Annotated in this window: 47 protein-coding genes, 2 tRNA genes and 1 other RNA gene (2 of these 50 running past the window's edge); 29 read left to right on the forward strand and 21 right to left on the reverse strand. The window is 69.9% G+C overall.

Annotated elements, in window-relative coordinates:
- Positions 1–216 carry the final stretch of a DUF1345 domain-containing protein gene (locus ACFC1K_RS14075; protein WP_375872093.1) on the forward strand. The gene continues 423 nt to the left of window position 1, outside the view, so 216 of the gene's 639 nt are visible here — the last part of the coding sequence; the start codon falls outside the window, past its left edge; its stop codon occupies positions 214–216.
- A gap of 22 nt (positions 217–238) precedes the next feature.
- On the opposite strand, the gene def is transcribed toward ACFC1K_RS14075, so the two are convergent.
- On the reverse strand, positions 239–805 hold the full coding sequence (gene def, locus ACFC1K_RS14080) for a peptide deformylase (protein WP_310290952.1): 567 nt from the start codon (positions 803–805) through the stop codon (positions 239–241).
- Between the two features lie 42 nt (positions 806–847).
- On the opposite strand from def, the gene ACFC1K_RS14085 reads away from it, so the two are divergent.
- The 3 genes from ACFC1K_RS14085 to nagE all read left to right on the forward strand — a co-directional run bounded on the left by ACFC1K_RS14085 (position 848) and on the right by nagE (position 4164).
- Positions 848–1945 (forward strand): DMT family transporter, encoded by a 1098-nt coding sequence (locus ACFC1K_RS14085; protein ID WP_375872094.1) that lies wholly within the window; start codon positions 848–850, stop codon positions 1943–1945.
- A 27-nt stretch (positions 1946–1972) separates the two neighbouring features.
- Positions 1973–2046 (forward strand) — tRNA-Ile (locus tag ACFC1K_RS14090).
- 186 nt (positions 2047–2232) lie between these two features.
- On the forward strand, positions 2233–4164 hold the full coding sequence (gene nagE / locus ACFC1K_RS14095) for an N-acetylglucosamine-specific PTS transporter subunit IIBC (protein ID WP_375872095.1): 1932 nt from the start codon (positions 2233–2235) through the stop codon (positions 4162–4164).
- Positions 4165–4223: 59 nt separating this feature from the next.
- On the opposite strand, the gene ACFC1K_RS14100 is transcribed toward nagE, so the two are convergent.
- On the reverse strand, positions 4224–6230 hold the full coding sequence (locus ACFC1K_RS14100; protein WP_375872096.1) for a DUF262 domain-containing protein: 2007 nt from the start codon (positions 6228–6230) through the stop codon (positions 4224–4226).
- Between the two features lie 164 nt (positions 6231–6394).
- On the opposite strand from ACFC1K_RS14100, the gene ACFC1K_RS14105 reads away from it, so the two are divergent.
- Both ACFC1K_RS14105 and ACFC1K_RS14110 read left to right on the forward strand, forming a co-directional pair.
- Positions 6395–7168 carry a hypothetical protein gene (locus tag ACFC1K_RS14105; RefSeq protein WP_310290948.1) on the forward strand — a complete coding sequence of 258 codons (774 nt, stop codon included), beginning with the start codon at positions 6395–6397 and terminating at the stop codon, positions 7166–7168.
- Between the two features lie 153 nt (positions 7169–7321).
- Positions 7322–7825, forward strand: coding sequence for a DUF3145 domain-containing protein (locus ACFC1K_RS14110; protein ID WP_116193332.1), 504 nt, complete (start codon positions 7322–7324; stop codon positions 7823–7825).
- A 146-nt stretch (positions 7826–7971) separates the two neighbouring features.
- Here the strand turns inward: ACFC1K_RS14110 and ACFC1K_RS14115 are convergent, their stop codons facing one another.
- From ACFC1K_RS14115 to aceE, 6 genes are all read right to left on the reverse strand, one after another.
- Positions 7972–9210, reverse strand: a complete 1239-nt coding sequence (locus ACFC1K_RS14115; protein WP_375872097.1) for a beta-ketoacyl-[acyl-carrier-protein] synthase family protein — start codon at positions 9208–9210, stop codon at positions 7972–7974.
- 59 nt (positions 9211–9269) lie between these two features.
- Complete coding sequence (locus ACFC1K_RS14120) at positions 9270–9518, reverse strand: acyl carrier protein (protein ID WP_013586517.1); 249 nt, start codon at positions 9516–9518, stop codon at positions 9270–9272.
- A gap of 74 nt (positions 9519–9592) precedes the next feature.
- On the reverse strand, positions 9593–10594 hold the full coding sequence (locus ACFC1K_RS14125) for a beta-ketoacyl-ACP synthase III (RefSeq protein WP_310290945.1): 1002 nt from the start codon (positions 10592–10594) through the stop codon (positions 9593–9595).
- 15 nt (positions 10595–10609) lie between these two features.
- On the reverse strand, positions 10610–11521 hold the full coding sequence (locus tag ACFC1K_RS14130) for an ACP S-malonyltransferase (RefSeq protein ID WP_375872098.1): 912 nt from the start codon (positions 11519–11521) through the stop codon (positions 10610–10612).
- A 94-nt stretch (positions 11522–11615) separates the two neighbouring features.
- Positions 11616–12833 carry a PucR family transcriptional regulator gene (locus ACFC1K_RS14135; RefSeq protein ID WP_375872099.1) on the reverse strand — a complete coding sequence of 406 codons (1218 nt, stop codon included), beginning with the start codon at positions 12831–12833 and terminating at the stop codon, positions 11616–11618.
- Between the two features lie 7 nt (positions 12834–12840).
- Positions 12841–15570, reverse strand: coding sequence for a pyruvate dehydrogenase (acetyl-transferring), homodimeric type (gene aceE, locus ACFC1K_RS14140; RefSeq protein WP_310290941.1), 2730 nt, complete (start codon positions 15568–15570; stop codon positions 12841–12843).
- Between the two features lie 142 nt (positions 15571–15712).
- On the opposite strand from aceE, the gene ACFC1K_RS14145 reads away from it, so the two are divergent.
- A tRNA-Val gene (locus ACFC1K_RS14145) sits at positions 15713–15785 on the forward strand.
- 10 nt (positions 15786–15795) lie between these two features.
- Here the strand turns inward: ACFC1K_RS14145 and ACFC1K_RS14150 are convergent.
- Complete coding sequence (locus ACFC1K_RS14150) at positions 15796–17340, reverse strand: amino acid permease (RefSeq protein ID WP_310290940.1); 1545 nt, start codon at positions 17338–17340, stop codon at positions 15796–15798.
- Positions 17341–17429: 89 nt separating this feature from the next.
- Between ACFC1K_RS14150 and ACFC1K_RS14155 the strand changes: the two genes are divergently transcribed.
- The 3 genes from ACFC1K_RS14155 (at position 17430) to rnpB (ending at position 20325) form a co-directional block, all read left to right on the forward strand.
- Positions 17430–18161 (forward strand): C4-type zinc ribbon domain-containing protein, encoded by a 732-nt coding sequence (locus tag ACFC1K_RS14155; RefSeq protein ID WP_310290939.1) that lies wholly within the window; start codon positions 17430–17432, stop codon positions 18159–18161.
- Positions 18162–18188: 27 nt separating this feature from the next.
- Positions 18189–19913, forward strand: coding sequence for a bifunctional 3'-5' exonuclease/DNA polymerase (locus ACFC1K_RS14160; protein ID WP_375872100.1), 1725 nt, complete (start codon positions 18189–18191; stop codon positions 19911–19913).
- A 46-nt stretch (positions 19914–19959) separates the two neighbouring features.
- An RNA gene (gene rnpB / locus ACFC1K_RS14165) (RNase P RNA component class A) lies at positions 19960–20325 on the forward strand.
- A gap of 32 nt (positions 20326–20357) precedes the next feature.
- Here rnpB and ppgK read toward each other — a convergent pair.
- Positions 20358–21122, reverse strand: a complete 765-nt coding sequence (ppgK, locus tag ACFC1K_RS14170) for a polyphosphate--glucose phosphotransferase (RefSeq protein ID WP_375872101.1) — start codon at positions 21120–21122, stop codon at positions 20358–20360.
- Between the two features lie 97 nt (positions 21123–21219).
- On the opposite strand from ppgK, the gene ACFC1K_RS14175 reads away from it, so the two are divergent.
- Genes ACFC1K_RS14175 through ACFC1K_RS14185 form a run of 3 tightly spaced genes read left to right on the forward strand, consistent with a single transcriptional unit; the run spans position 21220 to position 25860 of the window.
- Positions 21220–21447 carry an SPOR domain-containing protein gene (locus ACFC1K_RS14175; protein WP_310290936.1) on the forward strand — a complete coding sequence of 76 codons (228 nt, stop codon included), beginning with the start codon at positions 21220–21222 and terminating at the stop codon, positions 21445–21447.
- A 59-nt stretch (positions 21448–21506) separates the two neighbouring features.
- Positions 21507–22844, forward strand: a complete 1338-nt coding sequence (gene glnA, locus ACFC1K_RS14180) for a type I glutamate--ammonia ligase (protein WP_310290934.1) — start codon at positions 21507–21509, stop codon at positions 22842–22844.
- Positions 22845–22857: 13 nt separating this feature from the next.
- Positions 22858–25860, forward strand: coding sequence for a bifunctional [glutamine synthetase] adenylyltransferase/[glutamine synthetase]-adenylyl-L-tyrosine phosphorylase (locus ACFC1K_RS14185; RefSeq protein ID WP_375872102.1), 3003 nt, complete (start codon positions 22858–22860; stop codon positions 25858–25860).
- A gap of 25 nt (positions 25861–25885) precedes the next feature.
- Here the strand turns inward: ACFC1K_RS14185 and ACFC1K_RS14190 are convergent, their stop codons facing one another.
- Entirely contained in the window at positions 25886–26623 is a 738-nt protein-coding gene (locus ACFC1K_RS14190; protein ID WP_310290932.1) for a peptidase M23, read from the reverse strand.
- Between the two features lie 147 nt (positions 26624–26770).
- Positions 26771–28195: a type I glutamate--ammonia ligase gene (gene glnA / locus ACFC1K_RS14195; protein WP_310290931.1), complete on the reverse strand. Its 1425-nt coding sequence runs from the start codon at positions 28193–28195 to the stop codon at positions 26771–26773.
- Positions 28196–28327: 132 nt separating this feature from the next.
- Between glnA (ACFC1K_RS14195) and ACFC1K_RS14200 the strand changes: the two genes are divergently transcribed.
- A complete protein-coding gene (locus ACFC1K_RS14200) occupies positions 28328–28720 on the forward strand; it encodes an RDD family protein (protein ID WP_310290930.1) in 393 nt (130 codons plus the stop codon).
- Positions 28721–28774: 54 nt separating this feature from the next.
- On the opposite strand, the gene ACFC1K_RS14205 is transcribed toward ACFC1K_RS14200, so the two are convergent.
- Positions 28775–29485: a DUF4191 family protein gene (locus tag ACFC1K_RS14205; RefSeq protein WP_375872103.1), complete on the reverse strand. Its 711-nt coding sequence runs from the start codon at positions 29483–29485 to the stop codon at positions 28775–28777.
- 124 nt (positions 29486–29609) lie between these two features.
- Here ACFC1K_RS14205 and ACFC1K_RS14210 point away from each other — a divergent pair, with 124 nt between their 5' ends.
- Entirely contained in the window at positions 29610–30920 is a 1311-nt protein-coding gene (locus tag ACFC1K_RS14210) for a hypothetical protein (RefSeq protein WP_375872104.1), read from the forward strand.
- Positions 30921–30939: 19 nt separating this feature from the next.
- On the opposite strand, the gene sucB is transcribed toward ACFC1K_RS14210, so the two are convergent.
- From sucB to ACFC1K_RS14225, 3 genes are all read right to left on the reverse strand, one after another.
- Positions 30940–32676 carry a 2-oxoglutarate dehydrogenase, E2 component, dihydrolipoamide succinyltransferase gene (sucB, locus tag ACFC1K_RS14215; protein WP_375872105.1) on the reverse strand — a complete coding sequence of 579 codons (1737 nt, stop codon included), beginning with the start codon at positions 32674–32676 and terminating at the stop codon, positions 30940–30942.
- Positions 32677–32738: 62 nt separating this feature from the next.
- On the reverse strand, positions 32739–34112 hold the full coding sequence (gene lpdA, locus ACFC1K_RS14220) for a dihydrolipoyl dehydrogenase (RefSeq protein ID WP_375872106.1): 1374 nt from the start codon (positions 34110–34112) through the stop codon (positions 32739–32741).
- A complete protein-coding gene (locus tag ACFC1K_RS14225; protein WP_375872107.1) occupies positions 34109–35596 on the reverse strand; it encodes a leucyl aminopeptidase in 1488 nt (495 codons plus the stop codon). The genes lpdA and ACFC1K_RS14225 overlap by 4 nt, the downstream gene beginning before the upstream one ends.
- Before the next feature lie 85 nt (positions 35597–35681).
- Here ACFC1K_RS14225 and ACFC1K_RS14230 point away from each other — a divergent pair, with 85 nt between their 5' ends.
- The 3 genes from ACFC1K_RS14230 (at position 35682) to ACFC1K_RS14240 (ending at position 38884) form a co-directional block, all read left to right on the forward strand.
- Positions 35682–36602: a proteasome assembly chaperone family protein gene (locus ACFC1K_RS14230; RefSeq protein ID WP_375872108.1), complete on the forward strand. Its 921-nt coding sequence runs from the start codon at positions 35682–35684 to the stop codon at positions 36600–36602.
- Positions 36603–36851: 249 nt separating this feature from the next.
- Complete coding sequence (locus ACFC1K_RS14235; protein ID WP_310290920.1) at positions 36852–38192, forward strand: RNA polymerase sigma factor; 1341 nt, start codon at positions 36852–36854, stop codon at positions 38190–38192.
- Positions 38189–38884 carry a coenzyme F420-0:L-glutamate ligase gene (locus ACFC1K_RS14240; RefSeq protein WP_375872109.1) on the forward strand — a complete coding sequence of 232 codons (696 nt, stop codon included), beginning with the start codon at positions 38189–38191 and terminating at the stop codon, positions 38882–38884. Before ACFC1K_RS14235 ends, ACFC1K_RS14240 begins: the two co-directional genes overlap by 4 nt.
- 66 nt (positions 38885–38950) lie before the next feature.
- On the opposite strand, the gene ACFC1K_RS14245 is transcribed toward ACFC1K_RS14240, so the two are convergent.
- Positions 38951–39973, reverse strand: a complete 1023-nt coding sequence (locus ACFC1K_RS14245) for a sugar-transfer associated ATP-grasp domain-containing protein (protein WP_375872110.1) — start codon at positions 39971–39973, stop codon at positions 38951–38953.
- 43 nt (positions 39974–40016) lie between these two features.
- On the opposite strand from ACFC1K_RS14245, the gene ACFC1K_RS14250 reads away from it, so the two are divergent.
- Entirely contained in the window at positions 40017–40742 is a 726-nt protein-coding gene (locus ACFC1K_RS14250; protein WP_375872111.1) for an alanine racemase C-terminal domain-containing protein, read from the forward strand.
- Positions 40739–41788 (forward strand): alanine racemase, encoded by a 1050-nt coding sequence (locus tag ACFC1K_RS14255; protein WP_375872112.1) that lies wholly within the window; start codon positions 40739–40741, stop codon positions 41786–41788. The genes ACFC1K_RS14250 and ACFC1K_RS14255 overlap by 4 nt, the downstream gene beginning before the upstream one ends.
- A gap of 31 nt (positions 41789–41819) precedes the next feature.
- On the opposite strand, the gene ACFC1K_RS14260 is transcribed toward ACFC1K_RS14255, so the two are convergent.
- The gene (locus ACFC1K_RS14260) at positions 41820–42038 is read right to left on the reverse strand and encodes a hypothetical protein (RefSeq protein ID WP_375872113.1); all 219 of its coding nucleotides are present in this window, start codon (positions 42036–42038) and stop codon (positions 41820–41822) included.
- A gap of 168 nt (positions 42039–42206) precedes the next feature.
- Here ACFC1K_RS14260 and ACFC1K_RS14265 point away from each other — a divergent pair, with 168 nt between their 5' ends.
- Positions 42207–44288, forward strand: coding sequence for a type IIA DNA topoisomerase subunit B (locus ACFC1K_RS14265; RefSeq protein ID WP_375872114.1), 2082 nt, complete (start codon positions 42207–42209; stop codon positions 44286–44288).
- Positions 44289–44360: 72 nt separating this feature from the next.
- On the opposite strand, the gene ACFC1K_RS14270 is transcribed toward ACFC1K_RS14265, so the two are convergent.
- On the reverse strand, positions 44361–46820 hold the full coding sequence (locus tag ACFC1K_RS14270) for a DNA topoisomerase (ATP-hydrolyzing) subunit A (protein ID WP_375872115.1): 2460 nt from the start codon (positions 46818–46820) through the stop codon (positions 44361–44363).
- Positions 46821–46888: 68 nt separating this feature from the next.
- On the opposite strand from ACFC1K_RS14270, the gene ACFC1K_RS14275 reads away from it, so the two are divergent.
- Positions 46889–48010: an alkaline phosphatase family protein gene (locus ACFC1K_RS14275; RefSeq protein WP_375872116.1), complete on the forward strand. Its 1122-nt coding sequence runs from the start codon at positions 46889–46891 to the stop codon at positions 48008–48010.
- Positions 48011–48019: 9 nt separating this feature from the next.
- On the opposite strand, the gene sepH is transcribed toward ACFC1K_RS14275, so the two are convergent.
- Complete coding sequence (gene sepH, locus ACFC1K_RS14280) at positions 48020–49063, reverse strand: septation protein SepH (protein WP_375872117.1); 1044 nt, start codon at positions 49061–49063, stop codon at positions 48020–48022.
- A gap of 262 nt (positions 49064–49325) precedes the next feature.
- On the opposite strand from sepH, the gene ACFC1K_RS14285 reads away from it, so the two are divergent.
- Positions 49326–49619 (forward strand): DUF4193 domain-containing protein, encoded by a 294-nt coding sequence (locus tag ACFC1K_RS14285; RefSeq protein ID WP_045302586.1) that lies wholly within the window; start codon positions 49326–49328, stop codon positions 49617–49619.
- Here the strand turns inward: ACFC1K_RS14285 and ACFC1K_RS14290 are convergent.
- Positions 49594–50085 carry a DUF3093 domain-containing protein gene (locus ACFC1K_RS14290; RefSeq protein ID WP_310290906.1) on the reverse strand — a complete coding sequence of 164 codons (492 nt, stop codon included), beginning with the start codon at positions 50083–50085 and terminating at the stop codon, positions 49594–49596. The genes ACFC1K_RS14285 and ACFC1K_RS14290 overlap by 26 nt on opposite strands.
- Positions 50086–50109: 24 nt before the next feature.
- On the opposite strand from ACFC1K_RS14290, the gene dut reads away from it, so the two are divergent.
- The 6 genes from dut to pepN form a co-directional block, all read left to right on the forward strand.
- Positions 50110–50562, forward strand: coding sequence for a dUTP diphosphatase (gene dut, locus ACFC1K_RS14295; protein ID WP_310290904.1), 453 nt, complete (start codon positions 50110–50112; stop codon positions 50560–50562).
- Entirely contained in the window at positions 50559–51158 is a 600-nt protein-coding gene (locus ACFC1K_RS14300; RefSeq protein ID WP_310290901.1) for a DUF3710 domain-containing protein, read from the forward strand. Before dut ends, ACFC1K_RS14300 begins: the two co-directional genes overlap by 4 nt.
- On the forward strand, positions 51155–51940 hold the full coding sequence (locus tag ACFC1K_RS14305; protein ID WP_375872118.1) for a DUF3159 domain-containing protein: 786 nt from the start codon (positions 51155–51157) through the stop codon (positions 51938–51940). The genes ACFC1K_RS14300 and ACFC1K_RS14305 overlap by 4 nt, the downstream gene beginning before the upstream one ends.
- A gap of 133 nt (positions 51941–52073) precedes the next feature.
- Complete coding sequence (gene acnA / locus ACFC1K_RS14310) at positions 52074–54902, forward strand: aconitate hydratase AcnA (RefSeq protein WP_375872119.1); 2829 nt, start codon at positions 52074–52076, stop codon at positions 54900–54902.
- Positions 54903–55000: 98 nt separating this feature from the next.
- Positions 55001–56959 (forward strand): 1-deoxy-D-xylulose-5-phosphate synthase, encoded by a 1959-nt coding sequence (gene dxs / locus ACFC1K_RS14315; RefSeq protein ID WP_375872120.1) that lies wholly within the window; start codon positions 55001–55003, stop codon positions 56957–56959.
- Between the two features lie 73 nt (positions 56960–57032).
- Positions 57033–57490, forward strand: partial view of an aminopeptidase N gene (pepN, locus tag ACFC1K_RS14320; protein ID WP_375872121.1) — the 5' portion only. 2050 nt of this gene lie beyond the right edge of the window; only the first 458 of its 2508 coding nucleotides appear in the window; it begins with the start codon at positions 57033–57035; the stop codon falls past the right edge of the window.

Here is a 57490-nt window from a genome sequence, read left to right on the forward strand (position 1 = left end):
GTCGGCGGCATCGCCTTCAATCAGCGCGAGGACCCGATGTACACGGACTTCGCCTACTTCTCGGTGGGGCTCGGCATGACGTATCAGGTCGCGGACACCAACGTGTCGCAGAACGTGATCCGGCGCACCGTGATCGCGCAGACGCTGCTGGCGTACCTCTTCGGTGCGGTGATCCTCGCGACGGTGATCAACCTCGTCGCAGGCCTGGGCGGCTGACGAGGCGCCGGGTCGGGGCGACTCAGGCGTCGATCTGGTCGACGCCCGGCGTCCACGAGCTTCCGGGACGCCCCCACCCCCGCTTGCGGGCGAGTTTCTGCACGGTCTTCCAGTCGCCGTCGTCGAGGCGGTCGACGTAGAGGATGCCGTCGAGATGGTCGAACTCGTGCTGCATGATGCGCGCGCGCCAGCCGTCGACCTGGATGTGGACCGGGTCGCCCTCGAGGTCCGTGCCGGTCACCAGCACTTCGTCCGACCGGCGCAGCGGGAACCGCTCGCCAGGAAACGAGAGGCATCCTTCGGACTCCTCGTCGGGGTCGGGCCCACCCGGCTCGAGCGGCCTCATCCAGAGCTCGGGGTTGATGATCACGCCACGCCAGGGCGCACCGTCGTCGTCGGCGTAGTTGTACGTGTAGATGCGCAGCGGCACACCGACCTGCGGGGCCGCGAGGCCCACGCCGGGTGCGGCATCCATCGTCTCGAACATGTCGGCGACGAGGGTGCGGATCTCGTCCGTGATCTCTTCGACGGCGGACGCAGGGGAGTGCAGGACGGGATCGCCCATGATGCGAATCGGGAGAACAGCCACGCCTTGAGCCTATCGACCGGTGCCTGCGGCTAGTGTCGATGTGTGGTGTGGACGGCGGTTGAGCTCGAGGACGTAGGCGATCAGCTCGTCGGCGCGTTCCAGAATCCCGGAATCCTCATCGGCATCCCGCTGGCCCTGCTCGGCGCCATCTTCATGTCGTTCGGCGCGCAGTACCAGCACCGCGGCGTCACGAAGGTCGAGCGTCTCTACGGCTCGCAGGGGAGCGGCGGGCTGGGCGCGAACCACCTGCTGAAGCTTCTCTCGCGACCGTCCTGGGTGATCGGGACCGTCATGCTGGGGCTCGCGATCGTCTGCCAGCTCTCGGCGCTGGCGTTCGCGCCGCTCATCGTCGTGCAGCCTCTGGGGGCGATCGCCCTCGTGATCACGACGCTGCTGAACGCCCAGATCAGCGGGCACAGGCCGACCAGGCGCTCGCTGACCGCGATCGGCGCCTGCGTCGGCGGCATCTTCATCTTCGTCACCATCGCGGCGCTGTATGCGACCGAGAAGCCGGTCTCGAACGGCCAGCTCATCACGATCCTGGTGATGCTCGGGATCGTCACGGTCGTCTTCGCGGGCCTGTGGATCTGGCTGCGCTCGCGCATGGGGGCGCTCTTCTACATCATCGCCGCCGGCGTCATCTACGGCTTCGTCGCGACGCTCGCCAAGGTCGTGATCGTGCGCATCCAGTCGCAGGACTTCGACTGGCTCACCTTCACGTGCCTCGCCGCGCTCATCGCGGGCGCCATCGTCGGCGCCTACTTCGTGCAGAACGCGTACGCCTCCGGGCCGCCCGACCTCGTCGTCGCCGGCCTCACTGTCATCGACCCGATCGTCGCGATCTTCATCGGCCTGACGGTGCTGCAGGAGGCGGCCGGCGCACCGCTCTGGGTCTACATCTCGTTCGCATTGGTGGGCGCGGTCGCGGTGTGGGGCGTGTTCCAGCTCGCCCGCCACCATCCGCAGGTGCTGAGCGAGAGTCAAGAGCTCCCGATCCAGCGGGGGAGCGCCGGAGGAGCGACGGATGCTGCGCACCCGCGCACCGGATCCATCAAGGTGACCGAGGCCGTCGCCAAGGTGTGGCCTGAGCCACCCGTCAAGGATCGCGCGGACGAGCCCGGGGGCACGGCGGGCAGGTAGGCTCGTCACCGCGCGCCTGACGCGCACGGGGCGGTGGCCAAGCTGGTCAAGGCAGCGGGCTCATAACCCGACGATCGTGGGTTCAAGTCCCACCCGCCCTACGCATCGAGGTCCGTCTCAACCCACCGGGTTGTGACGGACCTCAGCCCTTTTCGGGCCCCGGATCACGGGTCGATGAGAAATTCGTTCATACCCCTAACTTTCGGAGGGGGACCAGTGACGCGCGGCTCGGTTTGGCTGTAGCGTCAGCGGCAGCAACTGTCCCTCGCGCCTTTTGGAGGCGAACAATGAAGTTCTTGCAGAGGCTCGGCCGATCGATCATGCTCCCGGTGGCCGTGCTGCCGGTGGCCGCAATCCTGGTCGGCATCAGCAACTGGATCAAAGGCACGATCGGCGGCGGAGTCGTCGTCGACTTCCTCTACACCGCCGGAATCTCCCTGCTGTCGAATCTGGCACTGCTGTTCGCCGTCGGCATCTCGATCGGCATGGCGAAGAAGAGCGACGGCACGTCCGCGCTCGCGGGCGTGGTGTCCTGGCTGGTGGTGACCACGCTGCTGAAGCCGGAATCCGTGATGCTGTTCATGGGCGTGAACGACGTGAACGAGGTCCCCGCCGCGTTCGCCAACGTCGAGAATGTCTTCGTCGGCATCCTCTGCGGCCTGATCGGCGCATTCTGCTACGACAGGTTCAAGGACACCAAGCTGCCCGATGCGCTGTCGTTCTTCTCCGGCAAGCGCTCGGTAGCCATCGTCACGGCGGGCTTCTCGCTGGTCCTGGCGGCGATCTTGTTCTTCGTCTGGCCGTTCGTCTACGGCGGACTGGTCACGTTCGGTGAATGGATCTCGTTCCTCGGGCCGCTCGGCGCGGGAATCTACGGATTCCTCAACCGGCTCCTCATCCCGATCGGCCTGCATCACGCCCTGAACTCCGTGTTCTGGTTCGACGTGGCCGGGATCAACGACCTGAACAACTTCCTCGCCGGAACAGGCACGTACGGCGTCACCGGTCAGTACATGACGGGCTTCTTCCCGATCATGATGTTCGGTCTGCCCGGTGCCGCCCTCGCGATGTACCTCACCGCCAAGAGCACGCGCAAGAAGATCACCTACGGCATCCTGCTGTCCGCGGCGATCGCCTCGTTCTTCGTCGGCGTCACGGAACCGCTCGAGTTCTCGTTCATGTTCCTGGCTCCGGTCCTTTACGTGGTGCACGCGGTCTTCACCGGCATCTCGATGGCCATCAGCGCGATCCTCCCGGTCCGGATGGGCTTCGGGTTCTCCGCAGGATTCGTCGACCTCGTGCTCAACTGGACGAACCCGATGGCGCAGAACCCTTGGCTGATCCCGGTCATGGGCGTCTTCTGGTTCTTCATCTACTTCGGGGTGTTCTACTTCTTCATCAAGCGGTTCAACCTCAAGACGCCGGGCCGCGAGGACGACAACATCCTCGAGGAGGGCACGGAGTTCGACACGCACGACGTCGACCAGAAGTACCTCGTCACGGGAAGCCGCTTCATCGACGCGCTGGGTGGCAAGGAGAACATCCTCGACCTGGACAATTGCGCGACGCGCCTGCGATTGGAGATCAACGACGTCAGCCAGGTCGACGACGCGGCGCTGAAGCGAGCGGGAGCGGCGGGCACCATGAAGCCCGGTGGAAAATCCGTTCAGGTGGTCTACGGCACGAACGTGCAGTTCGTGAAGGACGCGATGGAGCAGATCATCTCGGGCCGGGTCGAGGCTCCGGCAGGAGCGGTGCCGGAGCAGGCCCCGGCCGCCGGCGGCACCGCAGTGCTGACGGACGCGCCGACGACCACCGCCGTCAAGCTCCGCCAGCCGCTCGAGGGCAAGGTCGTACCGCTGACAGCGGTGCCCGACCCCACGTTCGCGCAGGGGATCATGGGCCCGGGCGTCGCGATCGAGCCGACCGGCGACACGGTGATCGCGCCCGCTGACGGCACGATCGGCGCCACGTTCGACAGCAGCCACGCGGTGGCGCTCGTCCTCGATGACGGCACCGAGCTGCTCATCCACGTCGGCATCGACACGGTGGGCATGAAGGGCGACGGATTCCAGACCCTGGTCGAGAAGGGGCAGAGGGTCACGGCGGGCACGCCGCTGCTGCGCTTCGACCTCGCGAAGATCCAGGCCGCCGGGCACTCCTCGATCACGCCGGTGATCGTGCTCAACAACGAGAACGCCGCCGTCACCTTCGAGTGACGCCGGCGTCCCGGCGATGAACGGGACGGATGCCTCGAGCCGAGGCATCCGTCCCGTTCTCACATCGCGTTGCCGATGTAGGAGTACTTCACGAAGACCTCGGGGGCGAGTCCTGCCTCTTCGAGCACGCCCTGCACGGCGCTGAGCATGTAGCTGGAGTCCCAGCCCATGTAGAGCGAGTGCTCGTCGTCGAGACGATCCCACTGGCCGTTCCAGGACTGCGCCGTGTAGACCGGGCCACCCCGGCGCGCGCTGTACGCGACGACCGAGTCGCGGGAATCCGCCCAGAGCCGCTTGAAGACGCGGTTGAAGAGATACTTGACGTCGGGTACCTCCCAGTGCTCGCCGCAGTACTCGACGTACGACCACTCCCGGTGCCACCCCGGAGGCCATCCGCGACGGCGCACGGCGTCGAGGATCGGGGTGAGGCCGTCGTCGTCGATCGCCGGACCCCCCGGACGCTTCCAGACCTCGACGAACCGGCCGGTGAGCTGCGCCGAGCGGTCCGCGATCGCCGCGGTGCCCCAGGAGGGGAGCGTGGCGAGCTCGGCGGTCGTGGCCACCGAACTGCGGGCGTACAGCGCCTGCTTCTCGGGGAACGAGCGATCGAACGCGCGGAGGGCGAGATCCTCCTCGAGGACGGTGAGATTGCCGATCGTGTTCGCGAGGGCGCGATGGCTGTTCTGCTCGTCGTCCGTGTACGACGCCCACTCGCGCACACCGTCGCCCGACCAGCCGTCGCCGGGGGCGAGCGGGAAGATGTGCTCGACGTCGAGTCCGCCCGCGCCGTCCACGCCGGCGATGCGGCCGAGGACATAGGACGCGTGGGGGAGCTCCGAGTACTTCAGGGCCACTGCGATCCGCTCGTCGGACGGCGTGATGCGAGAGATCGCCGACACGAGCGCGCCGGCGCCCTCTTCGCGCGCTCGGCAGAGGCGCGCGACGAGCCGATCCACCCCGGTGCCCACGACCGCGCGGCGCACGAGCAGCGACTGCACCATCTCGAGCGTGTCGATCAGCTCGTCGCGCCCGAGCGATCCCAGCTCGAAGTCTCGGTACGCCCGCATCACGAGCGGGTACATGCCCGTGCCGAAGGTGCCGAGGTAGGCGAGGTGACGCGTGATCTCGGCATCCGGCGCCTCCGACGGCCGCAGCAGGATGCGGTACACGCGGGAGAGCTCTCGCCACTCGTCGGCGTGGCGCAGGAGCCCTTCGAAGTCGAGCCGCGGGAACTCGTGACGGAACACGTCGTACACGCCACGGCCGCCGACGACGGTGACCTCCCGACCGGTCCGCATGACGAGGTACTGCCTCCAGAACTCCGCGATCGAATCGCCGGTGTTCTGCTCGATCGCCTGCCAGTAGTCGGCTTCGATCTCCCGCTGCTCGGAGTGGTTGAGGCCCATCAGCACATAGTTGTGGATGAGCTCGTGGTCGCGCAGCGGCTCCCCGGTGGAGTTGAGGCTCTCGAAGATCTGCTGGGCGTTGGCGCCGGCGCCGAGCGTGATCGCCACGTGCTCGAGCTTCTGGAGCCCTCGCCAGATGTGGGGCGCCTCCTCGAGGCTGATCTGGCTGCGGAAGAACGCGTAATTGTCGTCGAACCGTGAATCTCGGTGCTCGCCCGCCGCGAGGGGAAGGTCGAGCACGACGCGCTCGAACACCGAGGCCCACGCGCGGTGCGGGCGCAGCTTCGTACGCGTCGCGTCGTGCGAGTGCACGAGCACCCGCTGCAGCTGATCGGCGAGGTCGGGATCCGCTTCGCGCACGGTGTGATGCAGGGCGGCGACGAGCAGCATGAGCGTCGTCGTCCGCTGCTGCCCATCGATGAGCACGAGTTCGGCGTCGGATCCCTCGCCGCTCGCGGAAGAGAGGATCGACCCGATGAAGTGCATCTGCCGATCGTCGAGGTCCGCCACCGCACGGATGTCGGCGAGGAGCTGTTCGCACCCCCCGATGTCCCACCGGTACTGCCGCTGATACACCGGGACGACGATCGTCCAGTCCGCGGCGGAGAGCCAGCCGATGGTGTTGACAGCAGTGGCATCGACGTTCGTGGCAGTGACCATGGCCCATCCAGTCTAGGCCGGGCTCCCCGCCACGAAGCGGGCGCACGACGGCCGCCGGTTATTCACGGCGCGGGCTTCGGGGGCGTTCAGACCCCCGAGGTAGGCTTACCTAAGTTGAGCCTGTTAAAACGTGCTGGCTCACTGACCGAAAGGCATGATTCGTCATGGGTTACATCAAGTCCGCCGCTCTCGACGAGACCGGCTTCGTGGTGCTCGACTCCTACGGTGAGGAGATCGACCCGCAGGAGTGGCTGTCGATCGAGTACGTCGACTGGAAGTCGTCGGGCGACACCCGCTTCGCGCCGCTCGCGTCCGCCAAGGGCGAGATCGAGTGCAACGGGTTCTGGAACCACACGCCGCCGCGCACCGACAAGGATGGCGTCTGGATCCCCGAGCAGACCGAGAAGGCGCCGACCCTGACGCGCCGCGCGCAGGAGCCGGGCTCGAACGTCGGCCGCTGCCGCATCATCGAACTGCAGCCCAACACCTACGCCGACGCGCTGTACAACCTCCACCAGGACGACAACAACCGCCTCAACCCCGACGGCACCGGCTGGGTCGTGCGCGGCTTCTTCAACCTCACCGACGACAAGAACACCTACTTCGTGCTGCGTGAGAACCGCACCGACCCGAGCATCGAGTACCGCGTGGCGCTTCCCGCCGGCGCCCAGCTCATCGTCGACACGCAGCGCCTGTGGCACGCCGTGCACCACGACGGCACCGAGCCGCGCTACTGCCTCATCACCTCCTGGGAGTCGGGCCCCGAGCTCGACGCCTACATGGAGAAGTACCACGCGGTGCCGACCGCGCCGCAGTTCGAGGTCGCGCAGGAGGTGCTCGACGCCGGTCAGGCCGAGCAGACCCGCCGTGACGCCGCGCGCGCCGCGTACTACGCCGCCAAGGGCAAGGCCGAGGTCCAGGCCATGAGCGAGGCCTGAACACCGCCCGCCATTATCGCGGAGAGGGCCCGGGAATCACAGTCTTGTGATTCCCGGGCCCTCTCCGCGATAATGGCGGCAGCACAACCGAACAGCACGTCATGACACCGTCACAGGTCGTAGGGGAAGACGCACCTGACGAACGGAGAGATCATGGCGACACAAAAAGCGCGTGGGGTGATCTTCATCCACTCCGCGCCACGGGCGTTGTGCCCCCACCTCGAGTGGGCTGTCGGGCGCGCCCTCGGCCGCGCCGTCAGCTTCGACTGGGCGGATCAGCCGGTGCTGACCGGCAGCCGGCGGTCCGAGTTCTACTGGGAAGGCGCCGCCGGGACCGGCTCGGCCCTGGCCACCGCCATCCGCGGCTGGGAGCACCTGCGCTTCGAGGTCACCGAGGATCCCACGCCTCGCAGCGACGGCGGCCGTTGGCTGCACACGCCGGGCCTCGGCATCCACTACGCGCAGACCGACACCGCGGGCAACGTCGTCATCGGCGAGGACCGCATCCGCTACGCGATGGAGATCGCCGGCGGCGACGCGTTCGAGCTGCAGCGCGAACTCGATGTCGCGCTCGGCGCCGCCTGGGACGAGGAGCTCGAGCCGTTCCGCCACGCGAGCGACGATGCGCCCGTCGTCTGGCTGCACAAGGTCGGCTGACGCCCACAACCCCACAGACGCAGGCGGCGTGAGGCGCCACTACCGAGGCTCGGAGGCCATGAATCCCGGGCCCTGGGACCGCGAACCGCCGCCTGACACGACAGACGCCCCCGGCATCGCCGGGGGCGTCTTCGCGTCGCGGGTCGTCAGACCGAGCGGAAGGCGACGACGGCGTTGTGACCGCCGAAGCCGAACGAGTTGCTGATCGCGAGCTGATCGCCCGCACCGAGGGCGATCGGGGCGTCCGAGATCCGCAGCGGGATGTCGGGGTCCTGCGTGCTGACGTTGATGGTCGGCGGCGCCTGGCGCTCGCGCAGCGCGAGGAGCGTGAAGATCGCCTCGAGCGCGCCCGTGCCGCCCAGCAGGTGACCGGTCGCGCCCTTCGTCGCCGAGACCGGGATCTCGTGGACGCGGTCGCCGAAGACGCTCAGGAGCGCCTTGTACTCGGCGATGTCGCCCGTGGGAGTGGACGTCGCGTGCGCGTTGATGTGCGTGACCTCGTCGGGCGTGGCGCCCGCCTGCTCGAGCGCGAGGCGCACGGCGCGCGAGGCGCCCAGACCCTCCGGCTCCGGAGCCGTGATGTGGTACGAATCGGCCGTCACGCCGCCGCCCACGACCTCGCCGTAGATCTTCGCGCCGCGGGCCTTGGCGTGCTCCTCGGTCTCGAGGACCAGCGCTGCCGCGCCCTCGCCCATGACGAACCCGTCCCGGTCGACGCTGTACGGGCGCGACGCGGTCTCGGGGGAGTCGTTGCGCTTGGACAGCGCCTGCATCGCGGCGAAGGCGGCGATGGTGAGCGGGTGGATGACCGCCTCGGCGCCACCCGCGATGATGACGTCCGCGCGACCCGCGCGAAGGCTCTCGAACGCGTTGACGAGCGACTCGGTGCTCGATGCGCACGCCGAAGCCACGGTGCGCGCGTAGGCGCGGGCGTTCAGGTGCATCGAGACGGCCGCGGCCGGCGCATTCGGCATGAGCATCGGGACGCTCATCGGCATGACGCGGCGAGGACCCTTGGTCTTGAGCGTGTCCCAGCCCGCGAGCGTGGTCTGCAGGCCCCCGATGCCGGTCGCGAAGTCCACGGCGAACCGCTCGGGCTCGACCTCCGGCTTGCCCGCGTCCTCCCATGCCTCGAACGCCGCGACGAGCGCGAACTGCGCCGAGGGGTCGAGGCGGTTGGCGACAGGGCGCTCCAGCACGGAGTCGGGCCGGACGAGCGCCTGTGCGGCGAAGCTGACGGGGAGCTGGTACTCCTCGACCCAATCCTGCTCGATCGTGTGCGTGCCGGATGCTCCGTTCATCAGCGCCGACCAGCTCTCGGGGGCGGTGCCGCCGATGGGGGTCGATGCACCGATGCCGGTGACGACGATACGGGGTGTGCTCATGGAGATCAGAGTCCTCGTGATGATGGCCGGTGGGGGCCGCGGCCCCCACCGGGATGGTCCTACGCCTGGTTCGACGTGATGAAGGTGACGGCGTCGCCGACGGTCTTGAGGTTCTTGACCTCGTCGTCCGGAATGGTGACGCCGAACTTCTCCTCGGCGTTGACGACGATCGTCATCATCGAGATCGAGTCGATGTCGAGGTCGTCGGTGAACGACTTCTCGAGCGCGACCTCGTCGGCCGAGATGCCGGTCTCGTCGGTGATGAGCTCCGCGAGACCCGCGAGGACCTCGTCGTTGGTGAATGCCATGGGATTCTCCTGTTTGTTAGGGGTAGGCGTGCCCGACCGGGCCGGGAATCAGTCTAGGGTCGCGGTTCACCGCGTCAGGGAAGGACGATCACCTGCGCGCCGAAAACCAGCCCGGCGCCGAAGCCGATCTGGAGCGCGAGGCCGCCGCTGAGCTCCGGGTGCTCCTCGAGCAGCCGGTGCGTGGCCAGCGGGATGGAGGCCGCCGAGGTGTTCCCGGTGGTCTCGATGTCACGGCCGACCAGCACGGTGTCGGGCAGGCCCAGCTGCTTGGCGAACTCGTCGATGATGCGCATGTTCGCCTGGTGGGGCACGAAGGCGGCGAGATCGGATGCCTCGACCCCCGCAGCCTCGAGCGCCTGGCGTGCGACCTTCACCATCTCCCAGACCGCCCAGCGGAAGACCGTGGGGCCCTCCTGGCGCAGGGTGGGCCACGGCGCGACCCCGTCGCGGAACTCGGTCAGCGTGTGGTTCATGCCCACCGCCTCGGACTTCGAGCCGTCGGAGCCCCACACGGTGGGGCCGATGCCGGGCGTCTCGCTCGGGCCGACGACGACCGCGCCCGCGCCGTCGCCGAGCAGGAACGAGATGCTGCGGTCGGCGGGGTCGACGATGTCGCTGAGCTTCTCGGTGCCGATCACGACGGCATAGTTCGCGGCGCCGGCGCGGATGAGCGCGTCGGCCTGGGCGACGCCGTACGCGAAGCCGGCGCACGCGGCGTTCACGTCGTACGCCGCGGCGGGGTTGGCGCCGACGCGATCGGCGACGATCGCCGACACCGACGGGCTCTGCTTCGGATTGCTGATGGTCGCGACGATGACGGCGTCGACCTGCGACGCGTCGACACCGGACCGCTCGATCGCCTCGCGGGCGGCGTCGGTCGCGAGGTCGATCGCGTCGGTCTCGGCCAGCGCGCGAGCGCGCGTGACGATGCCGGTGCGCTGGCGGATCCACTCGTCGCTCGAGTCGATCGGGCCGATGAGGTCGTCGTTCGGCACAGCGATCTCGCCGCGGGCGGCGCCGTAGGAGTAGATGCGCGTGTGGGCGGCACCGGTGGGCTGGATGAGGCTGCGGGTCATGCGGGGGTACTCCGGTCAGGCGTCGGCGGCCACCAGCGCGGCGGCGGCCTCCAGGTCAGCGGGCGTCTTGACGGCGACGGCGGGGACTCCGCGGAGCGCGCGCTTCGCGAGCCCGACGAGCGTGCCCGCGGGGGACAGCTCCACGATGCCCGATACCCCGGCGTCGGCGAAAGACGCCATGCAGAGGTCCCAGCGCACCGGCGAGGCGACCTGGTCGACGAGAAGGTCGACGAACGCACGGCCGGACGACACGGCGGAACCGTCTCGGTTGGTCCACAGCGTGACACCGGGATCGGACACGTCGTGGTCGGTCGCGGCCGCACGCAGAGCCTCGACGGCCGGCGCCATGTAGTGGGTGTGGAAGGCGCCGGCGACCTGCAGCGGGATCACACGGGTTCCGGCGACCGGCTCGGCGGCGAGGGCCTGGAGGGCGTCGAGCGCGCCGGCGACGACGAGCTGGCCGCCCCCGTTGTAGTTCGCGGGGGAGAGGCCGAGCTCTTCGAGGCGCGCGAGGATCGATGCCTCGTCTCCGCCGATCACGGCGCTCATCCCGGTCTCGGCGGCCGCTGCCGCCTCCGCCATCGCGCGGCCGCGGATGCCGACGAGGGTGAGTGCGGACTCTTCGCTGAGGACTCCCGCCGCCGCGGCCGCGGCGAACTCGCCGACGGAGTGCCCGGCCACGCCGCCGATGCGCTCACGGTCGGGCAGTGCGTTCCACGACAGCAGGCTGGCCGCGACGATGAGCGGCTGCGCCACCTGGGTGTCGCGGATCTGGTCGGCGTCCCACTCGGTGCCGGCGGCGACGAGGTCGACGCCGGACCACTCGGAGTACTGAGCGAGGCGATCCGCCGCGCCGTCCGATTCGAGCCAGGGCGTCAGGAAGCCGGGGGACTGGGAGCCTTGTCCGGGGAAGACCGCGATTCTCACCGTTCCATCCTGCCAAGGATCAGAAAGGTCGTTCTGGCGACACCGTCACAAGAATCGCGCGCTCCTTTGTGCGCGGCCCACACTGACGCCGAGATCACGCAGGGTTGCGACGGGCCGGCGGACGGCGGCGCGAGGCATCCGTCCCGATCGATCCGAGGATCAGCGCCGTCTGCAGGATGAGCGCCTCGCGAGGGCCGGTGGCGTCCCAGCCGATGACCTCGGACACCCGCTTGAGGCGGTAGCGCACCGTGTTCGGGTGGACGAACAGCTCGCGGGCGGTGGCCTCGAGCGAACGGCCGTTGTCGAGGTACGCCCACAGCGTCGACACGAGGTCGGCACTGTGCGACTGGAGTGGGCGGTAGATGCGCTCCACGAGTGTGAGCTTGGCCAGGGGATCCCCGGCGAGCGCGCGCTCGGGGAGGAGGTCGTCGGCCTCGACAGGGCGGGGAGCGTGACGCCAGGCGCGCGCGACCGCGAATCCGGCGAGGGCGGCCCGAGCGCTCTGGCTCGCGTCGACGAGCGCCGGCACCGTCGGGCCGAGCACGAGGTATCCGGCGCCGAAGCCGGGCTCGAGGCGGCGCGCGATCTCGGCGAAGGGAAGGTCGGCCACGGCGTCGTCCGCGCCGGTCGACGCTTCGGATCGCCCGACGACCAGTACGAGGCGCGAGCCCTGCACACCGATCAGGACGTCGACACCGAGCTTGCGCGCCGTACGACGGAGCTGATCGACGTCGAACTGCGGGGGAGTCGTGCCCACGAGGACTGCGACCTCGCCGTGGCCGTGCCAGCCCAGGGCCGCGATGCGGCTCGGCAGCTCCTCGTCGGCCTCGCCCGTGAGGATCGAGTCGACCACCAGCGCCTCGAGTCGCGCATCCCAGAGGCCGCGCGCCTCGGCGGCGCGGGCGTAGACATCGGCCGCGGCGAAAGCCACCTCGCGCGAGTAGAGGAGGATCGCCTCGCGCAGGTGCTCGCCCTTGCCCGCGACCCGCTCCTCCGTCACCTCGACGGTGACGCGGATGAGCTGCAGAGTCTGCTGCAGGCTGACGCTCCGCAGCAGCTCACGGGGAGCCGCCGCGAAGATGTCGGATGCGATCCACGGCGTCGAGGCGGGGTCCTCGTACCACGAGATGAACGACGTGATGCCGGCCTGGGCCACCAGCCCGACGGCGGACCGTCGGGCCGGTGGCATCTCGGCGTACCAGGGCAGCGTCTCCTCGAGGCGCTTGATGGTGACGGTCGCGAGGTCGCCGGAGATGCGTCGCAGCCAGGCGAGCGTCTCGACCTTGTCCATCACCTCGGTGGACTTGCCCATCCGCAGGTCAGCTCTCGCCGCCCGCGTTCCCGCTCGTACCGGCGGTCACGTCGTGCAGACGGTACTTCTGGATGGCCTGCGCGGCGAGGCTGCGGTCGACCGCACCCTCTTCGGCAAGAGCCTGAAGCGTCCGGACCACGACCGAGGGGCCGTCGATCTTGAAGAAGCGACGGGCCGCGGCGCGCGTGTCGGAGAAGCCGAAGCCGTCGGCACCGAGCGTCGCGAAGCGGTTCGGCACCCACGGACGGATCTGGTCCTGGACGGCGTGCATGAAGTCGCTGACCGCGACCACGGGGCCGGCGGCGTCCTTCAGCTTCTCGGTCAGGTAGGCGGTGTGCGGCTCCTCCTCCGGGTGGAGGAAGTTGTGCTCGTCGGCGGCCAGGCCGTCGCGGCGCAGCTCGCTCCACGAGGTGACCGACCAGACGTCGGCCTGCACACCCCAGTCGTCGCGCAGCAGCTGCTGCGCCTCGAGCGCCCACGGCACTCCCACGCCCGACGCCAGGAGCTGAGCCTTGGGGCCCTCGCCCTCGGCGGTCGAGACGCGGTGGATGCCGCGCACGATGCCGTCGACGTCCACGCCCTCGGGCTCGGCCGGCTGCACCAGCGGCTCGTTGTACACCGTGAGGTAGTACATGACGTTGGGGTCGGGGTGGTTGCCGCCGTACATGCGCTCGATGCCCGAGCGGACGATGTGCGCGATCTCGTACCCGTAGGCCGGGTCGTACGACACGGTCGCCGGGTTGGTCGAGGCGAGCAGCAGCGAGTGGCCGTCGGCGTGCTGGAGGCCCTCACCGGTCAGCGTCGTGCGCCCGGCGGTGGCGCCGATGATGAAGCCGCGCGCCATCTGGTCGCCCGCCGCCCACTGCGCGTCGCCGGTGCGCTGGAACCCGAACATCGAGTAGAAGACGTACACCGGGATGAGCGGCTCGCCGTGCGTGGCGTACGAGGTGCCCGCCGCGGTGAACGCGGCGACCGCGCCCGCCTCGTTGATGCCGACGTGGACGATCTGGCCCTGCGGGCTCTCCTTGTAGGCCAGGAGCAGCTCGCGGTCGACCGACGTGTAGTTCTGGCCGTGCGGGTTGTAGATCTTCGCCGAGGGGAAGAACGCGTCCATGCCGAACGTGCGCGCCTCGTCGGGGATGATGGGCACGATCCGGTGGCCGAAGTCCTTCGCACGGAGAAGGTCCTTGAGCAGACGGACGAAGGCCATCGTCGTGGCGATCTCCTGCGTGCCCGAGCCCTTCTTCGGCAGCGCGTACGCGTCGTCGCCCGGCAGCTGCAGCCCGACGTGGTGCGAGCGGCGCTCCGGCAGGAAGCCGCCCAGCGCGCGACGGCGCTCCAGCATGTACTGGATCGTCTCGTCGTTCGATCCGGGGTTGTAGTACGGCGGCAGGTAGGGGTTCTCCTCGAGCTGCGCGTCCGAGACCGGGATCCGCATCGAATCGCGGAAGTACTTCAGGTCCTGCAGGGTCATCTTCTTCATCTGGTGGGTCGCGTTGCGGCCCTCGAAGTGATGCCCGAGGCCGTAGCCCTTGATCGTCTTGGCGAGGATCACGGTGGGCTGGCCCTTGTGCTCGGTCGCGGCCTTGTACGCGCCGTAGACCTTGCGGTAGTCCAGGCCGCCGCGGCGGAGCTTGCCCCAGATGTCGTCGTCCGACCAGTCCTTCACGAGAGCGGCCGTGCGCTCGTCGCGCCCGAAGAAGTGCTCACGGATGAACGCGCCGTCCTCCGCGCGATACGTCTGGAAGTCGCCGTCCGGCGTGGTGTTCATGAGGTGCACGAGTGCGCCGTCGGTGTCCTTGGCGAGGAGCTCGTCCCATCCGCTGCCCCAGACCACCTTGATGACGTTCCACCCGGCGCCGCGGAAGAAGCTCTCGAGCTCCTGGATGATCTTGCCGTTGCCGCGCACCGGGCCGTCGAGGCGCTGCAGGTTGCAGTTGACGACGAACGTGAGGTTGTCCAGGCCCTCGTTCGCCGCGACCTGCAACTGTCCGCGGCTCTCGACCTCGTCCATCTCGCCGTCGCCGAGGAATGCCCAGACGTGCGAGTTCGACAGGTCCTTGATGCCGCGGTTGGTGAGGTACTTGTTCGACATCGCCTGGTAGATGGCGTTGATCGGTCCGAGCCCCATCGAGACCGTCGGGAACTGCCAGTACTCCGGCATGAGGCGCGGGTGCGGGTAGGACGGAAGCGCGTGGGGTGCCTTCGACTTCTCCTGGCGGAAGCCGTCGAGCTGCTCGGAGCTCAGGCGGCCTTCGAGGAAGGAGCGGGCGTAGATGCCGGGAGACGCGTGACCCTGGATGAAGATCTGGTCACCGCCGGTCGGGTCGTCGAGACCACGGAAGAAGTGGTTGAAGCCGACCTCGTACAGCGACGCGGACGATGCGTACGTCGAGATGTGGCCGCCCACGCCGATGCCGGGACGCTGGGCGCGGTGCACCGTGACCGCGGCGTTCCAGCGGATCCACCGGCGGTACCGGCGCTCGAGCTCCTCGTCGCCCGGGAACTCGGGCTCGTTCTCGGGGGCGATCGTGTTGATGTAGTCCGTCGTGGGAACCTGCGGAACGTTGAGCTGCAGCTCGTGGGAGGTCTGCAGCAGGCTCAGCATGATCTCGCGGCCACGTCCGTGGCCCTTCGCCTGCACGAGCTGCTGGAGGGATTCCTGCCACTCGGAGGTCTCATCGGGATCGCTGTCGAGGGGTTCCTGCGAGTACGGATCCTGATCGTTGACAGTCACAGAAGACCTTTCGTCGTCTGGCAGATCGTGCCAGGTAATCGCTACCGGAGCGGCGCGGGCGTTGTCTGCCCTGCACAAACGCACCAACTGCCAGCCTAGCGAGTTCGAGACGGTGCGGACGCACCTCGTAGACTGGCCGCGAGGGCCTTTAGCTCAGCTGGTAGAGCGCCACGTTTACACCGTGGATGTCGTCGGTTCGATCCCGGCAGGGCCCACCGAAGTCCTTCAGCGCCGATCCCCTCGCGGATCGGCGCCTCCGTCCGGATCGCCGTCGTCGCGCTGGTGCGAGACGACGTGCGGCAGCGCGAACTCCTCATAGCCGGGCTGGCCGATCCTCGAGTGCCGGTGCGAGTACGCGAAATAGATGACGAAGCCGATGACGAGCCACACCAGGAATCGCAGCCACGTCTCGACGGTGAGGTTGAGCATCAGGTAGACGCAGATCGCCGCGGACAGCCCCGGAAGCCACGGGTTGAGCGGTACGCGGAAGCTGCGGTGGAGGTCCGGCCGCTTGCGCCGCAGCACGATGACGCCGATCGACACGAGCACGAACGCCGACAGGGTGCCGATGTTGACCATCTCCTCGAGCAGGCCGATCGGCGTGAAGCCCGCGACGACGGCGACGATGATCGTGACGAGGATCGAGATGACCCACGGCGTGCGGAACCGCGGGTGCACCTTCGCGAGCCGCACGGGCAGGAGCGCGTCCCGCGACATCGCGAAGATGATGCGCGTCGCCCCGATCAGCAGCGTGAGCACGACCGTGGTGAGACCGGCCACCGCGCCCGCCGAGATCAGCGTCGCCATCCACGTCGCGCCGTGGAACGCGAAGGCGTTGGCGAGAGCGGCCGCCGGGTCGAGGTCCTGGTAGGGAACCATCCCCGTCACCACGAGCGCGACGGCGCAGTACAGCAGCGTGCAGATCACCAGCGACGCGATGATGCCGATCGGCAGGTCGCGCTGCGGGTGCCGCGTCTCCTCGGCGGTGGTCGCGACGACATCGAACCCGATGTAGGCGAAGAACACGAGCGCGGCGCCGGCGAAGATGCCCCCGACGCCGAACGCGGTGGGCTCGATGCCGGAGAAGAACTGCAGCAGCGGCTGGCTCAGTCCCGTCGCGGTCTCCCTCGGCGCGGGCGCCGGCACGAACGGCGACCAGTTCGCCGGATTCACGAACAGGAGGCCCGCGACGATCACGAACAGCACGATGAAGAGCTTCACGGCGACGAGCACCATGTTGACGCGCAGCGATTCCTTGATCCCGAAGGTCATCAGGCCGCCGAGCACGAGCACCAGCAGGATCGCCATGAGGTCGACGGTGCCGCCGTATCCGATCTCGGCGGGGATCGGCATCCCGAGCTGCTCGAAGAGCGTGCCGAGATACGCGCTCCATCCCTGCGCGACCACGCTCGCGCCGAGGAACATCTCGAGGATGAGGTCCCACCCGATGATCCAGGCGAACAGCTCGCCGAGCGAGGAGTAGGAGAACGTGTAGGCGGACCCCGACACGGGCACGGTCGACGCGAACTCGGCGTAGCAGAGCGCCGCGAGCGTGCAGGCGATCGCGGCCACCACGAAGCTGAGCACGATCGCCGGGCCCGCGACCTCGTGCGCGGCACGGCCGGTGAGCGTGAAGATGCCGGCGCCGATCACGACGCCGATGCCGAAGACGGTGAGGTCGAGGGCCGTCAGGGACTTCTTGAGTCGGAATTCCGGTTCGTCGGTGTCGGCGATCGACTGTTCGACGGACTTGGTGCGGAGAACGCCCATGGTTCGCGCCTTTCGTCTTCGGAAGGGCCGGTCGTCGAATGCTAGTCTCCACCGCTCGCGCCGTCGATGCCCCACGGTAGGTTGGTGACGTGAACGCCAGCCCCGCAGACCAGCGCCGCCTCGTCGAGGTCGCCCAGCTCGACGCCCGCATCCGCCAGGCCGACAACGCACGCAAGAATCCGCCTCAGGCCGGTCGGGTCCAGGAGCTGCTGGGCCGGCGTCAGGAGCTCTCGCAGGAGCTCGGCACGCGTCTCGGCGCCCGTGACGATCTGCGCACAGAGCTGTCGCGCATCGAGTCCGATGTCGCCGTCGTCGACGCCCGCGCGGCTCGCGACGCGGACCGTCTCGCGGCCTCGACGAACTCGAAGGAGGCGCAGGGGCTCGAGAGCGAGCTGGCCGCCCTCGCCCGCCGCAAGAACGACCTCGAAGACGCGGAGCTCGCCGTCATGGAGCGGCTCGAGATCGCCGACGCCGCCGTCGCCGAGCAGGAGTCCCTCATCGCGGCGACCAACGCCGAGGGTGCCGAGCTGAGCGCCGAGGGCAAGCGCGCCGTCGCCGAGGCGACCGCGGCCTTCGACGCCGCCACCCGTGACCGCGCCGCCGTCGGCGGCGGCATCCCGGCCGACCTGCTCGCCCTGTACGACCGCCTCGCCGTCCGCAGCGCGGGTGCCGCGTTCCTGCGACGCCGCACGTGCGAGGGCTGCCACATGGTGCTCGCCGGCACCGACCTGCAGGTGCTGCGTCAGGCCGGCGAGAACGACGTCGTGACGTGCCCGGAGTGCGGCTGCATCCTCGTGCGCGACGACGAATCCGGGCTGTGACCGCACCAGACGTCTTCTGCGGTGGGCGTGTCTGACGCCCCCGGCTGGATCATCCTCGGGCGGACGGAACGCGGTGCCGCCGTCATCCTGCTCGACGCGAACGCCGACGAGTCCGGGCGTGAGGAGGTCGACAGCGGCGCTCTGACGTCGTGGATCTCGGACGCCGAGATCCGCTGGGCACCCCGATGGGTCTGGCACGACACCCCGCAGTGGTACGCCGCATTGCTCGCAGACGGCGTCCGCGTCGCCCGGTGCCATGACCTGCGCCTGTGCCATGCGATCCTGCGCGACTCCGCGCTGGTCTCCGAGACGGCGCCGGTGAGGCGGTCGGAGGAGTGGGATGCCGCCCCGCACGTCGACGCCGAAGAGGCCGCGCCGACCCTGTTCGAGCTGGACGCCGTCGGGCGCCCCACCGGCCCGCCCGCGGACGCCGATGCGGCCCTGGCCGAGTTCGTGCGGCAGCGCGACGCGATCGCCGGCAGCGCCGCGCCCGGCCGCCTGCGGCTGCTGACGGCGGCCGAGTCTGCGGGCGCGCTCGTGGCCGCCGAGATGCGCGCCGCGGGACTCCCATGGGACGCCGAGGCGCACGACCGCATCCTCGTCGAGACGCTCGGGGAGCGCCGCCCCGGCGGCGCGCAGCCCGCCAAGCTCGCCGCGTCGGCGGAGCGCGTCCGCGCGGCGCTCGGCGATCCCGCTGCGAGCCTCGACTCGCAGCCGAAGCTCCTGCGGTCGCTGCACCGCGCCGGCGTGCTCGTCGATTCCACGAGCCGTTGGGAGCTCGCCGAGCAGCGGCATCCCGTCATCGAACCGCTCCTCGAGTACAAGAAGCTCTCGCGCCTGCTGTCGGCGAACGGGTGGACGTGGCTGGCCGAGTGGGTCGCCGACGGCCGGTTCCGCCCGGTCTTCGTGCCGGGCGGCGTCGTCACCGGACGCTGGGCGTCATCGGGCGGGGGAGCGCTGCAGCTGCCGCGCCAGCTGCGCGAGGCCGTGCGCGCCGACCCGGGCTGGCGGCTCGTCGTCGCCGACGTCGCGCAGCTCGAGCCGCGCGTGCTCGCGGCGATGTCGGGCGACACCGCGCTCGCGGCTGCCGCACGCGGACGCGACCTCTACGCCGGGATCGTCGACAGCGGCGCGGTGGCGACCCGGCAGGAGGCGAAGATCGCGATCCTCGGCGCGATGTACGGCGCCACGACGGGGGAGTCCGGCCGGCTTGTGCCGCGTCTGCGGCGCGCATATCCCCGCGCGATGGGCCTGGTCGACGACGCCGCGCGCACCGGCGAGGACGGCGGCATCGTCTCCACGTGGCTCGGCCGCACGTCGCCCGCGCCGTCACCGGAGTGGTCGGCCGCGCAGTCGCGCGCGACGGAGGCCGAGGCATCCGGAGCCGACGAGACCCGCGCCCGGCGCTGGGCGCGCGATCGGGGCCGCTTCACACGGAACTTCGTCGTGCAGGGCACCGCCGCCGAATGGGCCCTCGCGTGGCTGGCCGACCTCCGCGGGCGCCTGGCCGCCCTCCCGTCCGTGCCTGCGGAGCGCGGCGCGCCGCGCTCCGGCCCTGCGTTCGCGCGACAGCCGCATCTCGCGTTCTTCCTCCACGACGAGGTGATCGTGCACACACCCGAGGAGCACGCGGATGCTGCGGCTCAGGCGGTGACGGAGGCCGCGGCCACCGCGGGGCATCTGCTCTTCGGCGGCTTCCCGCTCGACTTCCGGCTCGACGTGCGCATCGCCGAGACCGCGCTCAAGGACTGACGCGGCACAGACCCCCGCCTGGCGGCGATAAGCTGGCGGACGCGAATGGGTCGGCTGGACGGTCGCGTCGCGGACGGTTCGCCGTCGCGCCGAGGAACGTCCGGGCTCCACAGGGCAGGGCGGTGGGTAACACCCACCCGGAGCGATCCGCGAGACAGTGCCACAGAAAGCAGACCGCCCGGCTTCGGCCGGGTAAGGGTGAAAGGGTGGTGTAAGAGACCACCGGGGTCGTGGTGACACGACCCGCACGGTAAACCTCGCCCGGAGCAAGGCCAGACAGGGGATGACGACGCGGCCCGCCGAGTCCCCGGGTAGGCCGCTGGAGCGGCACGGCAACGTGTCGCCGAGAGAGATGACCGTCCACGGGGCTCACGCCCCCGGACAGAACCCGGCGTACAGGCCGGCCCATTCGCCCTCTCCGCCGCGCCCGGCGGCGACGCGGTGTCAGCCACGCGCGAGCGCCGCGGCGCCGATGATCCCCGCGTTGTTGCGGTGGACCGCGGGCACGATCGGCGTCTTGATGTCGAGCAGCGGGAGGAAGTGGTCGGCGTGCTTCGAGACCCCGCCGCCCACGACGAACAGGTCGGGGCTGAAGAGGAACTCGATGTGGCTGTAGTACCACTGCAGCCGCTTGGCCCACTGCTCCCACGACAGGTTGTGACGCTCCATCGCGGAGTACGCGGCGTAGGCCTCGGCATCCTTTCCGTGCCGGGCACGCTGCACGTGACCGAGCTCGGAGTTCGGCACCAGCACGCCGTTGTACAGCAGAGCCGAGCCGATCCCGGTGCCGAGCGTGGTCAGGATCGTGAGCCCGGGCCGGCCCTTGGCGGCGCCGTAGCGGACCTCCGCGACCCCCGCGACATCCGCATCGTTCGCGAAGTGGATGTCGCGACCCAGGCCGTCCTCGAAGAACTTCTCGGCGGCGAAGTCGATCCACTCGTCCGACACGTTCGCCGCCGACAGCGTGCGGCCGTTCTTGACGATCGCGGGGAAGGCCACTCCGAGCGGAACCGACTGGTCGTCGGCGACACCCAGGGTCGACAGCACCTCCCGCACCGCGGCCAGCACGTCCGGCGGGTGCGCCCCGGCGGGCGTCGCGACCTTCACGCGATCGCTGACGAGTTCGCCCTTGTCGAGATCGACGATCCCCGCCTTGATTCCGGTGCCGCCGATGTCCACGCCGACGGCGCGTGCCGCGTCAGATGCCATGTCGACAGCCTATCGACGCCGACGCCGTCGCCGACGAGGCGGGCGTCAGTAGGATCGTGCTGACAGCGACCAGCCCGCGATGCGAGGAGCGTGCACGATGACGAGCGGCAGCGACAAGTACTGGTACAACCTCAAGACCGGCGAGGTCGAGAAGGGCTTCGAATCGCCCGCCCCTGATCGCGCAGGCCCCTTCGACACTCCCGAGGAGGCCGCGAACGCTCCCGAGGTCATCAAGGAGCGCTCCCGCGCCTGGGCCTCGGAGGAGGCACGCGAGGACTCCTGGGGCGCCGACACCGTGTCGGGCGAGGGCGGCGACGACCAGTAGTCTGGCTTTCACCGCGGTCGTAGAAGCACCTCGGGCGATCCGGCACCGGAGAGGACGCGATGGACAAGCAGCGTGACTTCGTTCTGAGGACCATCGAAGAACGAGGCGTGAAGTTCGTACGGCTGTGGTTCACAGACGTGATCGGCACGCTGAAGTCCGTCGCCATCGCACCCGCCGAGGTCGAGGGCGCGTTCAGCGAAGGCCTCGGATTCGACGGCTCCGCGATCGAGGGCCTGACACGCTCCTACGAGTCGGACCTGCTGGCGCACCCCGACCCGACCACGTTCCAGACTCTGCCCTGGCGCGGTGAGATCGACCCGACCGCGCGCATGTTCTGCGACATCACCACGCCCGACGGGCAGCCGGCCGTGGCCGACCCGCGCCACGTCCTCAAGCGGACGCTCGCGAAGGCCGCCGACGCGGGGTTCACGTTCTACACGCACCCCGAGATCGAGTTCTACCTGCTGAAGTCGTCGTCCTTCGGCACCGAGGGCCCCGAGCCGGTCGACTCGGCCGGCTACTTCGACAACGTCCCTGGCGGCACCGCGCACGACTTCCGCCGCCGTTCGGTCCGCATGCTCGAGGACCTCGGCATCTCGGTGGAGTTCAGCCACCACGAGGGCGGCCCCGGTCAGAACGAGATCGACCTCCGCTACGCGGACGCCCTCACCACGGCCGACAACATCATGACGTTCCGCACCGTCATCAAAGAGGTCGCGATCGAGCAGGGCGTCTACGCGACCTTCATGCCGAAGCCCATGACGGGCAAGCCGGGAAGCGGCATGCACACGCACATGTCGCTGTTCGAGGGCGACGTCAACGCGTTCTACGAGGAGGGCGCCCAGTACCAGCTCTCGAAGGTCGGCCGTCAGTTCATCGCCGGCCTGCTGCGACACGCGAACGAGATCTCGGCCGTGACGAATCAATTCGTCAACTCGTACAAGCGGCTCTGGGGCGGCGACGAGGCGCCCAGCTTCATCTGCTGGGGCCACAACAACCGCTCGGCGCTCGTACGTGTGCCGCTGTACAAGCCCAGCAAGGGTCAGTCGTCGCGCGTCGAGTACCGCGCCCTCGACTCGGCCGCGAACCCGTACCTGGCGTACGCGCTCATGCTCGCGGCGGGCCTCAAGGGCATCGAGAACGAGTACGAGCTCCCGCCCGAGGCGGAGGACAACGTCTGGTCGCTGACGGATGCTGAGCGCCGGGCTCTCGGGTACGCCCCGCTGCCCGCGAGCCTCGACCACGCGCTGGAGTACATGGAGGAGTCCGAGCTCGTCGCCGAGACGCTGGGGGAGCAGGTCTTCAACCACGTGCTGCTCAACAAGCGCCGCGAGTGGCAGGAGTACCGCTCCCAGGTCACGCCCTTCGAGCTCAAGAGCAACCTCGAGCTGCTCTGAGACCGGCTGACGCATGTCTGCGAGCGACCGGCCGGGTTCACTGACCCCGCTCGCCCGTCTCGGCTTCAGCCGCCTCACCGACGCCGAGGCACTCCTCGACGAGCTCTCCGACCTCATCGACGCGCCGCGCGACGCGCTGCTCGACGGCGCCGTCGATGCGGCAGATCCTGACGAGGCGCTGCACGCACTCGCACGCCTCGCCCGCCGGGATTCCGCGCCCGTCCGCCGGGCGCGGGAACGTCCGACGGCGTGGCGCGCCCTGTGGGCGCTGCTGGGGGCGTCGACCGGCTTCGGCGAGTTCTTCTTCCGTCACCCCGCCGAAGTCGATCAGCTCGCGGACGCGGGGGAGCGACTGCCCACCCCCGACGAGCTGCGCTCGGAGCTGCTCGCGTCCATCGGCGCCGTGGACGGGTTCGCCGCCGACGGAGGCGAGAGCGCCTGGGTCGCGCTGCGCGTGCGGTACCGCCGCATGCTCGCTCGCATCGCCGCGTACGACCTCCTGAGCCGGGCACCGGTCGACGAGGTCGCCGCCGTGTCGGCACGGCTCGCGGATGCCGCGGGCGCGGCGCTGGAAGCGTCTCTCGCGGTCGCCCGCACCCGCGTGTCGGGCGGTGCGGTCGGAGCGGGACTGTTCCCCCGCGAGCAGGTGGCGCGCACGAAGCTCGCGATCATCGGCATGGGCAAGACCGGCGCTCGCGAGCTCAACTACGTCAGCGACGTGGACGTCATCTTCGTGGGAGGCGGCGACGACGACGCCGTCGAGCAGTTCGGCGAGAGCCGCATCGTGGACATCGCGACGCGGCTGGCCGTCCAGACGATGCGCGGCATCTCCGGCGTCGAGATCGAGCCTCCGCTGTGGGAGGTCGACGCCAACCTGCGCCCCGAGGGCAAGCAGGGTGCGCTGGTGCGCACTCTCGACTCCCATCTGGCGTACTACGACCGATGGGCGAAGAGCTGGGAGTTCCAGGCGCTGCTGAAGGCGCGGCCCATCGCGGGCGACGACGACCTCGCGCAGGCCTACATCGAAGCGGTGCAGCCGAAGGTGTGGACGAGCGCGGCGCGCGAGAACTTCGTCGACAGCGTGCAGCGCATGCGCGAGCGCGTCACCGAGCACATCCCGCCCGCCGACGTGCCGTACCAGCTCAAGCTCGGGCCGGGCGGCATCCGCGACATCGAGTTCACGGTCCAGCTCCTGCAGCTGGTGCACGGCCTCTCGGACGATCGGATCCGCCAGCGCGGCACGCTCGAGGCGCTGGATGCCCTGGTCGCCGAGGGGTACATCGGCCGTGCCGAAGCATCCGCCTTCTCGCGCGACTACCGCGTCCTGCGTCTCCTCGAGCACCGCGTGCAGCTGCGCCAGCTGCGTCGCACGCACCTCATGCCGTCGCGTCCGGAGGACCTGCGGGTCCTCGCGCGTGCGACGGGCCTCGCCGACACGGGCGAAGGGATCTGGGGGCTGTGGGAGTCGGTCAAGCGCGAAGTGCGCGACATCCATGTCCGGCTCTTCTACCGACCGCTGCTCTCGGCGGTCGCCGCGCTCCCCGCCGATGAGCGGGTGCTGTCGACCGAGCAGGCGCACGACCGTCTCGCGGCCATCGGCTTCGCCGACCCTGCGGGGGCGCTGCGGCACATCGCCGCCCTCACCACCGGCCTGAGCCGCAAGGCGACGATCCAGCGCCACCTCATGCCCGTCATGATCCGCTGGTTCGCCGACGGCGTCGATCCGGACTACGGCCTCCTGGCATTCCGCCGCCTCAGCGAGCGGCTCGGCGACACGCACTGGTTCCTGCGCATGCTGCGGGACTCCTCGGGGGCCGCGGAGAGCCTCTCCCGCGTGCTGTCGGGCTCCCGCTACGTCGGCGAGCTGATCGAGTGGATCCCCGAGTCCGCCGCGTGGCTCGACGACCCAGAGCTGCTGCGTCCGCGCTCCGGCGCGGCGCTGCAGCAGGAGGCGCGGGCCATCCAGACTCGCCACAAGACGGTCATCGAGGCGATGCGCGCGGTGCGGGCGCTCCGGCGGCGCGAGCAGTTGCGCATCGCCATGGGAGCGATCCTCGGCAGCGTCACGATCGAAGAGGTCGCGGACGCGCTCACGACGATCACAGAAGTCACCATCCAGGCGACGCTGCGGGCGGTGCGCCGCGAGGTCGTGCCTCCGGAGGACCAGGCGCTCGATTTCTCCGTCATCGCGATGGGGCGATTCGGCGGTGCGGAGCTCGGCTTCGGCTCGGATGCCGACGTGATGTACGTCTACCGCCCGAACGGCGTCGATCCACAGCGGGCACACGAGCTCGCCCTCAAGCTCGTCGCCGCGCTGCGCACGCATTCCGAGGACCACCGCGTCCCGCTCGATCTCGACGCCGATCTGCGCCCGGAGGGCCGCAACGGCCCGCTCGCGCGCTCCCTCGAGGCGTACGAGGAGTACTACCGGCGATGGGCGCTCTCGTGGGAGGCGCAGGCGCTGCTGCGGGCACGCGGCGTGGCCGGCAGCGTCAAGCTCATCGGCGACTTCATGAAGCTCGCCGACCGCGTGCGCTATCCCGAGCGCGTCGACCTCGCCGCCACCCGCGAGATCAAGCGCATCAAGGCGCGCGTCGAGAGCGAGCGCCTGCCGCAGGGCGTCGACCCCTCACGGCATCTCAAGCTCGGCCCGGGCTCGCTCAGCGACGTCGAGTGGCTCGTTCAGCTGCTGCAGCTGCAACACGCCCACGCGGTGCCCGAGATGCGCACGACGTCGACCCTCGGTGCGCTCCGCGCCGCCGAGGGCGCGGGGCTCATCCCCGCCGGCGCCGCGGACCGCCTGGCGGAGGCCTGGCGTCTCGCGAGCCGCCTCCGCTCCGCGAACACGCTCCTGTCCGGTCAGACGAGCGACGTGCTCCCCGTCGACCGCAAGAAGCTCGACGGGATCGGACGACTGCTGGAGTACCCGCCCCGGTCGGCCACACAGGTCGAAGAGGACTACCTGGGCACCACCCGCCGGGCACGTCGCGTCTTCGAGAAGCTCTTCTACGGCTGATCCGGATGCTGCGGCCCGCGGCCGATCACGCGCCCGGGCAGTGCGGGATGCCGTCGATGCGGTCGCCCTCCAGCGGGTTCCCGGTGACGGCGCCCACCACGCGGACCGCGCGATCCCAGTAGCGGGCGTAGTGATTCGGGTCGGCGTTGATCTGGGTGCGGTGCGCGACGAGGGTCGGCTCCACCACCGCCCGGTCGGGCACGCGCTCGGCCATGGCCCGGTAGAACACGGTCGCGGCCGTGTAGGGATCCAGGCGCGCTTCGCGCGTGCCCCAGGAGTCCTGCTGCTGGAAGAGGCCGATCGACGTGGTGCGGGAGCCGTCGGGGTTGGTCACACCGCTCGTCTCCCAGTCGCCGTAGTCGATGTTGCGCAGCGACGACTCGCCCATCGCGGTCATGACCGCGATGGTCTGGTCCCGCGCGTCGAATCCGAGGTCCCTGCCGGCGGCCAGGATCGTGCAGGCGTTCGTGAGCTGCTCGAACCGGTACCCGGCGACCGCAGGCTCGATGATGGGCGGCGGCGCGGGCGCACGGTCGTCGGGGGCGAGTGCGATCTCGTCCGCCCATGACAGACGGAGACTCCCGGCGAGGAACGCCGCTCCGCCCAGGAACGCGGCGAACAGGATCACCGGTACGGCGATCGCCAGCGCGACGCCGGTGCGCCGGCCGCGCCGGCGGGCGTGTCGCTGCGGCCTGCGCCTGCGCGCCGCCGGCGACCGACGCGCGCTGCGCCGTCGTGTCGTCGCGGTGGTGCGGCTGGGCATCGTCTTCGCCTTCTGTCGGTACGAGCTGTCGGTCCGGGCGCGGAGCGCTCGTTCAGCCTAGGCCGCACGCCGGGCCGCAGCATCCATCTCCCAGCGAACACAGAAGCGGGCCCCGGTCTCCCGGGGCCCGCTTGCCGTGTTCGAACGTCAGACGCCGAAGTACAGCTCGTACTCGAACGGGTGCGGACGCGCGTTGAGCGGCTGGATCTCGTTCTCGATCTTGTACTCGATCCACGTCTCGATCAGCTCGGGCGTGAAGACGCCGCCCTTGAGCAGGAACTCGTGGTCGGCGCGAAGCGCGTCGAGCGAGTCGAGCAGCGAGTTCGGCACCTGCGGGATGTTCTTCGCCTCCTCGGGGGGAAGCTCGTACAGGTCCTTGTCGACGGGCTCGTGCGGCTCGATGCGGTTCTGGATGCCGTCGAGGCCGGCCATGAGCTGCGCGGCGAACGCGAGGTACGGGTTGCCCGAGGCGTCCGGTGCGCGGAACTCGATGCGCTTGGCCTTGGGGTTGGAGCCCGTGATCGGGATGCGGATGGCCGCCGAGCGGTTGCCGGCCGAGTACACCAGGTTGACCGGAGCCTCGTAGCCCTTGACGAGGCGCTTGTACGAGTTGAGCGTCGGGTTGGTGAACGCGAGCAGCGCCGGCGCGTGCGCCAGGATGCCGCCGATGTACCAGCGCGCGAGGTCGGAGAGCTGCGCGTAGCCCTTCTCGTCGTAGAAGAGGGGCTTGCCCTCGAGCCACAGCGACTGGTGCGTGTGCATGCCCGAGCCGTTGTCGCCGAAGAGCGGCTTGGGCATGAAGGTCGCGACCTTGCCCCACTCGTTCGCCACGTTCTTGACGATGTACTTGAACTTCAGGATGTCGTCGGCCGCGTGCACCATGGTGTCGAAGCGGTAGTTGATCTCCTGCTGGCCGCCGGTGCCGACCTCGTGGTGCGAGCGCTCGAGGAGCAGGCCCGACTCGATGAGGCGGAGGCTGATGTCGTCGCGGAGGTCGGCCGTCTTGTCGACGGGGGAGACCGGGAAGTAGCCGCCCTTGAAGGGGGTCTTGTTCGCGAGGTTGCCGCCCTCTTCGGCACGGCCGGTGTTCCAGGCGCCCTCTTCGGAGTCCACCGAGTAGAAGCTCGAGTTCTGCTTCACCTCGTAGCGGACGTCGTCGAAAATGTAGAACTCGGCCTCGGGCGCGAAGAACGCGGTGTCGGCGATGCCGGTCGAGGCGAGGTACTTCTCAGCCTTCTTGGCGACCTGGCGCGGGTCCTTCGAGTAGATCTCGCCGTTGCGCGGGTTGTAGATGTCGAAGACCATGATGAGCGTCTTCGCCTCGCGGAACGGGTCGAGGTACGCCGTCGACACGTCCGGGATCAGCTGCATGTCCGATTCGTGGATGTTCGCGAAGCCCCGGATGGAGGAGCCGTCGAACAGCTGGCCGACCGTGAAGAACTCTTCGTCGACGGTGGAGGCCGGGATGTTGAAGTGCTGCTGCACGCCAGGAAGATCCGTGAAACGGATGTCGAGGAACTTGACGTCCTCGTCCTTGATGAACTTCAGCACCTCGGATGAATCTTTGAACATGAAGACTCCAGAGGTAGGGCATTCGGATCCGCCCGTACGGGCCGGGCACTCTGGCAAGGTACCCGCAGGGCATTGCCCTCCAGTATCACCTGTGTTTCAGGGATGTTACGACGACCTGGGTACGCTGGGGAAGTGACGCAGAGCACCCAGGACTACCCCGGCGAACGCCTCGGACTGCCCCGCGAGGGCACCGGATCCATCGGCCGCCTGGGGCGCCGCGTCGGCGCTCTCTGCCTCGATTACGGCGCCGCCTACCTCATCTCGGGCTTCTTCGGATGGGACCCGCTCGCGATCCTCGCGATCTTCGCCGCCATCCAGATCGTGTTCCTGCCGACGCTCCAGGGGAGCCCCGGCCACCGCATCTTCGGCCTGCGCCTGGTGCGCCTCGACGGCGCGTGGGTGGGCCTGTGGCGTCCCGTGATCCGCACCGCGCTCCTGATCCTCGCGATCCCGGCGGTCATCTGGGACGCCGACCAGCGGGGCCTCCACGACAAGGCCGCGGGCACGGTGCTCATCCGCTCGTGAGACGGAAGAACCCGGCCCGGCATCTTCGCCGGACCGGGTTCACGCGCGAGCGGCTCAGCGCGGACGCGGCGCGCGCACCTTCGTGGGGTCGATGCCCTTCGGGATCGGCAGCGACGTCAGCGACTGCGAGACCGATTCGATGCGCTTGATGACCGCGGCCATCGTGGCCCGGTCGATCTTGGTGGGCAGCGACTTGATGGTCGGCGCGAGCTTCGAGATCGGGGTCTCTCCCTCGCCGTGACCGACGTAGAGCACCGTCACGGGAACACCGGACGCGACGCGCTGGACCTTCGAGCGCTCGTCGTTCACGAGGCGCGTGAGCCGGCCGCGGGCGCCTTCGCCCACGATCACGACGCCGCCGCGCCCGACGGCGCGGTAGACGGCTTCCTGCGTCTTGGGGTTGATGCCGACCGGCATCTCGCTGGCCTGCCACTTGCGGCCGAGCGACGTCGACATGACGTGGCCCGTGGCTCCCGGCATCCCGTCGATCTTCTTGTACATCGCCTGGGTCGACAGCCGGGTCATCGTCATCATCGACGCGAGGACGCCGAGCATGAGGCCGGTGACGCCCCACAGGATGACGCTCCAGACGGCGACCGGCGGGATGAGGAACCCGATGCCCACACCCGCGGCGATGCCGAGGAGGAGGATGCCGACCAGGAGGAACGGCAGCCAGCGGAACTCCTTCTGGGTGAAGGTGTAGAGGGTGCGGATCTGGGAGAAGAATCCCGGGCCCTTCTCGGGGGCGGAACTGCGCGCGGCCATAGCTTCCAGCCTACCTTTTCGCGGGCTCGTGCTCGGCTCCTCCACAGTCGGGCATGGGCGCGGTTCTTCCACAGACGGCCGCCGACCGAGGCTGTCGCGTCATGCACCGCCGCACACTGGCGTCATGACGACCGTCGACGGCTCGCTCGGGAGCACCTACCGCGCCATCCGGGCGGTGCGCGCGCGGGAGGACGGCCCGTGGCCGGGAATCCTCGTCCGCACCGCCGGCGGCGACGCGTGCATGCTGGTCGACGCCGACGTCCTCGGTCCGCACTGGCGGGGATGGGATGCCGCGCCCGACGGTCACGTGCTGGCCCCGGCCGACATCGTCCGACGCGTCGACGGCCACGATGCGGTCCTGCCCGTCTGCTCCGAACGCCTCGAGGACTTCGTCCGGCGGAGAGCCGCACGCATGCCCCTCAGCCTGGGCGAGGCCGTCACGCTCGGCGTCAGCGTGCTGCGCGGCTGCTCCCAGGTCGCCGGCACCCCCGACATCGAGGGCGACTGGTGGCTCGACGATGCCGGCAGGCCGGTGCTGGCGACGGATGTCTCGGCCCGGCGCGTGTTCGAGGCATCCGCCGCCGTCCTCGAGGGGGTGGGCGTCGACCCGCCCGCGCAGCGCACGTGGCAGACGGCCCTGCGAGCTGTCACCGCGGAACGCGTCTCGGTCCATGAGCTGGAGGCCGCCGAGGAGGCGCTGTTCGCGCTGGCCGAGGCGGAGCCCCTCAGCACCGTCAGCCTCCGTCCTCGCAGCGCGAGCGATGGCGTCGCCCGTGCGCACGAGGGGACGCACCGGGCGGCGGACGGGCCGCACGAACCCGCGCCGCGGTCGATGTGGCAGACGCTCGTCGCCGGCGTGGACGACGAGCTCTCCGACACCGTGTCGCGGGCCACGACCGCGGTGTGGCGCCGGCTGCGACGCGCGGGCGACGCGCCGCGAACCGGCGTGAGACGCGCGCCGTGGCTGGTCGGAGGGGCCGTCGCGGTCGCCGTGCTGGCCGGCGGTGCGCTGTGGCCGACCGCGAGCGGCGTCGCGACCGATGCGCGACCGGGCGCTTCGCCCACGGCGACGCCCGGGTCCGCGGCGTCCGTCCCGGATGCCTCCCCCTCCGCGACGCCCGGCAGCGACTCTCCACCCGGCGCGCCGGCCGACCTCGCCCTTCTCACGGGCGAACTGCTCGACGCACGGATCGCGTGCGGCGGCGACGCCTCCTGCCTCACGACTGTGACGGTCGACGGGGCGCCGTTATCCGGCGGCGCCGTCGATCGCTCCGCGGCCGAGCGGACGGTCACGCTTCTCGACGACTTCGGTGACATCGCGGTGGTGCGGGTCGACGCGAACGACGGGTCCGCCCCTTCGCAGATGGTCGTGATCCTTCGCAGAGACGAGAAATGGCTGCTGCGCGACGTCTCCGACGTCGCGCAGCAGCCCTAGAAGCGGGGACCGCTCCGGATCAGATGCCCAGCTGGCCCTCGAACGCGGCGGCCTCCAGGCGCGTCTTCACGGCGCCGAGGAAGCGAGCGGCGTCCGCACCGTCGACGACGCGGTGGTCGTACGACAGCGCCAGGTAGACGTACGAGCGCACCGAGATCGCGTCCTTGCCGTCGACCGTCACGACGCCCGGGCGCTTGACGACCACGCCCGTGCCGAGGATCGCGGTCTGGGGCAGGAACACGACGGGGGTGTCGAACAGTGCGCCGCGCGAACCGGTGTTGGTCAGCGTGAACGTGCCGCCCGCGAGCTCGTCGGGCTTCAGCTTGTTGTCGCGGGTGCGCGCGGCGAGGTCGGCGATCTCGTGCGCGATCTGAGCGAGGTTCTTGCTCGCCGCGTCACGCAGCACAGGAGTGAGCAGGCCGCGCTCGGTGTCGACGGCGATCGACAGGTTCTCGGTCGCCGGGTACACGATCTGGTCGCCGTCCACCGTCGAGTTGACGACGGGGTACGCCTGGAGCGCCTCGGCGGCGGCCAGCGCGAAGAACGGGAGGAACGACAGCTTGTCGCCCGTCTTTGCCAGGAAGTCGTTCTTCACCTTGTCGCGGAACGTCGCGAGCTTCGTGACGTCGACCTCGACCACCGTCGTGAGCTGCGCCGTCGACTGCATCGACTCGACCGCACGCGAGGCCAGCACCTTGCGCAGGCGCGACATCGGCTGCGTCGTGCCGCGCAGCGGCGAGACCTCGAGCGGCGCGGGCGCGGCCGCCGCTGCGGCAGCAGGAGCGGCGGGAGCGGATGCGGCCTCGGCGGCCTTGAGCACGTCCTCCTTGCGGATGCGGCCACCGACTCCGGTGCCCTTCACCGAGCCGAGGTCGACGCCCTGCTGCTGAGCCAGGCGGCGCACGAGCGGCGTGACGTACGTGATCCCGTCCTCCTCGGCGACCAGCGCCGGAGCAGCGGGCGCCGGTGCGGCGGCCGGAGCGGGAGCGGGTGCCGGCGCGGCGGCGGGCGCAGGTGCGGCAGCCGGGGCCGGGGCCTCGGCGGGCGCGGGCGCCGCGGCCGGGGCCGCAGGAGCAGGTGCCTCGGCGGCGGGAGCCGGCGCCTCAGCGGGGGCGGCCGCGGCGGGCGCCGCACCAGCCTCGCCGATGCGGGCGAGCGGGGAGCCGACGGCAACCGTCTCGTCCTCGGGGACCAGGATCTCGGTGAGCACGCCGGCGAACGGCGACGGGATCTCGGTGTCGACCTTGTCGGTCGAGATCTCGAGGAGCGGCTCGTCCACGGCGACCTCGTCGCCGATCTGCTTGAGCCAGCGGGTCACGGTGCCCTCGGTCACGCTCTCGCCGAGCTCGGGGAGGACGACGTCCTTGCCGCCGCCTGCGGGTGCGGCGGGCTGCTCGGCTGCCGGCGCGGCCTCAGCGGGGGCGGCGGGAGCTTCGGCGGCCGGCGCCTCGGCGGGGGCTGCGGGAGCGGCCTCTGCGGCAGCGGCCTCGGGCGCCGGGGCGGCCTCGGAGGATCCGGAGCCGTCGCCGATCTTCGCCAGCACGGCGCCGACCTCGACGGTCTCGTCCTCCTGCACGAGGATCTCCTCGATCACGCCGCTGACCGGCGAGGGGATCTCGGTGTCCACCTTGTCCGTGGAGATCTCGAGCAGGCCCTCGTCCGCCTGGACCGTGTCGCCGACGTTCTTGAGCCAGCGGGTGACCGTTCCCTCGGTCACGCTCTCGCCGAGAGCGGGGAGGACCACGGATGTGCTCATGAGGATGTCTCCTTCTGAAGAAATATCGGATCTAGCTTAGTGATGGGGCGCGGCCCGAAGGGTCACAGCGCGTGCAGGGGCTTGCCTGCGAGAGCGAGGAACGCCTCGCCGAGCGCTTCGGACTGGGTCGGGTGCGCGTGGATGAACGGCGCGATGTCTTCGGGGTGTGCTTCCCAGCCCACGACGAGCTGGCCCTCGGTGATGAGTTCGCCGACGCGGTCGCCGATCAGGTGGACGCCGAGGACCGGCCCCTCCTTCACGCGCACGACCTTGACGATGCCGCTCGTGCCGAGGATCTCGCTCTTGCCGTTGCCCGCGAGGTTGTACTCGTACGCGACGATGCCGTCCGCGCCGTGCGCATCGGCCGCCTGCGCCTCGGTGAGGCCGACGGACGCGACCTCAGGGTGGCTGTACGTGACCTTCGGGATGTGGGCGTCGGGAATGAGGACCGGGGAGAGCCCTGCGATCTCCTCGGCGACGAAGATACCCTGCTGGAAGCCGCGGTGCGCGAGCTGCGGGCCTGGGACGATGTCGCCGACGGCCCAGACGTGGTCGACGCCGGTACGCAGCCGCTCGTCGGCGATGACGAAGCCGCGGTCGATCGTCACGCCCGCCTCCTCGTAGCCGAGGCCCGCGGTCGCCGGTCCGCGCCCGACGGCGACGAGCAGGTAGTCGGCGGTGAAGGTCTTGCCGTCCTCGAGGGTGATGGTCACGGCGTCCGCGGTCTGCGTCGCGGTCTGGAAGCGCACGCCGAGCGAGTACTGGATGCCGCGGCGCCGGAACGCGCGCTCGAGACCCTTGCTGAGCGACAGATCCTCGTTGGGCACGAGGTGGTCGAGCGCCTCGACGATGGTGACGTCGGCGCCGAACGAGCGCCAGACGCTCGCGAACTCGACGCCGATGACGCCGCCGCCGAGGATCACGACGCTGCCTGGGATCTCGTCCAGCTCGAGCGCGTGCTCGCTGGTGAGGATGCGGCCGCCGATCTCGAGGCCGGGCAGCGTCCGACTGTACGAGCCGGTGGCCAGCACGACGTCGGTGCCGCGATAGAGGTCGTCGCCGACACGGACGGCCGGGCCCGCCTCGAGGCGTCCCTCGCCGTTCACCACGGTGATGCCGCGCGCCTTGACCAGGCCCTCGAGCCCCTTGTACTTCTTCGCGACGATGCCCTCACGGTAGGCGCGCACACCCGCAGGGTCGACGCCCTCGAAGGTCGCGCGGATGCCGATGGCCGAGGCATCCCGTGCCGACTCGGCCACCTCTGCCGCGTGCAGCAGGGCCTTCGTCGGGATGCAGCCGCGGTGCAGGCACGTCCCGCCCACCTTGTCCTTCTCCACGAGGGCTACGGTCATGCCGAGTTCCGCGGCGCGGAGCGCGGCTGCATAGCCGCCGCTTCCACCGCCGAGAATGACGAGATCGAAGGAGTGGTCGGTCATCGTGCCTCCTCATCGAGGTCTGCCAGGACGAAGCGGATCAGGCTGCGCACGGTGGCGGCAGTCGGTCCCTTGTCGGTGAAGCCGTACGGCGCGCCCTTGTGGGTCCCGCTGCCGGCGATGTCGAGATGCACCCAGGGGATTCGGGGCGCATCCGTCTCGTCGGCCGTGCGGCCGACGAAGTGACGCAGGAACAGTCCTGCGAAGAGCGAGCCGCCCGCAGGGTCGCCGATCTTGGCGTTCTGCAGGTCGGCGATGGGGGAGTCGAGCTCCTCCACCATGTGAGCGGGCAGGGGCAGCTGCCACGCGGGCTCGCCGGTCTCGGCCGCTGCGGCGAGGTAGGCGGCCACGGCGTCGTCGTCGCCCATCACACCCGTGTGACGCGTGCCGAGGGCGACGAGGATCGCGCCCGTGAGCGTGGCGACGTCGACGATCACGTCGGGGTTCTCGCGGCTGGCGGCGACGAGTCCGTCGGCGAGCACGAGACGGCCCTCGGCATCGGTGTTGAGCACCTCCACGGTCGTGCCGTCGAGCAGGCGCAGCACGTCGCCGGGGCGCGTGGCGCGGCCGGACGGCATGTTGTCCGCCACGCACAGCCACGCCGTCACCTTGACGGGCGCGCCGACGGATGCCACGGCCCGCAGCACACCCAGAACGGTTGCGGCGCCTGCCATGTCGTACTTCATGCCGACCATCGAGGCGGCGGGCTTGAGCGACAGGCCTCCGGTGTCGAAGGTGATGCCCTTGCCCACCAGCGCGACGTGCCTGCCCGCGCCCTCCGGCGCGTACTCGAGGCGGACGAGACGCGGCGGACGGTCGGACCCCTGCCCCACGCCGAGGATGCCGCCGAAGCCCTGCTCGCGCAGCGCCTCTTCGTCGAGCACCTGGACGGTGACCGGCAGCTCGGCGACGGACTCGCTGGCGCGCTGCGCGACATCGGCGGGTCCGAGCCATTCGGCCGGGGTGTTGACGAGGTCCTTGACGAGGGCGATGGATGCCGCGGTCTCGACGATCAGCTTCAGCGCCGCGTCGTCCGGCTCGGCGCTGCCGTGGACGACCACGCGCTGCGCGCGCGGCTTCGGCGCCTCGGTCTTGTAGCCCTCGAAGCGGTAGCCGCCGAGGGCGGCGCCCTCCGCGGCGGCGGTCCACAGCGAAGGATCGGCGTACGGGGCGGCCACGGCGACGGTCGCGAAGCCGGTGATGGCGCGGATCGCCGCGCCCACCGCATCGCGCACGGCCGCGGCATCCGGAGCCGAACCGGTCCCGACGACGGCCAGCGGCAGCGTCGTCGCGTCCGGAGCGTACGCGCGCACCCAGACGCCCGCGGCGCCCGTGAAGCCCACCCCCGACAGCGCCTCGCGAAGGCCCGGCCAGTCAGAGAGATCCGGGGATCCCTCGGCGTCGAGCGGGGGGAGCGCGAGGAGAAGAAGGTCGGCGTCGGACTCTCGGACAGGTGCGGTGCGGTACTCGAGGTCGGGGAACGACATGGTCTCCATCCTAGGGACGACGACTGTTCGCTCTGAGCGCGACCATCGCGACCCGACGTCGGCGGACGGCTCGTAGCATGGGTGCATGCCCTTTCCCGGCCCGCTGTTCGAGCGTGCGGCTTCAGCGCCGCCCGTCCCGCGCGGGTTGCCGCTCGTGATCGCCCTGACCGGCTTCACCGATGCCGGCAGCGCCGTCAGCCGCCTGATCGACTACTTCCGCGACGAGCTCTCGCCGTCGCCGCTCGCCATGTTCTCCAACGACACGCTGCTGGACTACCGCGCGCGCCGCCCGATCGTGTCGTTCGAGAAGGACCATCTCACCGACTACCGCCCGTCGCGCCTGGAGCTGTCGTTCGCCCACGACGCCCTCGGTCAGCCGTTCCTGCTGCTCGCCGGCTACGAGCCCGATTTCGCGTGGGATGCCTTCACCGAGGCGGTCCTCGAGTTCACCGAGGTGTACGGCGTCTCCACGGTGACGTGGGTCCACGCGATCCCGATGCCCGTGCCGCACACGCGGCCGATCGGCACGACGGTGAGCGGAACGCGGTCGGAGCTCACCGAGGCGCACTCGGTGTGGCAGCCCCACACCCAGGTGCCGGCGACGGCGGGCCACCTGCTGGAGTACCGCCTCGCCGCCGCGGGCGTGCGCGTCGCGGGTTTCGTGCTGCTGATCCCGCACTATCTCGGCGACACCGAGTACCCGGCGGCGGCTCTGGCCGCCCTCGACAGCCTCACCGTCGCGACGGGACTCGTGTTCGCGGGCGACGAGCTGCGCGAGGAGAACCGCGAGTACCTCGAGAAGGTCACCGAGCAGATCCAGGGCAGCGACGAGCTCGCGCGCATGGTGCAGGGCTTGGAAGAGCGCTACGACGCCTACATGGCGGGATCCACGCTGGCGACCCCGATGATCCACACGGGCGATCTGCCCAGCGCCGATGAGCTGGCGGCAGAACTCGAGCGTTTCCTGGCGACGCGCCCCGGGGAGGACGACAAGCGCGGCTCGTGATCGCGCACTCGCCGCGCGTCGGCGGAATTCGACGCCGGACCGGTGTGTTGACACCAGGGATGGAGGTGCGCCGGTCTCGGCAGGGCGATGCTGGCGGCGCACGGCAAGTATGAGATACTAGACGCTCTGACCCGTTGTCAACCGTCTTCGTGGGGTATCCCTTCGAAGATGTGGACTTGACAAGGGTCTTACTAGTGTCCGAAACCGACCGGAGAGGCGCAGGGCGTCTCGACCGGTGAAAGGCGAAACGTGACTCCAGGCACGAACACCAAGGCTCGCTCGGCCGCGAAGGACACCGAGACGGACGAGACGAAGACGGCGGCCGCCAAGAAGGCTCCGGCAGCCAAGGGCGCCGCGAAGACCAAGGCCGCTCCGAAGACCGCGTCCAAGCGCGCGAAGAAGTCGGACGACGAGTTCGAGGACGACGTCGAGGAGCTCGACGACGACGTCGAACTCGAGGAAGACGGCGACGACACCGAGGGCGACACGGCCGAGGCCGGCGAGTCGGCGAAGGGCGCGAAGGCGTCGGGCGACGACGCCAACGCGACCGACGACGAGGAGGAAGAGGAGGAGAGCACCAAGCCGGCGTTCACCGAGCCTCTCCCCACCGGCGCGATCGTCATCTCGTCGAGCGACGAGGACGACGTCCCCGTCTACTCGACCCAGATCACGGGCGCGACGGCCGACCCGGTCAAGGACTACCTCAAGCAGATCGGCAAGGTTCCGCTCCTGAACGCGGCCGAAGAGGTCGAGCTCGCGATGCGGATCGAGGCGGGTCTGTTCGCCGAAGAGAAGCTGTCGCACATGTCGGCGGCCGAGAAGACCTCGCAGCTGGGACTCGACCTGCAGTGGGTCGCCCGCGACGGTCAGCGCGCGAAGAGCCACCTGCTCGGCGCGAACCTGCGCCTCGTGGTGTCGCTCGCCAAGCGCTACACCGGCCGCGGCATGCAGTTCCTGGATCTGATCCAGGAGGGCAACCTCGGCCTCATCCGCGCGGTCGAGAAGTTCGACTACACCAAGGGCTTCAAGTTCTCGACGTACGCGACGTGGTGGATCCGTCAGGCCATCACCCGCGCCATGGCCGACCAGGCTCGCACCATCCGCATCCCGGTGCACATGGTCGAGGTCATCAACAAGCTCGCGCGCGTCCAGCGTCAGATGCTGCAGGACCTCGGTCGCGAACCCACGCCCGAGGAGCTCAGCCGCGAGCTCGACATGACCCCCGAGAAGGTCATCGAGGTGCAGAAGTACGGCCGTGAGCCGATCTCGCTGCACACGCCCCTCGGCGAGGACGGCGACAGCGAGTTCGGTGACCTCATCGAGGACACCGAGGCCGTGGTCCCCGCCGACGCGGTGGGCTTCACGATGCTCCAGCGTCAGCTCGAGTCCCTCCTCGACTCGCTCTCGGAGCGCGAGGCCGGCGTGATCCGCATGCGCTTCGGCCTCGGCGACGGCCAGCCGAAGACGCTCGACCAGATCGGCGACACGTTCGGGGTCACCCGCGAGCGCATCCGCCAGATCGAGTCGAAGACGATGGCGAAGCTGCGGCACCCGTCGCGTTCGCAGTCGCTGCGGGACTATCTCGAGTGAGTGAGGCGAACGCCGGCAAGGCGCTCACCGTCCAGGTCGGGGGGTCGTCGTTCGCCCGCATCCCGATCCGCACCCGGGTCGTGATGCCGGGCGACGACCTCGACGAGTTCGTCCGCGAGTACGCGGCCGATGTCGTGCGCGAGGGCGACCTGCTGTTCGTGACCGAGAAGATCGTCGCGATCACGCAGGGCCGCTCGTACCTCGTGGAGGACATCAAGCCGCGCAAGCTGGCACTCTTCCTTTCGAAGTACGTCACGCGCACGCCCTACGGCATCGGCCTGGGCATGCCCGAGACGATGGAGATGGCCCTCCGCGAGTGCGGCACGATCCGCATCCTGTTCGCGGCTGCCGTCTCCGCCGTCACCAAGCTGTTCGGGCGCAAGGGCGACTTCTACCGCATCGCGGGCGACAAGGCCCGAGCGATCGACGGACCGACGTCGGGCACGATCCCGCCGTACAACAAGGCGGTCGTTCTCGGACCCGAGCGCCCGCGTGAGGTCGCGACGCACCTCAAGGCGCTGCTGGGCGGCGTGCCCGAGGTGGCCGTGGTCGACATCAACGACCTCGGCGGCAACATCCTCGGCTCCACGCTCGACAAGGGCGAAGAGAAGCGGCTCGTCTCGATCCTCAAGGACAACCCGCTGGGTCAGGGCCACCAGTCGACCCCGCTCGGGATCGTCCGGACGATCTGACGGTTTCAGCACGAAGGCGCGGCATCCTTGCGGATGCCGCGCCTTTCGCGTGCGCGGTGAGTCCGCCTAGAACCCGATCGCTGCGCGATACCGCGGCTTGTGACCGGTGCGGATACCGGTGACGCTCGGCTTGTTCTCGTACACCCCGGCGCCCCAGTTGCCCTCGACGAGCACCGGACCGTCGGGCGTGACGACGATGTCCCAGCCGACGTACTGGATCTGCGGCACGACCCGGGCTACCTGGTCGACGAACTCCTTGACCTGATCGATCATCGGCAGCTGGAAGTCGGCGATGACGAAGCCGCTGTCGGGGTGCTTCTCGTGCACATGGCTGTGCGAGTCGTAGCCCGGTCCGACCGCATGACCGTTCTCGTCGAGCATCGTGTAGAAGCCGCCGAACGTCATCTGGTCGCTCACGGCTCCGCGTCCGAACTTCTGCGCCATCGCCAGGATGTGGGTCTTCTCACCGTCGAAGAACGCGGTGACGCGGGTCGTGTTCACGGTTCCGGGGCATACCGCCGCGAGGTCGGCGTGCTGGCGGATGACCTCCTCGATGAGCAGCTCGCCGCGGGAGAGCAGACCGCGGTGGAACTCGTCCCAGTCCGAGACGTCGGACGCGTGGTAACGGTGCACGCCCGTGCCCGCCTGGCCCACCGGCTCCTTGGTGACGATCGTGCCGTGCTTCTCGGCGAAGGCGCGCACCGCGTCGGCGTTGCCCTCCTCGACCACCATCCAGTCGCGGCGGAGGAAGTCGCTGAAGACGCGGTCGAACTCGACCTTGTCCTGGAACTGACCGCGGTAGTCGGGGTGGTCGTACTTCTGCGAGATCTCGTTCGACACCGGGTGCGTCATGTACGTCGCCCGCTCGGCGCGGTTGAGGATCGCGAAGTCGTAGTCGACGTAGTCCTGGAAGCCGACCTGCTGGAACCCGGCCGACCACAGCATGTCGACGACGACGGCGGGGGTCCACTTGCCGTGCTCGTGGGCGGTCTCCCTCGCGCGCTCCAGCACGGATCCGACGTCGATGCGACGGACACGCCAGGCGAGGTAGCGAAGACGGTTCGAGAGGGCGAGGCCCTGAGAAGACATTCGTGCTCCGGGTTCGGTTCGGGGACCCCGATAGTCTAGAGGCGTGAGTTCCGCGATCCCTGGGCACGACCATGCCGTGCCGGGATCGGGCCCCCGCAGCGCCCCCGTCGCGCGGATCTCGCGGACCGTGCTGACGGCGAACGCGCGCAGCGCGTGGGATCGCGGCATCCGTTCCTACGACGCGTCGATCCTCGACGCGGATGCCTGGGGCCACGGAGTGGAGCTCGTGCGCGACGTGCTGGCGACCGTGGGCCTCGAGGCCCGCACGCGCCGCGTCGGGGTCACCGCAGCCGACTCGGCGCCGATCGCGGCGCGGAGCGACACGCTCTCGGCGGCGGCACTCCTCGGGCTCCCCGGTGCCGCGCACGCCGCCGTGCCCGCGCTGCGACTGACGGGGACCGTGCTGTCCGTGAAGGACCTCCGCGAAGGCGAAGGCGTGTCGTACGGCTACGCGTACCGCGCGCCCGCGGACACGCGCGTCGCGCTCGTCACGGGCGGCTACGCGCAGGGCATCGTACGCGCCCTCGGTGGCGCGGTGGACGTCGCGATCGCGGGGGAGAGGCATCCCGTCGTCGGACGCGTCGCCATGGACGTGTGCGTGGTGGACATCACGGATGCCGCGGTCCGCCGCGGCGACGAGGTCCTGTTCCTCGGCGACCCGGCGGAAGGCGAGCCGTCGCTCGCCGACTGGGTCCGTGAAACGGGCCTCACCGCCGGCGAGCTCGTCACCATGGTCGGACTGCGTGCCGGTCGTGAGGAGACCCCATGACCGCGCGACTCCATGTCGACCTCGACGCCCTGGTCGCGAACATCGCGCAGGTGCGCGCGACGGTGTCTCCCGCGGAGCTGATGCTCGTGGTCAAGGACGACGCCTACGGCCACGGCCTGGAGCCTGTCGTGCAGACGGCGGCCGCCGCGGGCGTGAGCTGGTTCGGCGCCTTCGACGTGCGGACGGGCTGCGCGGTGCGAGACGCCGTCGGCGACGACGCCCGCATCTTCGCGTGGATCGCCGCCTCGCGCGATGACCTCGAGGCCGCGGTCGCCGGGCGGATCGACCTCGGCATCGGCGACGCCGACCTGCTGGAGGAGCTCGCAGAGGCCGCCCGCGATGCCGGCGCCCCGGTGCGCGTGCATCTCAAGATCGACACCGGACTGCACCGCAACGGCGTGCGGCCGGAGCAGTGGCCGGCTTTCGTGTCGCGCGCTGCAATCCTCGAGGCGGACGGCGTGATCGAGGTCGCGGGTGTCTGGAGCCACATCGCCGAGGCTTCCGACTCCGAGGACGACGACGCCCGAGCCGTGTACGAGTGGGCGCTGGACCAGGCCACGGCTGCCGGCCTGCGCCCGGCCATGCGTCACCTCGCCGCCAGCGCCGCATCCTTCGCTCGCCCCGAGTTCCGCTACGACATGGTCCGCGTGGGGGCGTTCTGCTACGGCATCCGCTCCGCCGGGGGACCCTCAGCCGATCACCTGGGCCTCCGCCCGATCGGCCGGCTCGACGCGGACGTCGTCGAGGTCGGCGGGGAGTACGTCCGAATCGGTCTCGGTGCGCTGGAGGGTCTCCCGTCATCGCTTCAGCGGCGCGCGACCGTCGGCACACCGGCGGGCAGCCGCGCACTCGTTGCCATCGGCGGCACGGAGTCCCTGGTCGCCGTCTGGCCGGACGCGGTCGTCGGCGACGTCGTCACGGTCTACGGACCGGGCGTCTCCGGAGAGCGCACGGCCACGGATCTCGCGGAGATCATCGGAACGATCGGTGAAGAGATCGCTCTGCGCGTGTCACCCCTCGTAGAACGCAGATACACCCGCCGCTGACGCGACGGGTGCGAGTCTGCCGAGCGGGCGCCTACTCGGCCAGGCGAGCGGTCTCGTCGTGCCACGAGGTCGCGATGGTGCGGAGCTTCTCTTCGTACTTGCGGCCGTGGTGGGCGCAGAAGAGCAGTTCGCTCCCGTTGACCTCGGCTGCGATGTAGGCCTGTGCCCCACACGAATCGCAGCGGTCCATCGCCGTGAGGCGGTATTCGAGGACGGCGCCGGTCTCGGTCGGTGTCGATAGCGTGTTCATCTCGGTGCCTCCTCGTACTGGTAGAACTCTCTAGCGGTCATGAAATACAACCACGCCGACGTTTCGAGAATGCCGCGAAGTGATGACATTTCGCTGAGCGCGTACGCGTGCCGGCCCTGAAGCGTGTCTGTGCGGGGCTGTCGGGCGCCCCGATTACGATGGGAGATTGTGACCGCCGAGTACTCCGCCCATCATCTCCAGGTGCTCGAAGGGCTCGAAGCGGTCCGCAAGCGCCCCGGTATGTACATCGGCTCGACCGACTCGCGCGGCCTCATGCACTGTCTGTGGGAGATCATCGACAACTCCGTCGACGAGGCGCTCGCCGGCCACGGCTCGCGCATCGACATCGTGCTCCACGCCGACGGCAGCGTCGAAGTGCGCGACCGCGCTCGTGGCATCCCGGTCGACATCGAGCCGCGCACGGGGCTGACCGGCGTCGAGGTCGTCTTCACCAAGCTCCACGCGGGTGGCAAATTCGGGGGTGGCTCGTACGCCGCGTCGGGCGGTCTGCACGGCGTCGGGGCATCGGTCGTCAACGCGCTCTCGGAGCGCCTGGACGTCGAGGTCGACCGCGGCGGCAAGACGTGGGCGATGTCGTTCCACCGGGGCGAGCCCGGCGTCTTCTCGAACGGCAGCCCCGATTCGGGCTTCACCCCCTTCGAGGAGCGCAGCGAGCTGCGGGTCGCGGGCCGCGCCGCGAAGGGCGTGACCGGCACGCGCATCCGCTATTGGGCCGATCGCCAGATCTTCACGAAGGACGCCGCGTTCAACCTGCAGGAGCTCGAGCAGCGCGCGCGCCAGACCGCCTTCCTGGTCCCGGGCCTGGAGATCGTCATCCGCGACGAGCGACCCGGCACCGAGGCCGGCGAGCCCGTAGAGACGAGCTACCGGTTCGACGGCGGCATCTCCGAGTTCGCCGACTTCCTCGCACCCGACGCCGGCGTCACCGACACGTGGCGCCTCACCGGTGAGGGCAGGTTCACCGAGACCGTCCCGGTGCTGCAGCCCTCGGGCGCGATGGTGCCGACCGAGGTCGAGCGCGAGTGCCACGTCGACATCGCCGTCAGGTGGGGCACCGGCTACGAGACGGTGTCGCGCTCGTTCGTCAACATCATCGCCACGCCCAAGGGCGGCACGCACCAGCAGGGGTTCGAGCAGGGCCTCATGAAGGTGCTGCGCGATCAGGTGGCGCAGAACGCGCGTCGCCTGAAGGTCGGAGGCGACAAGCTCGAGAAGGACGACATCCTCGCCGGGCTCACCGCCGTGCTGACCGTGCGTGTCGCCGAGCCGCAGTTCGAGGGTCAGACCAAGGAGGTGCTCGGCACGCCGGCGGTCCGCCAGATCGTCTCGAATGTCCTCACGCGCGAGCTCACCGCGCGCTTCACGTCGCCGAAGCGCGACGACAAGGCGCAGACCTCCCTCCTGCTCGACAAGGTCGTCTCCGAGATGAAGGCGCGCATCTCCGCGCGCACCCACAAAGAGACGCAGCGCCGCAAGAACGCACTCGAGTCTTCGTCGCTGCCGGCGAAGCTCGCGGACTGCCGGTCGAACGACGTCGCCGAGTCGGAGCTGTTCATCGTCGAGGGCGACTCGGCCCTCGGGACCGCCAAGCTCGCACGCAACAGCGAGTTCCAGGCGCTGCTGCCGATCCGCGGCAAGATCCTCAACGTCCAGAAGGCGTCGATCAGCGACATGCTGTCCAACGCCGAGTGCGCTGCGATCATCCAGGTGATCGGCGCCGGCTCGGGCCGATCGTTCGACCTCGACACCGCCCGCTACGGCAAGATCATCCTGATGAGCGACGCCGACGTCGACGGCGCACATATCCGCACGCTGCTGCTGACCCTGTTCTTCCGGTACATGCGACCACTCATCGACGAGGGCCGCGTGTACGCCGCCGTCCCACCGCTGCACCGCGTGGTCGTGATGAACCCGGGGTCCAAGCCCAACGAGACGATCTACACGTACTCCGAGGCCGAGCTGCACGGACTCCTCACGAAGCTCACGAAGGCCGGCAAGCGCTGGCAGGAGCCCGTCCAGCGCTACAAGGGCCTCGGCGAGATGGACGCCGACCAGCTCGCGACCACGACCATGGATCGTAGCGGCCGGACGCTCCGACGCGTGCGGATGCAGGATGCCGAGGCTGCGGCATCCGTCTTCGAACTGCTCATGGGCAACGACGTGGCCCCGCGCAAGGAGTTCATCATCGACTCGAGCGACCGGCTGGTGCGCGAGCGCATCGACGCGTGATCTGATCGCCGTTCCCCGCAACAGCGAGAGGCGCACCGGCTGAGCCGGTGCGCCTCTCCTGTGTATCGGGGCTCAGCGAATGCCGGTGCCGACGGCGCCGATGACGCCGTCGAGCGCGGTGCCCGACGCGTCGCGCTTCGCGCCGGACTCCGGAAGAGCGCGAGTCGCACCGTCGGAGCCGATGGCACGGGGATCCGTGCCGACCCAGGCGATCGTCAGCGCGTCCTCGCCCTTCAGGAAGCGCTGGGCGCGCACGCCGCCGGTCGCGCGCCCCTTGGCGGGGAACTCGCTGAACAGCGACACCTTGGCGCTGCCGGCGTCGGTGCCCGCGAGCGCCGTGGTCGAGCCGGCGATCGTGACCACGACGGCGTCGAACTCGGAGGGCCCGACGACATCGAACGAGATGACCTGCGCGCCGTCAGTGAGACGGATGCCGGCCATGCCGCCGGCTGAGCGACCCTGTGGGCGCACCGAGGACGCGTCGAAGCGGAGCAGCTGGGCGTCGCTCGCCACGAACACGAGCTCGGCGCCGTCGGACGCGGGCGCGGCACCGACGACGCGGTCGCCGTCCTTGAGGGCGATGACCTCGATGTCGTGCTTGTTCGCGATCTCGCTCGCGGCGACGCGCTTCACGATGCCCTGCGCCGTGCCGATCGCGATCGGCGGGCCCTCCACGAGCGGCACGAGCGCGACGATGTGCTCGCCGCCGCTGAGACCCAGGTACTGGTCGCCGCGGGTTCCGGCGGCGAGCTGCACCGAGTTGCCGGGCACCGACGGCAGGTCGACGGGGGAGAACCGCACCAGGCGGCCGAGGTTGGTCACGGCCCCGATGTCGCCGCGGGTGGTGGTGTCCACCGACGAGCGGATGGCGTCGTGCTTCGAGCGCCGTGCCGGCGCGACGATACCGCCGCCCGGGGCGTCGGCCGCGAGCTCGGCACGCACCATGCGGCCGGTGGCGGAGAGGAAGACGCGGCACGGCGCGTCCGCGATCTGCAGGTCGGCGACCGCCGCCGCGGCGCGCGAGCGCGGCTGCACCGGACCGCCATTGAGGAGAAGCGTGCGCCGCGGCGTGCCGAACGCCTCGGAGGCGGCATCCAGTTCGTGCGCCACCTGCGCGCGCAGCAGCACGTCGCTGCCCAGCAGCTCCTCGAGCTGGGCGATCTCCTTCTTCAAGTTGTCGCGCTCGGTCTCGAGCTCGATGCGCGAGAACTTCGTGAGGCGACGCAGTCGCAGCTCGAGGATGTACTCGGACTGCGGCTCGGACAGGTCGAAGACGCTCATGAGGCGCGTGCGCGCCTGCTCGCTGTCGTCGGACGTGCGGATGACCTGGATGACCTCGTCGATGTCGAGGATCGCGATGAGGAGGCCCTCGACCAGGTGCAGGCGTTCCTTGCGCCGCTCGAGGCGATACCGGCTGCGGCGCGTGACGACGCTGATGCGGTGATCGAGGTAGACGCGCAGGAGCTCGCGCAGCCCGAGGGTCTGCGGCTGCCCCTCGACCAGGGCGACGTTGTTGATGCTGAACGAGTCCTCGAGCGGCGTCAGCCGGTAGAGGTGGTCGAGCACCGCCTGGGGGTCGAAACCGGTCTTGATGCCGATGACCAGACGCAGGCCGTGGTGGCGATCGGTCAGATCGGTGACGTCGGCGATGCCCTGCAGCTTCTTCGCGTTGACGGCGTCCTTGATCTTCTCGATGACGCGCTCAGGGCCGACGAGGTAGGGGAGTTCGGTGACGATGAGGCCGGTGCGGCGCGGGCCGAGCGACTCGATCGAGACCTTCGCCCGCGTGCGGAAGCTGCCGCGGCCGTTCGTGTAGGCGTCCTTGATGCCGTCGAGGCCGACGATGATGCCGCCGCCGGGGAGGTCGGGACCGGGCACGAACTCCATGAGCTCTTCGACCGTCGCCTCGGGGTTCTCGAGCAGATGGGTCGCGGCGCCCACGACCTCGATGAGGTTGTGGGGCGCCATATTCGTCGCCATGCCGACCGCGATGCCGGTGGTGCCGTTGACGAGCAGATTGGGGAAGGCGGCCGGCAGCACCTCGGGCTGCTGGAACTGGCCGTCGTAGTTCGGGATGAAGTCGACGACGTCCTCGTCGAGGTTCTCGGTGAGCGCGAGCGCCGGCGGGGCGAGGCGGGCCTCGGTGTAGCGGGGCGCGGCGGGGCCGTCGTCGAGCGAGCCGAAGTTGCCGTGCCCGTCGACGAGGGGCACGCGCAGGGAGAAGGGCTGGGCCAGACGGACGAGCGCGTCGTAGATGGGGGCGTCGCCGTGCGGGTGAAGCTTTCCCATCACCTCGCCGACGACGCGAGCGCTCTTCACATGGCCGCGGTCGGGCCGCAGCCCCATGTCGGCCATCTGGAACAGGATGCGGCGCTGCACCGGCTTGAGCCCGTCGCGCGCGTCGGGCAGCGCACGCGAATAGATGACCGAGTACGCGTACTCGAGGAACGACGTCTGCATCTCCGAAGAGACGTCGACGTCCTCGATGCGTCCGTGGTCGGCGGGGGAGGAATCGGTGCGGGAAGCGGGCATGTGTCGAAGAAGCCTCGGGTGACGGCGGAGAGCGAGGGGGCGCGGCCGCGTGTGCGAGACTGGCCCCGATGACCCTCAGCCTACCCGTGGACCCGCCGCGTGCCCGGAGCCTCACCCGTGTCGTGACCGAGATGTCGGCGGCGCTGGACGGCGGCTCGGAGTGGTTCGCCCCGGCGCGGAGCGCGATCGTGTGGGTGCTCGACGGGCTCGGCGTCCACAACCTCTCGGCCCGGGCCGGCCACGCCCGCTTCCTCACTGAGGCCCGCGCGAAGAAGGACGTCGCGCGCTCGGTCTTCCCGTCGACCACCGCCGCCGCGCTGACCAGTCTGCTCACCGGGGCGCTGCCGGGGGAGCACGGCATCGTCGGGTACCGCGCGCGGGTGCCCGGCACCGACGACGTGGTGAATCTGCTCCGCGGCTGGGACACCGACGGGCTTCCGCTCGAGTTCCAGCGCGCCGCCCCGCTGTCCGCGACGCTCGGCCGGCCGTTCTTCGCCGTCTCGCGCAACGAGTACGCCGGCACCGGTTTCACCGCGGCGACGCTCGGGGACGCCGAGTTCCACGGCGCCGACGACCTCGATGAGCGCGTGAGCCTCGCCGCCGACCTCGCGGCGCAGCATCCGGGGTCCCTCATCTATCTCTATGCCCCTGATCTCGACGCGATCGGTCACAAGCGCGGCTGGGAGTCCGACGAATGGGTCGCGGTGCTGGAGCGGGTGGATGCTGCGGCCCGCACGCTCTCGAAATCCCTCGACCGCGGCACCGGGGTGGTCGTGACGTCCGACCACGGCATGATCGACGTGCCACGCCATCGGCATCTTCTCCTCGAAGAAGGGGACGACCTGCTCGACGGCGTCCGCCTCCTCGGCGGCGAGCCCCGCATGCTCCACCTCTACACGGAGCCGGGCGCCGCCGATGCCGTGCTCACCCGATGGCGCGAGGCCGAGGCATCCCGTTCGTGGGTGTTCTCGCGCGCCGAACTCGAGGCGTCAGGTCTCGTGGGCCGGATCGACCCGGAGGTACGTGCCCGCATCGGCGACGTGATCGTCGCGGCGCGCGCGGGAATCGCGTACTACGACGACCGCCTCGCCGACAAAGCCCCGCAGAAGATGATCGGGCAGCACGGCTCCCTCACGGACGAAGAGCGAGTGGTTCCGCTCATCCGGCTCGGCGCGTTCGCCGGCGCCTGAGCCCCGGCGTCAGTCGTCGGAGCGGGCGCCGAAGACGATCTCATCCCACGACGGCATCGACGTGCGGCCCTTGCGGCGGCCGGCCTCGGCGACCGCGGCCGGAGTGGGTGCCTGGTATTCGGACGCCGTCGGCTCCTCTTCGGACGCCGACTCGTCGTAGCCCGGCTCGAGCGCGTCGAACAGCGCGACCGGGGCGGGCGAGCGGGGCGCCGCAGCGACCTCTTCGGCCCCCGGAAGCGGCTCGCGCTGGCCGCGGCGACGACGCAGCGCCTCGAGCAGGTCGGCGGTCTCGGCCGAGGTCACGACGGCGGGCTCGGTGGCGCGCTTGATGGCGGCCTCCTGCACGGCAGGCGCGGCGGGGGACGGGATCTCAGGCGACTCGATGTCGGCGTCGGGGAGGCGGCGCGGGCCGAACGCTCCGCTGTCGAAGCGGGAGTCGTCCTTCGGGGGCACCGCGTCGAGGGCGCGGAGCCGAGGGATGAGCCCCTCGGGGAGCGACCCCTGGCGCGACAGCTGGATGGCGTCGGCGTTCAGCGGCGACAGCGTGCTGCGGCGCGGATCGAAGCCCCAGCGGGCGTCGTGGCCGATGTCGTTCGAGGTGAACTCCAGCTTGACGGTCCAGCCGGTCGGCTCTTTCCAGCTGGTCCAGCGTTCGCCGATCGCGCCGGCCTCGGCGAGCTTGACGCGCACCGCGGAGCCGAACGTCGTCTGCCCGTCACCTTCGAAATCGCCGCCGAGCAGCACCGGAACCGCCAGTGCCTGACCGACGATGTGCTCCCGCTCGGCGAGCACGGGGCCCTCGAAGCGCACGATGTCCTCGACGCGGGCACCGAGGATTTCGGCGACCTCCCGCGCGGACAGCCCCGACCGGATGTGGGCCTGGATCTCGCGGGGACTGGGGCGCGGCGTCTGCACGTCGGACTCGCGCTCGCGGCGCGCCTTGCGCAGCTCACCGCGGAGGACGTCGTCGACCTCGAGCGTGAATCTCTCGCCGGACTCCGTCGCCAGGATGAGCTTGTCGTCCTCGGTTCCGATGACTTTGAGCTGTTCCATGCGGACGCTCCCTGCTTCTCGTGCCGGCTCTTGGCTGCGCTTTCCCGGCGGACTCACGGCTTCAGAGCCCGCCTGCCCGCCCCATCGTGTCACAGCGCACCACGACGACCGGGAATATCCTGCGCGTGCCGCGAGTTTCACGCGAACGCACGGTCAGGATGGCGCCGGATCGCATTTGCGAAAAGGGGAATGGTCGTGCAAACTATCGCCGCCCGCAAGGGCGAGCGCAACCGCGAATACCCGGAAGTTGAGATCTTCACGCATGGCCACCGATTACGACGCCCCCCGCAAGACCGAGGACGACAGCGAGTCGATCGAGGCGCTCAAGGAGCGCGTTCCCGACAAGCTCTCGGGCTCGGTCGACGTGGAGGACGCCGACAACCCGTCGGGCTTCGAGCTGCCCGGTGCCGACCTGTCGGACCTCGAGCTCGACGTCGTCGTTCTCCCCGCACAGGAGGACGAGTTCACCTGTTCGAACTGCTTCCTCGTGAAGCACCGCTCGCAGCTCGATCACGAGACCGCAGACGGCCCTATCTGTACTGAGTGCGCCGCGTGATCTGAGCCCGCCGCACTGCGGCGGCCAGCCGGTCCGGCGTCCGCGAGGAGATGACCCACGCGGTCGTCGGATCATCGGCATCCGTCACCGGGAGCACGACGACCCCGTCGATCCCGCCCCGGATGAGATGCCACGACCGCGGGTCGAGACCCGCACCGCGCGCATGGCGCGCGTCCTCCCCGACATGAACCTCGCCGTCGCCGAGGAACTCGACACCGATGTGCGCACGCCCGGCCCTCAGCTCTCCGTCGCGCACCTCGACGACGGGTGCCGCCAGGATCAGCAGCGCGATCAGCAGGATGCCGACGCCGGCGCCCACGATCAGGGCGATCGTCGTGTCGATCGGCGTGACGACGAGCGCCGCCATCGGCGCCGCCATTCCCGCCGCGACCAGGATCCACAGCGATGGGCCGAGCCGCTCGCGATAACCGTCGGCACGGCCGGTTCGGGCACCGGCGTGAGGCATTGAGTTCTGCATTACCCTCGTTGGGTGACTGAAACGGTGGACGTCCCCATTATCGCCCCCGACGTCCCGGTGTATGCGCACCCTGGGGACGCCGGAGCCGACCTCGTCGCCGCCGAGGCGGTGCGCCTCGAGCCCGGCGAGCGTGCCCTCGTCGGCACCGGCGTGCGGATCGCGCTGCCCGAGGGGTATGTCGCCTTCGTCGTCCCACGCAGCGGCCTGGCGGCCAAGCACGGGATCACCGTCGTCAACGCGCCCGGGACGATCGACGCCGGCTACCGCGGCGAGATCAAGGTGATCCTGCTGAACACCGATCGGGCGCAGGCACACGACATCGCCGCGGGCGACCGCATCGCGCAGATCATCGTGATGCCGGTGCCGCGCGCCGTATTCATCCCCGTGGAAACCCTGCCCGACAGTGTGCGCGGCGAGGGCGGCTTCGGCTCCACGGGCTACCAGAAGGACGGAGTCCTCGCATGACCGACCCCTCATCCGTCGACGGCCCGCGCAAGGTCGCACCCGACGACCGCGCCACGACCGGCCCGTTCGACGAGTCCGAGGCCAACCCGGTCCGCCCCTACATCGATCTCGGCGGGATCAAGATCCTTCCTCGTGAGGGCCTGAACCTGCGCCTCGAAGTCGAGGAGCAGACCAAGCGCATCGTCGCCGTCGGCCTGGACTACTCCGACTCGACCCTTCAGGTGCAGCCGTTCGCCGCGCCGCGCTCGGCGGGCCTCTGGGAGGAGACGCGCGAGCAGATCCGCCAGCAGATCCGCCAGCAGGGCGGCCGCGTCGAGGAGCGCGAAGGACCGCTGGGTCCGGAGCTCCTCGCCGAGGTGCCCGTGATCGCCGGCCCCGACGGCACCGCGGGCAAGCGCCTCGCACGCTTCGTCGGCGTCGACGGCCCGCGCTGGTTCCTGCGCGGCGTGATCGGCGGTGCGGCGACGGCCGACGTCGAGGCCGCGGCCGCCGTCGAGGACCTGTTCCGGTCGATCGTCGTGGTCCGCGGCGGCTCGCCGATGCCACCCCGCGACCTCATCCCGCTGAAGATGCCGGCGACGCCGGGCTCGGCGTGAGCGACCCCTCGCGCCCCGACGACGCGTCGGAATCCGCCGCGAACGGTGCGGCCGGCTCCTCCGAGGGAACACCGGATGCCGCACCCTCGGCGTCCGAGATGCTCGGCGCCGCCCTGGGCGGTGCCGCGCGTCGCGCCGGCCTCGACCCGGCCGAGGGCAAGACCACCGGGCACGTCGTCTGGGCCGCGATGGGCGGCTGGCGCGGCATCCTCGAGTCCGTCCTCCCCGGCGTCGTGTTCCTCGTCGCCTGGACGGTCACCTACGACGCCGAGGCGAAGTCGGGAAACCTGCCCCTCAGCCTCGCGCTGTCGGTCGGTCTCGCCGCGGTCTTCACGATCGTGCGCCTGATCCAGCGGCAGTCCGCGAGCGCCGCGATCGGCGGCCTGATCGCCGCGGCCGCGGCGGCGGGCCTGTCGCTGTGGACCGGCAGGGGAGAGGACAGCTTCATCCCGGGCTTCCTCACCAACACGCTGTACGGCACCGCCTTCCTCGTGTCGGCTCTCATCGGGTGGCCGCTCATCGGCCTGGCCGTGGGCTTCCTGATGGGGGAGGGCACCGCCTGGCGCGCCGACAAGCGCAAGCGACGCGTCTTCTTCTGGCTTTCGATCGCGTGGGCGGGCCTCTTTGCGCTCCGCCTGATCGTGCAGCTCCCGCTCTACTTCGCGGGCGACGTCACCGCGCTCGGCACGATCAAGCTGATCATGGGCCTGCCGCTGTTCGCGCCACTGGTCGCAGTCACATGGCTCGCCGTGCGCGCGCTCTACCCGCGCGCGCCGAAGTGATACATTTATCTCGACATCAAGATAAATTTCCCCCGAACCGTTAGGTCGACCTCACTAGCCGAGGACTTCGGAGCGGGGGAAGATGGGGATGCCGGACTCCGGCACGATCCCGCCGCCGACGAAGGAGACAGACGTGTCCACGGTTGACAGCTTCGGTGCGAAGAGCACCCTGACGGTCGGCAGCACCGACTACGAGATCTTCCGCATCGACACGGTCGCGGGCTACGAGAAGCTCCCGTTCAGCCTCAAGGTGCTGCTCGAGAACCTGCTGCGCACCGAGGACGGCGCCAACGTCACCAAGGCTCAGATCGAGGCACTCGGATCGTGGGATGCCGCGGCCGAGCCCGACACCGAGATCCAGTTCTCGCCGGCCCGTGTCGTCATGCAGGACTTCACCGGCGTGCCGTGCATCGTCGACCTCGCCACCATGCGCGAGGCGATGGAGGCACTGGGCGGCGACCCCACCAAGATCAACCCGCTCTCGCCCGCCGAGATGGTCATCGACCACTCGGTCATCGCCGACCTCTTCGGCACCGAGAACGCACTCGAGCGGAACGTCGAGATCGAGTACGAGCGCAACGGCGAGCGTTACCAGTTCCTCCGGTGGGGCCAGACCGCGTTCGACGACTTCAAGGTCGTCCCGCCCGGCACCGGCATCGTGCACCAGGTGAACATCGAGCACCTCGCGAAGGTCATCTACGACCGCGCCGTCGGCGGCGTGCTGCGCGCCTACCCCGACACGTGCGTCGGCACCGACTCGCACACGACGATGGTCAACGGCCTCGGCGTGCTCGGCTGGGGCGTCGGCGGCATCGAGGCCGAGGCGGCCATGCTCGGCCAGCCCGTGTCGATGCTCATCCCCAAGGTCGTCGGCTTCAAGCTCTCGGGCGCGATCCCGACCGGCGTGACCGCCACCGACGTCGTGCTGACGATCACCGACATGCTGCGCAAGCACGGTGTCGTCGGCAAGTTCGTCGAGTTCTACGGCGAAGGCGTCGCATCGGTCCCGCTGGCCAATCGCGCCACCATCGGCAACATGAGCCCCGAGTTCGGCTCCACCGCCGCGATGTTCCCGATCGACGCCGTCACCATCGACTACCTGCGCCTCACCGGTCGCGACGAGCAGCAGCTGGCGCTCGTCGAGGCGTACGCCAAGGAGCAGACCCTTTGGCATGACGCGTCGCGCGAGCCCGTGTTCAGCGAGTACATGGAGCTCGACCTCGCGACGGTCGTGCCCTCGATCGCCGGCCCCAAGCGCCCGCAGGACCGCATCGTGCTGTCGCAGGCCAAGCAGCAGTTCGAGAGCGACCTCACCAACTACGCCGAGATCGACCACGACCTGGTCGACCTCGAGGGCTCGGAGTCGTTCCCGGCGTCCGACCCGCCCGGAAACTCGCCCGAGGACGAGTACAGCACGCACGAGCACCACCACCACAGCCACGCTCCGGCGACGGCGTCCAAGCCCACCCCGGTGACCCTGCAGGGCGGCGAGAAGTTCGTGCTGGACCACGGCGCGGTGACCATCGCCGCGATCACCTCGTGCACCAACACGTCGAACCCGTCCGTGATGCTCGCCGCGGGCCTGCTCGCGCGCAACGCCGTGAAGAAGGGCCTCAAGGCCAAGCCGTGGGTCAAGACCACGCTCGCGCCCGGTTCGAAGGTCGTCACCGACTACTACGAGAAGGCCGGCCTCACGCAGGACCTGGAGGACCTCGGCTTCTTCACCGTCGGCTACGGCTGCACCACGTGCATCGGCAACTCCGGCCCCCTCATCGAGGAGGTCTCGGCGGCGATCAACGAGAACGACCTGGCCGTCACCGCGGTGCTCTCGGGCAACCGCAACTTCGAGGGCCGCATCAACCCCGACGTGAAGATGAACTACCTCGCGAGCCCGCCGCTCGTGATCGCGTACTCGCTCGCCGGATCGATGAACTTCGACTTCGAGACCGATGCGCTGGGCAAGGATCAGGACGGCAACGACGTGTTCCTGCGCGACATCTGGCCGGATTCGGCCGAGGTGCAGGCGACGATCGACTCGTCCATCAACAAGGACATGTTCACGCACCAGTACGCGAGCGTGTTCGAGGGCGACGAGCGGTGGCGCACGCTGCCGACCCCGACCGGCGACGTGTTCGAGTGGGACGAAGCCTCGACGTACGTGCGCAAGCCCCCGTACTTCGACGGCATGACGATGGAGCTGACCCCGGTCACCGACATCGTGGGCGCGCGCGTGATGGCGACCCTCCTGGACTCCGTCACGACCGACCACATCAGCCCCGCCGGCAACATCAAGGCCGACAGCCCCGCCGGTCAGTATCTCGCGGCGCACGGCGTCGACCGCAAGGACTTCAACTCGTACGGCTCGCGCCGTGGCAACCACGAGATCATGATCAGGGGTACGTTCGCGAACATCCGCCTGAAGAACCAGCTCGTCCGCGAGGTCAACGACGGCGCCGAGATCGAAGGCGGCTTCACCCGCGACTTCACGCAGGCGGGCGGACCCCAGTCCTTCATCTACGACGCGAGCCAGAACTACCAGGCACAGGGCACCCCGCTCGTCGTGTTCGGCGGCAAGGAGTACGGCTCCGGCTCGTCGCGCGACTGGGCGGCCAAGGGCACGAGCCTGCTGGGCGTGAAGGCGGTCATCACCGAGAGCTTCGAGCGCATCCACCGCTCGAACCTCATCGGCATGGGCGTGGTGCCGCTGCAGTTCCCGGCCGGCGAGAGCTGGAAGTCGCTGGGCCTGGACGGCACCGAGATCGTCTCGATCTCGGGTCTCGAGCAGCTCAACGAGGGCGTCACGCCGAAGACCGTCAAGGTCACGGCCGAGCCCAGCGAGTTCTCGCCCGAGGGCAAGCAGACGGTCGAGTTCGACGCGGTCGTCCGCATCGACACGCCCGGTGAGGCGGACTACTACCGCAACGGCGGCATCCTGCAGTACGTGCTGCGTTCGCTGGTCTGACAGGTGATTCACGGGGGACCGGATGCCGCGGCATCCGGTCCCCCCTTCATGCCCCGGGTAGACTTGCAGGGCCCTTCCGGGGCCGGAAAGGAGCGGGGATGTCGCTGTTGTCGTCCATCACCGGACCCCGCGACCTCGACGTGCTGAGCCTCGATCAGCTCGAGCAGCTCGCGGATGAGATCCGCGGCTTCCTCGTCGAGAACGTCGCACGCACGGGCGGTCACCTCGGCCCCAACCTCGGGGTCGTCGAGCTCACGATCGCGCTGCACCGCGTGTTCGACTCGCCGAACGATCCCATGATCTTCGACACGGGCCACCAGTCGTACGTGCACAAGCTGCTCACAGGGCGCCAGGACTTCACGAAGCTCCGCGCGCGCGAAGGCCTCGCCGGCTACCCGCAGCGCTCCGAGAGCCCGCACGACGTCGTCGAGTCGTCTCACGCCTCCAGCTCGCTGAGCTGGGCGGACGGCGTCTCCCGCGCGCTGACGCGCACCGGCCGCAAGGACCGGCACGTGGTCGCCGTCGTCGGCGACGGCGCGCTCACCGGCGGCATGACGTGGGAGGCGCTCAACAACATCTCCGACGACAACGACCGCAACCTCGTCATCGTCGTCAACGACAACGGACGTTCCTACGCCCCGACCATCGGCGGCATGGCGCGCTACCTCAACCGCGTCCGCACGGCCGACGCGTACCGCAACCTCCACCGCGGCTCCGACACCGTGTTCCGCAAGCTCGGTCCCGCGGCCCGCGCCGTCTACCGGGGCGTGCGCGGCGGCACGCACGGATTCCTGTCACGGTTCACGAACAACGCCGCGCTCTATTCGAACCTCGACATCAAGTACCTCGGGCCTGTGGACGGCCACGACCTGCCGACCCTCATCGAGACCCTCGAGCTCGCCAAGGAGTACGGCGCCCCCGTCATCGTCCACGCGATCACCGAGAAGGGCCGCGGCTACGCGCCGGCCCTCGAGGACGAGGCCGACCAGTTCCACGCCGTCGGCAAGATCGACCCGATCACGGGCGAGGCACTCGGCGCCGCGGGCGGCACCGCCTGGACCGATGTGTTCGCCGACGAACTGGTGCACGTGGGCGACGAGCGCGATGACGTCATCGCGATGACCGCGGCGATGCTGCGGCCGACGGGCCTCCTGCCGTTCGCGCAGCGCTTCCCGGACCGCGTCTACGACGTCGGGATCGCCGAGCAGCACGCCGTCGCATCGGCCGCAGGCCTCGCGTTCGGCGGCCTGCACCCGGTCGTCGCCATCTACGCGACGTTCATGAACCGCGCCTTCGACCAGGTGCTGATGGATGTCGCGCTCCACCGCGCGGGTGTCACCTTCGTGCTGGACCGCGCCGGCGTCACCGGCCCCGACGGCCCGAGCCACCACGGCATCTGGGACCTCGCGATGCTGCAGATCGTGCCGCACATCCGCATCGCCGTGCCCCGCGACGAGGCGCGACTGCGCGAGGAGCTGCACGAGGCGGTCGCCGTCGAGGACGCGCCCACCGTCATCCGCTTCCCGAAGGGCGGCGTCAGCCCCGAGCTCCCGGCCCTCGAGCGCCTGGAGGACGGTGTGGACGTGCTGGTGCGCTCCGACGCACAGGACGTGCTGCTCGTCGGCATCGGCCCGATGGCGCACATCGCGGTCGACGTCGCCGAGCGTCTGCGCGCGCAGGGCATCGGCGCCACCGTCGTCGACCCGCGCTGGGTGGTCCCGGTGCAGCCGTCGATCGTCGAGCTCGCAGCATCCCATCGCCTCGTCATCACCATCGAGGACGGCATCCGGGTGGGCGGCATCGGCACGCGCGTGCGACAGGTGCTGCGCGAGGCGGGGGTCGACACCGCGGTCGACGAGCTGGGCGTGCCCGACGAGTTCATCGACCACGCGAGTCGCGAGCAGATCCTCGAGGACGCCGGCCTCACCCCGGCGAAGATCGCCCAGGATGTCGTCGCACAGGTGCTGGGCACCCGCATCCCGGTCGCGCGCGGGGCACAGACCTCGGAGATCCCGACGCTGCCGGACCTCGCCCGCAGCCGCGAGGAGCGCGGCTAGAGCGAGGCCGTGCCTGCCGACGCACAGCCCCGGACCGGCCGAGGGGGCCGATCCGGCGTGAAAGCATGGGGGCATGACCTCCGCGAACCTCACCCGTGACGAGACCGCGGCCCGATCGAGCACCATCCGTCTGGACACCGTCGAGGTCGACCTCGACGTTCGTGACGCGCAGGATCCGGCGACGCAGACCTTCCCGACGACCGCCACACTGACCTTCGCCGCCGCCGCCGACGCGACGTGGCTGGACTTCCTCGGCGAGTCCGTCGACAGCGTGACGGTCAACGGGGTGGCGCGCGACGTGCTCTGGGACGGCGCCCGCGTCCGCATCGACGGCCTCGCTGCGCACAATGTCGTGACCGTACGGGGACGCGGCCGGTACAGCACATCGGGCGAAGGGCTTCACCGCTTCCGCGACCCGGTCGACGGCGAGGTCTACCTGTACACGCAGTACGAGCCCGCCGACGCACGGCGCGTGTACCCCGTCTTCGAGCAGCCCGACATGAAGGCGCGATGGCGGTTCACGGTGAACGC

The sequence above is a fragment of the Microbacterium sp. NPDC056057 genome (genome assembly GCF_042266945.1).
GTDB classification, from domain to species: domain Bacteria; phylum Actinomycetota; class Actinomycetes; order Actinomycetales; family Microbacteriaceae; genus Microbacterium; species Microbacterium trichothecenolyticum_C.

Coding starts and splice junctions, on each gene's coding strand:
- ACFC1K_RS14110 (WP_116193332.1), top strand. CDS start 7,322: ATGGCGACACAAAAAGCGCGTGGGGTGATCTTCATCCACTCCGCGCCA.
- dxs (WP_375872120.1), top strand. CDS start 55,001: ATGTCGCTGTTGTCGTCCATCACCGGACCCCGCGACCTCGACGTGCTG.
- ACFC1K_RS14270 (WP_375872115.1), bottom strand. CDS start 46,820: ATGCCCGCTTCCCGCACCGATTCCTCCCCCGCCGACCACGGACGCATC.
- ACFC1K_RS14210 (WP_375872104.1), top strand. CDS start 29,610: ATGACGACCGTCGACGGCTCGCTCGGGAGCACCTACCGCGCCATCCGG.
- ACFC1K_RS14230 (WP_375872108.1), top strand. CDS start 35,682: ATGCCCTTTCCCGGCCCGCTGTTCGAGCGTGCGGCTTCAGCGCCGCCC.
- ACFC1K_RS14300 (WP_310290901.1), top strand. CDS start 50,559: ATGACCGACCCCTCATCCGTCGACGGCCCGCGCAAGGTCGCACCCGAC.
- ACFC1K_RS14285 (WP_045302586.1), top strand. CDS start 49,326: ATGGCCACCGATTACGACGCCCCCCGCAAGACCGAGGACGACAGCGAG.
- ACFC1K_RS14185 (WP_375872102.1), top strand. CDS start 22,858: ATGTCTGCGAGCGACCGGCCGGGTTCACTGACCCCGCTCGCCCGTCTC.
- ppgK (WP_375872101.1), bottom strand. CDS start 21,122: ATGGCATCTGACGCGGCACGCGCCGTCGGCGTGGACATCGGCGGCACC.
- sucB (WP_375872105.1), bottom strand. CDS start 32,676: ATGAGCACATCCGTGGTCCTCCCCGCTCTCGGCGAGAGCGTGACCGAG.
- ACFC1K_RS14125 (WP_310290945.1), bottom strand. CDS start 10,594: ATGACCCGCAGCCTCATCCAGCCCACCGGTGCCGCCCACACGCGCATC.
- ACFC1K_RS14190 (WP_310290932.1), bottom strand. CDS start 26,623: ATGCCCAGCCGCACCACCGCGACGACACGACGGCGCAGCGCGCGTCGG.
- ACFC1K_RS14245 (WP_375872110.1), bottom strand. CDS start 39,973: ATGTCTTCTCAGGGCCTCGCCCTCTCGAACCGTCTTCGCTACCTCGCC.
- ACFC1K_RS14120 (WP_013586517.1), bottom strand. CDS start 9,518: ATGGCATTCACCAACGACGAGGTCCTCGCGGGTCTCGCGGAGCTCATC.
- ACFC1K_RS14150 (WP_310290940.1), bottom strand. CDS start 17,340: ATGGGCGTTCTCCGCACCAAGTCCGTCGAACAGTCGATCGCCGACACC.
- glnA (WP_310290934.1), top strand. CDS start 21,507: ATGGACAAGCAGCGTGACTTCGTTCTGAGGACCATCGAAGAACGAGGC.
- ACFC1K_RS14100 (WP_375872096.1), bottom strand. CDS start 6,230: ATGGTCACTGCCACGAACGTCGATGCCACTGCTGTCAACACCATCGGC.
- lpdA (WP_375872106.1), bottom strand. CDS start 34,112: ATGACCGACCACTCCTTCGATCTCGTCATTCTCGGCGGTGGAAGCGGC.
- ACFC1K_RS14260 (WP_375872113.1), bottom strand. CDS start 42,038: ATGAACACGCTATCGACACCGACCGAGACCGGCGCCGTCCTCGAATAC.
- sepH (WP_375872117.1), bottom strand. CDS start 49,063: ATGGAACAGCTCAAAGTCATCGGAACCGAGGACGACAAGCTCATCCTG.
- ACFC1K_RS14175 (WP_310290936.1), top strand. CDS start 21,220: ATGACGAGCGGCAGCGACAAGTACTGGTACAACCTCAAGACCGGCGAG.
- ACFC1K_RS14255 (WP_375872112.1), top strand. CDS start 40,739: ATGACCGCGCGACTCCATGTCGACCTCGACGCCCTGGTCGCGAACATC.
- ACFC1K_RS14205 (WP_375872103.1), bottom strand. CDS start 29,485: ATGGCCGCGCGCAGTTCCGCCCCCGAGAAGGGCCCGGGATTCTTCTCC.
- ACFC1K_RS14115 (WP_375872097.1), bottom strand. CDS start 9,210: ATGAGCACACCCCGTATCGTCGTCACCGGCATCGGTGCATCGACCCCC.
- nagE (WP_375872095.1), top strand. CDS start 2,233: ATGAAGTTCTTGCAGAGGCTCGGCCGATCGATCATGCTCCCGGTGGCC.
- ACFC1K_RS14275 (WP_375872116.1), top strand. CDS start 46,889: ATGACCCTCAGCCTACCCGTGGACCCGCCGCGTGCCCGGAGCCTCACC.
- ACFC1K_RS14290 (WP_310290906.1), bottom strand. CDS start 50,085: ATGCCTCACGCCGGTGCCCGAACCGGCCGTGCCGACGGTTATCGCGAG.
- glnA (WP_310290931.1), bottom strand. CDS start 28,195: ATGTTCAAAGATTCATCCGAGGTGCTGAAGTTCATCAAGGACGAGGAC.
- ACFC1K_RS14225 (WP_375872107.1), bottom strand. CDS start 35,596: ATGTCGTTCCCCGACCTCGAGTACCGCACCGCACCTGTCCGAGAGTCC.
- ACFC1K_RS14105 (WP_310290948.1), top strand. CDS start 6,395: ATGGGTTACATCAAGTCCGCCGCTCTCGACGAGACCGGCTTCGTGGTG.
- ACFC1K_RS14135 (WP_375872099.1), bottom strand. CDS start 12,833: ATGGGCAAGTCCACCGAGGTGATGGACAAGGTCGAGACGCTCGCCTGG.